We start from the raw sequence: 57,671 nt of genomic DNA on the forward strand, positions 1-57,671 counted from the left end.
CACCAGCACCACCCTGTGGGCTGCGAGATCGACTGACCGACAGCTAGAAGAAACTGGCTCTAGAACTGCCTGGACCGGCTATCGGGGACCTGCCACATAGGTCAGCAGCAGGCCGACGAAGCTCATCACGCCCAGCAGCAGGGTCGGACCGGCGAAGCGACGCGAGGCAAGGACCGCGAAATCGACCTTCTCGGCTGCGGCGGGTGCGGTGGTCGCGACCGGCCGAGCAGGGACGACGGGGATTCCGGTGCGCGCCGAGACCGCCTCCGTGTCGGCGAGACGACCGCGGGTGGCGAGCCATTGCGGCGACTCGGGCATCCGCAGCAGCGCGAGGGGCAGCAACGTGACGAGGGGCAGTGCGCCGACCCAGAACAGTCCGCGCCAGCCGACGTGGTCGGCGAGCACCATCGCCAGGATCGTGGCGAGCACGCCGCCGGCCGGAACACCGCTGTAGACGATGGCGTTGAACAGATTCTTCTTCGCGGGCGGCGCGAACTCGGCGACCATCGCGCCGGCGGTGGCGACCAGGCCGCCGATTCCGATGCCGGTCACGAACCGCAGGATGCCGAACGAGGTCAGATTGGTGGCGAGGGCTGTCGCACCCATGCCGACCGAGAACCAGATGATGTTGAACAGCATCATCCGTCGGCGACCGACCCGGTCACCGACCGCGCCGGCCAGCAGCGCGCCGATCATCACCCCGATGAGTGCGTACGAACCCAACGCCCCGGCGGTGGCGGGGGTGAGCTGACCGAGCTGGGTCGGGTCGTCGAGCAGGGTGGGTAGGACGGTGCCGTAGACGACGACGTCGTAGCCGTCGAACACGATGGCGATGGTCGCGAGTGCGACGACCCAGAGCACGCTCCTGCGATGCTCCGGTGATGTCCAGGTGGATGAGATCATGCGGGCCGTCCCTTCCGCGATGGTGTGCCGGGAGACATCCTGAGTGAGAAGTGGGGTCGGTCACATCGGAGATATGCCCAGAGCCGACCCATCCGGGATTGATCGTGACCGGTGATCAATCGAGCATGCGGAACGTACGGGTGGCTTCGACTCGGCTCGTCGCTGCGCTCCTCACCGGCTCAACCAGCGGAGGCGGCGGCTCGGGCGGTGGGGGGCTCAACCAGCGGAGGGGGGCTCGACCGGCGGAGGGTGTGGCCGCGAACGGGGGTCCGAGCGGTCAGTTCTGTGAGCGACTCCGCTTCAGCAGTTCCTGGACGCTGATCTGGCCGTCGTCACCGGTTTCGTCGGACCGGGCGTGCCGGTCGGTACGCGGACGACGGCGACGGCTCGACTCGTCGGCCGGGCGATCCTGCTCACCCGAGGCGGGACCGGCGTCGGGCCGCGCGGCGGCCGGGGTCGCATCGGCGCTGATTCCGCGCTCCATCGGCGACGGGCCGTTGCTGCGACGACTCCGAGACGACGGGGTCGAGGTCTCCGGGCTGACCGAGGCGGCCAGGGGGCGACGACCGGTCTCGTCGAGGGCGGGCCGGCGTCCGAGCGGTGAGCGCTGGCCGGTCGGCTCCGGCGTCGGCCGGGCGGTTCCGGGATTCGGACGCCCGCCGGTCTCCGGCACCCGTGGTGGGGCGGACGGGGGAGTGACCGTCGGACGGTCCCCGTTCCCCGGGTGAGGTGCGGCGTCGCCGAGTCGGATGCCACCCTCGCCGAGGCTCCAGCCGCCGGTGTCGGGACGATCACCCTTCGACACGGTGGAGCGGCGGTAGGGCGTCGCGGGACGGCGTCCGGCCGGTTCGGGGGCCCGGGCACCGGGCACGGGCGTCGGTCCGACGCGCGCCGGCGGAGTGCGCGGCGGGGTCGGCGCAGTACCCGGGCGGCCGGTGGTGGTCGGCGGCGGACCCGAGGGGGACGGCGGAGTCGGGGTGGGCCCGGAACCGGTGCGCTGGTCGGGGGCCTGACCCGCCGGGCGGCCGTTGGTGAGCGGTCGGTCCGGGGCGGGCCGCGCCGGTGCGGCGGGGCGGCCGACGGCGGCCGGGACACGACCCCGGGCGGGAACCGCTCCGGCGGCGACCGGTTGTCTGCGTGCCGCGGCCATCACCGAGGTCGGCGCCTCGGCCACCACGGTGCCCGCACTCATCGGACGGGCGCCGGCACCGGCGTCGCGCTGTTCGTCGGGTTCGTCGTCGAGGACGGTCTCGCCGAGGCCGATCTTGCGCTGGACCACGCGCATCCACCGCGGTGCCCACCAGCAGTCGTCCCCGAGCAGCTTCATCACCGACGGGACGAGCAACATGCGGATCACCGTGGCGTCCAGGATCAGCGCGGCGATCATGCCGAAGGCGATGTACTTCATCATCACGATCTCGGACAGGCTGAACGCGCCGGTGACCACGACCAGGATCGCGGCGGCCGCGGTGATGATGCCGCCGGTGTGCGCGGTGCCGCTGCGGATCGCCTCGGTGGTGCTCGCGCCCTTCTGTCTGGCCTCGACCATGCGGGAGAGCAGGAACACCTCGTAGTCGGTCGAGAGGCCGAACACGATGGCGATGATCAGCACGAGCACCGCTGCGAACAGCGGGCCGGGGGTGAAGTTGGCCAGTTCGGCGCCGTGACCGTCGACGAAGATCCACGTCAGGATGCCGAGCGTGGCACCGAGACCCAGGGCCGTCATGAGCGCGGCCTTGATCGGCAGGACGATCGAGCCGAACTGCAGGAACATCAGCAGGCCGGTGATGAGGACGAGCATGACCGCCATCAGCGGGAGCCGTTGCATCAGCGCGTCGATCGAGTCCTGGGTGAGGGCCGGGGTACCCGAGACGTACATCGTGAGGCCCTCGGTGTCGATCGCGCGCAACTGCTCGATCGCCTGGGCGGCGGTGTTCCGGTCCTGGAGACCGGCCGACACCTGGTAGACGCCCACGTTCGGATACCGCTCGGCGTCGAAGGACCCGAAGTCGGACTTGTCGGCGTCGCTGAACTTGTTGGTGAAGCCGGGGACCGCGTCGGCGCGTTGCGCGATGGCGTCGAGCTTGTTCTGGTCGGCCTGGCTCGACTCGTCGTAGATGATGACGAGTTTGATGGCCTCGGTTCGCTCGCTCGGGAAGTATTCGTCGAACTTCTCCTGCGCGACCCGGTTGGGGTTGTCCGGCGGCAGGAACTTCTCGCTGATCCCGCCGAACTGGATGCTGCCGAACGGGATGATCAGCGCGAGCAACAGGAGCACGGTGGGAACCGCGGTCTTGACCGGGTGCTTCATCACCCACGTCGCGAGTCGGCCCCAGAAGCCGTTCTCGACTTCCTGGCTGGTCTTCATGCGACCGCTGAATCGGTTCTGGATGGCTGCGGCGCGCTCCTCGCCGGAGAAGCGCCGGGCCAGCGGAACGGCGGTGTACTTCATGACCGTGCTGATCGACAGCATGTTCACGCGGGGTCCGAGGATGCCCAGGATCGCCGGGAGGACGGTGATCGACAGGATCGCGGCGAGGGACACCGATGCGATCGCGCCGTAGGCGACGGATTTGAGGAACCCCTGCGGCATGATCAGCAGACACGCCAGGGCGGCGACGATGATCGTCGCGGAGAAGACCACCGTCTGACCGGCGGTCATCACGGTTCTTCGGACCGCGGCCTTGGTCGAATAACCCTCACCGAGTTCCTCGCGGAAACGCGACACGATGAACAGGCCGTAGTCGATCGCGATGCCGAGACCGATCAGCGTGACCACCGACTGCGCGAAGATGTTGAGCTCGGTGGTGAGCGCGAGGATCTTCATGATGCCCAGCGATCCGGCGATGGTCAGGCCACCGATCAGGACGGGCAGGCAGGCGGCGACGACGCCGCCGAACACGAAGAACAGCATGATCGCCACCAGCGGCAGCGCGAGGACCTCGGCGCGGTGGATGTCCTTGTCCATGCCCTCGGCCATCGATCCGGCGACCGGTTGCAGGCCGGCGAGTTCGAAGGTCGTACCGGGTAGATCGAAGCGTTCGGGGATGTCCTCGAAGAACGGTTCGATGGTCTTGTAGTTGTTGAGGACCGTCGTGTCGTCGTTGCCGGCGACGCCGATGCTGATGAAGGCGTGTCTGCCGTCCTCGGTGAACAGCCGCTCCTGCAGCGTGCTCTGCGCGGGCTGGACGAGGAACGGGTCGTACAGACCGGGATCGGCGCGTCCGACGATGTCGGGGTGCGTCGCGATGAGGTCCTCGACGAACGTCTCGACCTTCGCGCCAAACGCCTTGTCGTCGACGCGGGTGCCCTCCGGTGGGGTGACCAGCAGGATGATGTCGGACGTGTGGTCGCGCCCCAGCGCCTGGTCGGCGTAGCGCGCACCGGTGTCGGACTCCGACGTCGGATCGAACCAGCCGCTCTGACTGAGGTGCTTGCCGAGATCGAGACCGTACAGCCCGAGTCCGGCCATCATCGCGATGAGCACCGCGATGACGAGGAAGCGCATTCGGTAGACGAATGTGCCGATGAACCGGAACACGCGATGTCCTTTCGTGTACGACTGGGCGGGCCTGTTCGGCGCCGTCGTCTCGGGGCGCCGGTGGCGATTCTGTCAGTTTCCGGAAAGATCCTGACAGTGTTGCCTGAGTGATCCCTGAGGCGTGGGCCTCGGGGTCACGCGCGGGCACACCCGCATCGGCGTCGGATGCCGGGTCGCGGACCGCCGCCCGACGACCCCGGCAGGGCCACGACGCCGCAGGTCAGCGCAACAGTGCGCTGAGCGGGCGGAAGGGTGTGAGCCAGGCGCCCTCGTCGGGCAGGGAGTCCAGGCCGATGCGTGGCAGCGGCTCGCGGAACACGCCGGGGATGTCCTCGAGATCGATGAACTCCAGTTCTTCTTCGGTGCTCAGTGCCCAGCTGGCGTGTTCGCGGAACCCGATGACGGTGACGGGTACCCCGTCGCCGACCACCTCGAGCAGCGGTTCGCGGAATGCCTGACCGTCGGCGGACGCCACGATCACGCCGGCTAGTCCAACAGTGTGCCTGCGAAGTTCGATGTGGTCGAGCATGTCGGAGTCGACGTCGCTGTCGTCGGACAGCTTCGGCTTGGCGAACACGGCGAAACCGACATTACGGAGAGCGTCCACCCACGGCCGGACGACGTCGGCGCTACCAGGGGCTATGTTGGTGAACACGGTGGCCTCGGGCTCGATCGCGCCGCCTCCGTCGGTGAGAGCGGACACATCTGCGGTCCGCTGCAGCAGCCACCGGCCCAGGGCGTCGAACCGGGGACGGTGCGCGGCGGTGGGGCGTCCGCCGAGCAGGGCGCCGAGGCCCATGTCCATGTTGGGTGCGTCCCACACCAGCAGCATGCGGCGCGTCCCCGTCTGGCCGGAGATGGTGTCGGCGAAGCCGGTCGGGCTGTGGTCACTCATGGCGGGCTCCCGTCGGGGTGTCGCCGGTCGAGGTGGCCGGCGGGATGGGCCGCGTGTAGACGAACTCGCTGACGTAGCGGCCCTCGCGCTCCGCGCGTCCCTCGAACTTCGTCGTCGGCCGCTGCAGCGAGATCGGCGACTCCCGCGTCAACTGCACGACGTGGGGGCGGTCGGCGTCCTGGGTGGCGAGCGCCTCCGCGATCCACTCCGCATAACCGGCGTGATCGGTCGCGATGTGCAGCACCCCGCCCGGGACGAGCCGGTCCGCGATCAGTTCCAGTGTGCCGGTCTGGACGAAGCGTCGCTTGTGGTGACGCGATTTGGGCCACGGGTCGGGGAAGAACAGCCGCACACCGGTGAGGCTCGACGACGGGATGAGCTCGGTGAGGACGATGGCCGCGTCGCCGCGGATCAGGCGGACGTTGGTCAGGCCGTTGCGGTCGACGAGGCCGAGGAGCTGGGCCAGGCCCGGCTTGTAGACCTCGACGGCCACGACGTCGACATCCGGTTCGGCCTCGGCCATCGCGGCGGTCGAGATGCCGGTACCGCTGCCGATCTCGAGGACCTTCGGGGCCTCGCGTCCGAACAGTTCGGTGAGGTCGAGTTGCGGCTCGGGGACCCGCTCAGGTCCGATCTCGAGGTCGCGGCCCAGCACCGGCCACAGGGTCTCCCAGTTGCGCTGCTGACCGGTCGTCAGCGTGCCGCGGCGGAAGCGGAAGCTCGTCACGCGGGGGTACAACCGGGACCTGTCGGGGCTGTTGTTCACGCGTCCATCGTTGCGCATCGTGTCGTCGCGGCGAAGTCGCGGGGGAATGGCGGCCCGGACGGCAGCGGTGCGGACGCGGACCCGTCCGGCCCCGCGAGGGGATGTGGAGCTGTCTCCGCCGTTCGCCCGGATCCCGATTATTCTCGGCCCTGTCGCGGTTCACGTGCGCCGATGCCCGGGGTGGCGGTGCGGTGGACGCGGGTCGTGGGAGGCGCAGGGGTCGGATGGCGAGGAGGCTGCGGTGGGGGCACCGGTGAACGGTGGTCGGCGTGGCGTGCCCGTCGGGAACGAGTTGTGGATGGCCGCCGAGCAGGGACGACTCGTCGACCTCGTCGACCCGGTGTCGCCGCTCGTGCCCGTCCTGGCCGGCGCGGGCCGGCGTTTCCTCCGTCCGTTGCACGTCCAGGTCGTCGGCCGGCCCGGGACCGGTCGGGACACGATGGCCCGTGCGCTGCGAGAACGACTGTCGCTCACCGTGATCGGGCCCGGTGAGGACGAGCAGGGGGCCGCCGACACCGATCTGTGGATTCTGGTCCTGGCGGGGCCGCCGCGGCGCGCCGACCGCGAACTCTTCGCGTCCCTCCCGGCCGACCGTCTGCTCGTGGTGCTGGGGAAGGCCGACACGCACGGCGACTGGGATGCGGCGGTCGGGGTCGCGGCGTCGTGTGCCGCGCGTCTGGACACGCCTGTGTACCCGGTCTCGCAGTTGCTGGCCTGCGCCGACCTCGACGACGCCGAGTTCGCCGCGCTGGCGACGATGGCGGCCGCGGGCGTCGGCATGCCGTCGATGGCCGGCCGGTTCCTCGTGGGACGTCCGGGTTCCGACGAACGGCTGATGCGGCAGGGGTTGCTGCGCCGGCTCGACGCCTTCGGCATCGACACCGCGCTCGCGCTCATCGAGTCCCGTTCCGCTGTGGCCGCGAACGCCGAGGCCCTGAGCCGGGCGCTCCGCGACGCCAGCGGCGTTCCTGATCTCGCGGGACCGATCGGGGAGCGGGTCGACCGGATTCGACAGTGGCGTGAGGTCGAGGTGCGTGCCCGGTTGGAGGAGGCGGCCGCGGCGGGCGTCGACCGCGCCGGTGCCGAGCGACTTCTGGCCGGGGCAGGAGCGGGCGCATGACCGACACGGCACTCGCCGCCGCGCGGGAGCTGACCGGCTTCGACGCCGTCGGGGTCGACGCGGGCACCGACGTGCTGGTCGTCGGGACCGACGGAGTGGGCGTCCGCACGCTGGTCGAGGCCTGCCGGGCGCTCGCCCCGGACCTCGACATCGTCGCCCGCGGCGGGCGCTCGGGTGCGCCGGCCGGTGCGGCGGTCGTGGTCGTCGACCCGTCGTCGTCGGTCGGTGAGGAGGAACGTCTCCTCGTCGAGCAGATGCGCGCGCAGGTCGGGACCGTGGCGATCGTGTGCACGAAGATCGACGCGTTCTGGGAGTGGCCGCGGACCGTGCGCGCCCACCGGGCCGTCCTCGACCCGTTCGCGACGCTGCCGCTGTTCGGGGTGTCGGCGGTCGCGGCCCTCGAGGGTGCGGTGGACGAGTCGGGGATCGACGCCCTCGTGGAGTGGCTGCGTGAGACGACTGACGCGCCGGGCGTACTCCGCGCCGAGCGGGCACGGCTGGCGGCGGGCCTCGGGGCGGTCGAACACCTCCTCGGCGCGCCGACGAGCGGCGCCGACGAGGCGGCGTCCGCACAGGTTGCCGTCGACGATCTCCTGGCCATGCGTCGCGAACTGGTCGCCGCACGTGACCGCGGACGCCCGGACCGGTTGGCGGCGGTACGCGCCGGACTCGCGCGCGTCCGATCGCAGACGTCGGCGGAACTGCACGCCGGAGTGCGCGATCTGGCGGCGTCCGCCGCCGGCCACGCTCCCGCCGCGAATTCCGCATACGGCGCCTGGGTCCGTACCGGCTGGGCCGCCCTCGCCGACGGCGTCCGTCGTCGCGCCGACGAGCGCGTCGACGCGGTCCGGTCGACCGCCCTGGTGGGCCTGGACGCGGAGCCGTCGGCCGACGAGAACTGGCCCGCGGTACCCCTCCACACCGAGCGGTCGAGCGGCCGGGCGCGGCGCGCAGGCGCCGAAGACGCGTTGGTGGTCGTCCTCGGGGCCTCGACCGGTCTGGGTGTGGGACGCCTCGTCGTCGCACCGATGGAGTCGGTCCAGACGTTGCAGTGGGTCAGCATGCCGCTCGCCCTGATCCTCGGAGTCGCGGTCGCGGCGTGGGTGATCCGTGTCCGGCGCAGTGCTGCGGAGCGTTCCGATCGCGAGGCACGCACCGCCGAGCTCCTCGCCGAGGCGCGGGCGACACTCGATCACCAGCTCGCCCTGCGCGTCACCGCGGCCGAGACCCGGATCGCCGGCCAGATCGCCCGGGCGCACGAACGCCGTAACCGAGAGGTGGCGGCCGACGTCGCGCGCCTCGACGAGCAGATCCGCCGACTGCGCAGCGGGGTCGGCGTCCGCGACGCTCGAACCCGTCGCGAGCGCGCGGCGGAGATCCGCCGTGAGTTGGTGGCGCGGTCGGAATCGCTCTGGGCGGTCGTCTCCCGCACCGACGACCCGGGTGAGGAATCCGACGATCCGGCGGGACGTCGGGACGACCGAGGGCATGACGACGGAACGGCCGGGGTCGCCCGGGCCGGCCACGACGACGGGAAGCAGTGATCTCGATGGACCCGATGTTCCCCGACGACCTTCCGGACCCGGCCCGCCCGGAGGAGGCCTCGCTGTTCGGCGCGGCCGAGGGCGCCGACCCGCACTCGGTCGACTCGGTGGCCGCACTGCACGAGACACCGGCGTCCGACGATCTCGACGATCACTTGTGGATGCACGACGACGGCCGGATCTGGGATCTCGGACCCGCCGAGGTGGACACCGACAACGACGGCATCAACGATTCGCTCACCCGCAACGGGCCCGACGGGTTTACGGTGTACACGGACAGCGATCGGGACGGGCAGGTCGACAAGATCACCGAGATCGGTGCGGACGGCGAGTTCCGTTCCGCGGTTCTCGACCCGGATACCGGCCAGTGGATCTCCGGCGGATCGGGACGAATCGGCTGACACGTGACCGGCGCCCGACCCGGCCCGTTCCGCGCCGAGACCGAGCGCGTGCGATCACCAGGGACTTTTGTCACCTGTCCGTCGGGCGTGGGATAGACCGCACCTGGCGAACCCCGTGACCTAGCGCCCGCTCGGTGGACGTATCCTTGACCGCGAGACGACCTGACAGGTGGCCATTCAAGCGGCCACCACCTCGGAGGAGGCCCCAACGATGACCGCAGCCACCATTCCCGGACTGGACCCGAGTAGCGCTCCGACGAAGCACGCGGGACTGCTGGCCTGGGTGGCCGAGGTCGCCGAGCTGACCCAGCCCGACCGGGTGGTGTGGTCCGACGGCAGTGACGAGGAGTGGGAGCGCCTGACCGCCGACCTCGTGCAGGCCGGCACCCTGGTGAAGCTGAACGAGGAGAAGAAGCCGAACTCCTTCCTCGCCAACTCCGACCCCGCCGACGTGGCCCGCGTGGAGTCGCGGACCTACATCTGCTCGGAGAAGGAAGAGGACGCCGGCCCGACCAACAACTGGGTCGATCCCGCCGAGATGCGTTCGACGATGACCGAGCTCTACCGCGGCAGCATGCGCGGCCGCACGATGTTCGTCATCCCGTTCTGCATGGGCCCGCTGGACTCCGACGATCCCAAGCTCGGTGTCGAGATCACCGACTCCGAGTACGTCGTGCTGTCGATGAAGATCATGACCCGCGTCGGCCCCCGCGTCCTGGAGATCCTGGGCGAGGACGGCTTCTTCGTTAAGGCGCTGCACTCCGTCGGTGCGCCCCTCGAGGACGGCCAGGCCGACGTGCCGTGGCCCTGCAACACCGAGAAGTACATCACCCACTTCCCCGAGACCCGCGAGATCTGGTCGTTCGGATCGGGTTACGGCGGCAACGCGCTGCTCGGAAAGAAGTGCTATGCCCTGCGCATCGCCTCGGTCATCGCCCGCGACGAGGGGTGGATGGCCGAGCACATGCTGATCCTCAAGCTGACCAGCCCGGCGAACAAGGTGTACTACATCGCCGCGGCGTTCCCGAGTGCCTGTGGCAAGACCAACCTTGCGATGCTCCAGCCGACGATCCCCGGCTGGAAGGCCGAGACCGTGGGCGACGACATCGCCTGGATGCGCTTCGGCGAGGACGGCCGGCTGTACGCGATCAATCCCGAATTCGGTTTCTTCGGTGTCGCTCCCGGTACCAGCTACGACTCGAACCCGAACGCGATGAAGACCATCGAGGCCGGAAACACCCTCTACACCAACGTCGCCCGCACCGACGACGGCGACATCTGGTGGGAGGACATCGACGGCCCGGCGCCCGCGCACCTCACCGATTGGCTCGGCAACGACTGGACGCCGGAGTCCGATCACAAGGCCGCGCACCCGAATTCGCGCTACTGCACCCCGATCTCGCAGTGCCCGTCGCTGGCCGACGAGTGGGATGACCCGAAGGGCGTGCCGATCTCGGCGATCCTGTTCGGCGGTCGCCGCAAGACCACGGTGCCGCTGGTGACCGAGGCCCGCGACTGGCAGACCGGTGTCTTCATGGGTGCCACCGTGGGCTCCGAGCAGACCGCCGCGGCCGAGGGCAAGGTCGGCACCGTGCGCCGCGACCCGATGGCGATGCTGCCGTTCATGGGCTACCACGTCGGCGACTACCTGCAGCACTGGGTGAACATCGGCAAGAACGCCGACGAGTCGAAGCTGCCGAAGGTGTTCTACGTCAACTGGTTCCGTCGGGGCGACGACAAGCGCTTCCTGTGGCCCGGATTCGGCGAGAACAGCCGCGTGCTGAAGTGGATCATCGAGCGCATCGAGGGTGAGGCCGAGGGTGTCGAGACCCCCATCGGCATCGTCGCGAAGCCGGAGTCGATCGACGTCAGCGGTCTGGACGTGCCTGCGGAGGACGTCGCGGAGGCGCTCGCCTTCAATCCCGACGAGTGGCGCGAGGAGATCCCGTCCATCGAGGAGCTGTTCGACTTCGTCGGCGAGAAGCTGCCGAGCTCGTTGCGCGACGAGCTCGACGGTCTGAAGCAGCGCCTGGCCTGACGCGGCCTTGCTGCGCGGTTCCGGGGCTGAACGTACGGATGGGTCTGAAGTGACGGTTGAGGTATCGTGCCCCTCATGAAACTACGTCTGTGGGGCGCCTCGGTCGCCGCTGCCTGCGCGCTGGGACTGGCGTCGTCGGTCGCGGTCCAACCGGCTTCGGCGACACCGTCTTCCGGGGCCGGGGTCACGGCGTTCTTCACGGATTCGACGACGATCGGGAACGGGCTTCCCACCGTCAACCGGATCTCCGGCATCGATCGGACCGGTAACGGCAACTACGTGATGATCGCCGAGGACGTGCTCCCGGCTCGCTTCTTCACGGCGTCGATCGGGTACACCTCCGTCACCGCGTCCTTCACCGGGCAGCCGCGGATCAACGGCGGCGGCACGGTCCTCGGCCCGTGGTTCCTCCCGTTGCTGCCCGGACAGGCCCAGTTCGAGGGCATCCGTCAGTCCGCGGGCGGTTACACCGTCGTCAGCGGCGGCAACAACCAGTTCGTCCGGCAGATCGGGCCCATCGGACAGGTCCTCCGCGACCTGCCGCTCCCGTCGGTGTGGCGCCCGTCGTCGAAGTCGGGTCTGGCAGGTCAGCGCGGACTCACCGGCGTGGCTGTCGGACCCCAGGGTCAGGTCAGCGTCCTGACCGCCGGCGGACTCCGGCAGGACGCCGCACGATCGGCCCGTCTGCTGACCTTCGGCAAGACCAATCGCGAGTTCGTCTATCGCACCGACGCCAACAAGGTGGCCGCCGATGTGCTGGCCATCAATTCGACGGACTTTCTCGTGCTCGAACGTGGCCCGGGCAAGCTGTCGAACATCTTCTGGACGACGACCCGGGGCGCCACCTCGGTGACGAACAAGAAGAAGCTGAGCGGACGCGAGAAGGCGATGACCAAGCGTCGGATCTTCTCGACCACCGCGACGCCGCACCTGCTCACCGGCAACATGTCGGGACTCGCCTGGGGTAACTGGCATCCCGACAACCCGTTCGCGAAGACCCGTACCCGCACCCTTCTCGTGGTGTCGGACAACGTCGGATCGCCCAACCGCCTCCACTCGTTCGAGGTCCAGATCCCGAAGTAGAGGCCGCAGCAGTGCCCAACGTCACTGCCGTCAGGGTGGGGTCAGGGTGTTACCTGATGGCCAACCGACGCAGGATTTGGCACCGTTGAGGGCATGACGACGACTGATGTGGCCGCTCGAGACGACGGTGGCGATGATTTTGGGACGCCGAAGCACGCGGTTGCTGCCGGGGCAGACAACCTTTCCAAGCGGTACGGCGTCGGCGACACCGCCGTCGAGGCCCTGAAGAACGTCTCCATCTCGTTCCGGGAGGGCGAGTTCACCGCCATCATGGGGCCATCGGGGTCGGGCAAATCCACCCTGATGCACTGCCTCGCCGGTCTCGACGTCGCGAGCGACGGCAAGGTGTTCATCGGCGACACCGATCTCACCGCGTTGTCGGACAAGGCGATGACGATGCTGCGTCGCGACCGCATCGGCTTCGTGTTCCAGGCGTTCAACCTCGTGCCGACGCTGACGGCCAAGGAGAACATCACACTGCCGGTCGACATCGCCGGCCGCACCGTCGACACCGAGTGGTTCGACGCCGTGGTGGCCCGGCTCGGGATCACCGACCGGCTCGGACATCTGCCGAGTGAACTGTCCGGTGGTCAGCAGCAGCGCGTGGCCTGTGCCCGTGCGCTGATCGGCAAGCCGTCGATCATCTTCGGCGACGAGCCGACGGGCAACCTGGACTCCCGCTCCTCGGGCGAGGTTCTCTCGATCCTGCGGGCGGCGACCGACGAGTTCAAGCAGACCGTCGTCATCGTGACCCACGATCCGCGCGCGGCGTCGTACGCCGATCGAGTGGTGTTCCTGGCCGACGGCCAGATCGTGCAGGAGCTGTCCCGGCCGTCGGCCGACGATGTCTTCGAGGTCATGAAGAACCTCGACAACGTTCCTGCGCCCGACACCGCCGAAGCGCTCTGAGCCGTGGCGTCCTCCACGGTGATGCGCCGGGTCTCGCTACGGAACCTGCGCGCCCACAAGCTCCGGCTGTTCCTCACCCTCTTCTCGATCGTCCTCGGCACCTCGTTCGTGGCCGGGTCCATCGTGTTCACCGGGTCCATCTCGAAGGCCTTCAACGACATCTTCGACAGTGCGGCGCAGGGTGTCGCGGTCGAGGTGACCCCGGCCGACCGGCAGTCGCCGGGTGTGCCGAACACGATCGTGGACCAGCTCCGCGACCAGCGTGCCCAGTTCGGCATCGACAAACTCGTCGTCAACAACAACGGCCTGGTCACGGTCGCCGACTCCGACGGCAAGGCCATCCAGACCGGTGGCGCTCCGAGCGTGGGCAGCACTTACATCCCGCCGGCGGAGGCGCTGGACCCGGACGAGTCGCGGATTCTGCCGGGTGGACGCGGCCCCGAGAACGCCGGCGAGATCGTCTTGAACACCTCGGCGGCCGAGGCCGCGGGGCTGAAGGTCGGGTCGAAGACGAAGATCGTCGTCGGGCAGGGCAACTCGGAGCCGCTCGAGGTCACCGTCGTCGGCCTCGTCGACGCGCCCAGCTCGACGGGTGGTTACGTGAACGCCCAGTTCGACGCCGCGACGTCGGCCCGCCTGTTCACCGACGGTGAGCACGTCGGCGTCGTCGACATGTCGGCCGTCGCCGGGGTCACCCCGGAACAGTTGCAGGAACGGATCATCTCCGCGCTCGGCGCCGACGCCGATCTCTACGACGTCCGCACCGGCGACCAGGTCCGCGAGGACCAGAAGGCGCAGGTCAACGAGTTCCTGCAGATCTTCCAGTACATTCTGCTGGCGTTCGCCGCGATCGGTCTGGTCGTCGGCACGTTCATCATCTACAACACCTTCTCGATGATCGTCGCGCAGCGGAACCGTGAGTTCGCGCTTCTCCGGGCGGTCGGCGCGAGCCAGCGCCAGGTGTCGCGGTCGGTGCTGTTCGAGGCCTTCGTCGTGGGCGTCCTCGGCGGTGCGCTCGGCCTCGCCATCGGCATCGGGCTGGCCGCCGCGCTGAAGGCGATCACGAGCGCCACGTCGGGCCTGCCCGACGGTGAGCTGGCCGTGGGTCCGGACGCGATCCTCGCCGGCATCCTGGTCGGCGTCGTGGTGACGATGATCAGCGCGTGGGTGCCGGCGGCTCGAGCCGCACGGGTGCCGCCGGTCGAGGCGATGCGTGCGTCGGCCGCCGAGGGGTCGGCCTCGTTGCGCAATCGCACGATCCTCGGCGCGGTCATCGGCGTCGCGTCGATCGCCGCGATCGTCATCGGCGCGATGGGCGAGGGGACCGGCCCGGCGGTCACGGTCGGTGCCGGCGCCGCGGGTGCCGTCCTGTCGGCCGTCCTCATCGGCCCGGCGATCGCCCGCCCGTTCGTCGGCGCGCTCGGCCGGGTCATCGGCGCGCCCTTCGGCATGATCGGGCGTCTGGCGCGGACCAACGCCGTCCGCAACCCGCGGCGTTCTGCCGCAACGGCCTTCGCACTCACCCTCGGACTGATGCTGGTCGCGATCATCGGCACCCTGGGTCAGTCGTTCAAGGGCACCGTCGACGATGCCGTGGACACCGGTATCACCGCCGACTACATCGTGGCGGGCACCAACCAGTCGTCGCTGCCACCCGCGGTGACCGAGGCGATCGACGGTGTGCCCGGCGTCGCCGACGTGGTGTCGTTCGGCATCGTCCAGGCCAAGGTCGACGGCAGATCGGAGACCGGGTTCTCCGCCCTGGGCGGACCGCTGAACAGCGTGACCGTGATGGACATGCAGGACGGCGCGTCGTCGGATCTGCCCGCCGACGGGATGCTCATCAGCGAGCGGACCGGTAAGTCCAACGGCTGGAAGCGCGGCGACGTGGTCACGTTCACCTCCGCGACCGGGGAGCAGGTCCAGGTCCCGATCGCCGGCGTCTACGCGGACAACGAAGCGCTGCAACCGTGGGTCGTGGGTCCGGACGTCTACGAGAAACTGGTCCCGCCTTTCGCGCGGGTCAATGTCACGCTCTTCGTGAACGCCGCGCCGGGCACCGACCTCGAGACCCTGCGTACCGATCTGGAGAATGCGACGTCGGACTACCTGACGGTGCAGATCCAGGACCGGGATCAGTTCAAGGGCCAGATCTCGTCGCAGATCGATCAGATGCTCGGCACGCTGTACGCGATGCTCGGGCTGGCACTGCTGATCGCGGTGCTCGGCATCATCAACACGCTTGCGCTGTCGGTGGTCGAACGCAAACGCGAGATCGGGATGTTGCGCGCGATCGGCATGATCCGAGCCCAGGTGCGACGCTCGATCTACCTCGAGTCGGTGCTGATCTCGATCTTCGGCGCAGTGCTGGGTGTGCTCCTCGGGACCGTCATCGGCGTCGCGTTGGTACGCACGCTCGCCGAGTGGGGCCTGGGCGCGCCGGTGATCCCGTGGTCGCTCATCGCGATCACGCTGATCGCGTCAGCGGTGGTCGGGGTGCTGGCCGCGTTGTGGCCGGCCGTCCGCGCGGCGCGCACCGGACCGCTCGAGGCGATCGCCGACATCTGACGCAGGTTCGTGGTGGTCGGGTCCGGGATCGGTCCGGGATGACAGAATCGTCCGCATGACCCGACCACCAGAGGGTGATCCCAACGATCCGCGGAACGATCCGCCGGAGACCCGTCAGTTCGATCCGGACTTCGACCCGTCGGCACCGCCGTCGCAGGCCTACACCGAGCAGCCGTATCCGGGTCCCTACACGGAACCGCACCAGGCCGGTCAGCCCTATCCGGGTCCGTACACCGAACCGCATCAGCCGGGACAGCCGTATCCGGGTCCCTACACCGAACCCCAGTATGGCGACCCCCAGTACACCGGCGGGTCGCCTTACGGTGCCTCGCCCTACGACGCGCCGGCCGGTGGTGAACCGCCCCGCGGTTCCGGGTCGAAGGGCCGGACCATCGGGCTGGCGCTGGTCGCCCTGATCGCGCTCGTGGTCCTGGGTCTCGTCGTCGTGCTGGTCACCCGCTCTGGCAACGGCGACTCCACCAGCGCGGCGTCATCGTCGACCACCGAATCGAGTGATCCGGCGACGACGAGCGAGACGACGTCGTCGAGCACCCCGACCACCGAGGAGACGACGTCGACCACGACGACGACTCAGCGCTCCGGGACCATCACCTACCAGCTGACCGGCAACGGGGACGTCGTCGCGCTGACGTTCACCCGCGGCCAGGGATCGCCGACGGTGATCCCGGCGATCGGCTCGCCGTGGTCCCAGCGGGTGCAGCTCGAGGGAACCCGCGCGAGCATGTCGGCCATCGTGATCCGCGGACCGGTGTCGTGCGCCATCCTCGCCGACGGTGAACAGCTGGCCGCCGCCACCAGTCAGGGCGGCACCCTCAACTGCACCGCGGACCTCGCCGCCGAGTAGTTCAGGCCGCTGGGTGCGGAGGTGGCTTCGACTCGGGGCTTCGCTTCGCTCAGTCCCGGCTCAACCAGCAGTGGGCTCAGCCAGACGCAACCGGACTCCGAGCACGTCAGCGTCGACGCAGGACGAGCACGAGGTTGGTGCCGAGGACGTCCCTGAGCACCGGCACGCGCATGACCCACCACATCCAGCGCGGGATGTAGCGGGGGAATGCCGCGACGAGGTCGGCGCGCCCGGCACCGGTCGCCGATCCGGCCCAGCGCAGCCCGTCGGCGGCGGAGACCGCGAACAGCGATGTGCCGTACAGGTTCTTGGGCGGGTGACCGTGGCGTCGGGTGTACAGCCGGGCCGCCCGATGGCCGCCGAGATAGTGCGTCAGGCCCATCTCGTGACCGCCGAACGGTCCCCACCAGAGTGTGTAGCTGATGATGACGATGCCGCCGGGACGCGTCACCCGCAGCATCTCGTCGGCCATCTCCCACGGCGTCGGGGTGTGCTCGACGACGTTCGACGACAGGCAGACGTCGACGCATCCGTCGGCGAAGGGCAGGGCCTGGCCGGAGCCGCGGACCGATCCGCGATGCTCGAGCCCACCGGCATGCATCTCGGCGGGATCGGGTTCGACGGAGACGTAGTGCGCGCCGCGGGCCCGGAAGGCGTCGGCGAAGTATCCGGGACCGCCGCCCACGTCGAGGACCACCGATCCGCCCATGTCGGGGACGAACGCCTCGACCATGTCCGCGGTGTCGCCGGCGAGCGCGCCGTAGAAGCGCGCGGGAACGGATTGTTCGTAGCGGAAGTCGTTCAGCAGTCCCGCGGCGCGTCGCAGGGTGGCGAGCCGGGCCATCCGTGCGCCGCCGGGAAGTGAAGTCGTCATCGTCGGGTCACTCTAGTGGGGTGTCTCGGCGACAGGTTCCTCGCCGGGCGGTCGCGCGGCGGATTCCGGTGCTCACGGCCTGATCGGTAGGCTGACGGACAACATGCGCACACCGTCGAACATCCTGCTCCTGTGCTGGCGGGACACCCGCCACCCTCAGGGCGGCGGCAGCGAGACCTACCTGGAACGGGTGGGCGCCGAACTGGCTCGACGCGGCGCGAACGTCACCTTCCTCACGTCCGCGTACCCGGGGTCGCTGCGCCACGAGCACCGGGACGGCATGCGGTTCTTCCGGGCCGGCGGTCGGATCAGCGTGTATCCGCTCATGCTCGCGACCATTGTCGCGGGCCGGCTCGGGCTCGGCCCGCTGTCGGGGTGCCGCCCCGACGTCGTCGTGGACACCCAGAACGGTGTCCCGTTCTTCTCGTCGCTCGTCTCACCGGCTCCGACGGTCGTCCTCGTCCATCACTGTCATCGCGAGCAGTGGCCGGTCGCCGGCCGTCTGCTCGGCCACATCGGGTGGTTCCTCGAGTCGCGGGTCTCGCCGCGCGTCCATCGGCGCAACCGATACGTCACGGTCTCGACGCCGTCGAAGTCCGAACTCGTCGCGCTGGGGGTCGATGCCGGGCGGATCGCGGTCGTGCGCAACGGGATCGATCCGGTACCTCACGGTATCGAGGCGCCCGCGCGCACCGGGGCGTCGACTCCCGGTGTGCCGGTACGACTCTGCGTACTGTCGCGGCTGGTGCCCCACAAGCAGGTCGAGGACGCGTTGACCGTACTCGCCCGGCTGCGTCGCGACGGTGTCGACGCCCGTCTCGATGTCATCGGCGGTGGCTGGTGGTCGGACGAATTGCACCGTGCGGCAGCCGACCTCGCGGTGACCGACGCGGTCACCTTCCACGGCCACGTCGACGAGCGCCGCAAGCACGAACTGCTCGCCCGGGCCCGGGTCCACCTCATGCCGTCGCGTAAGGAGGGATGGGGCCTCGCGGTCGTCGAAGCCGCCCAGCACGGTGTCCCGACGATCGGTTACCGCAGAGCCGCCGGACTCGCCGACTCCATCGACGACGGGCGCACCGGGCTCCTCGTCGACGGTGTCGACGAACTGGCCAGCGCAACGAGGAAACTCATCGACAATCCGGACGAGGCGCATCGACTCGGCCGGAACGCGCAGACCACGGCCAGCCGCTACTCGTGGTCGGCGACCTGCGACGGGTTCATGGCGACGTTCGACGCCGTGCTGTCCGACTCGCGCCGCTGATCGCACGGACGCCGAGACCGACGAGTCCGGTGATGAGCAGCGCGGCCCATACGAGGTGCGCGCCGAGGGCGATCGCACGGTCGGTGGCGTCGGCGGACCGATCCACGACGTCGCCCACCTGATACAGCCTCAGATCCGGCCCGTCGAAGACGAGGCGTCCGGCGTCCGCGAGTTGGATAGGCGGAGAACCGTTCTCGACCAGCACCCACCCGACGCCGAGCTCGGCGAGCGCTACCGGTGACCCGCCGGACTCCAGCACCCGCGTCACCGCTGTGGCATGCTTCCCGGCCGGGTCGATCACCTCGCCGTCCACCCGGAGTTCACCGGATTCGACGACCGGCGCCCGCAGCATCCGCGCCGCTGGATCGAGCGATGGATCGCGTGCGAACGGATACTCGCGCACCGTGCCGGGAGGCCACAGGGCGACCGAACCCCGGTCCGGCGGCACGATCTCGGCGACCTGCCGCCACTCGTCGGGATAGTCGATCGCGCGCACCGCACCGCCGACCCCCCACGCCAGGTCGGGTAGCGGCGCGACCGCGAGCAGTGCGACCGCGGCGAACGCGAAACCCGACGGGACCCGACGCCTCGCCGCTGCAACGGCCGCGGCCACACACACCGCGACCGCCGGGACGAGAAGTGCGGCGAACTTCTGGGTGTCGCGGAGGAGCCCGCCGCCACCGACGTGCTCGACGACGAACCCCAGGCCGGTGCGGACCGGTCCGAAAGTGCTCAGCACCAACAAGAACGCGGTCACCGCCGCGAGGATGGCGATGGCGCGCACCAGCGGGTCCGACTCCGCGCGACGCCGCCACAGGTGACCGGCGCCGACCGCGACGACGAGGAGCAGGCCGAGGGTGGCCACCGCGGCCCACCCGATGGTCCGGCTCGCCGGCACCGCATCGGCGTTCCAGATCCCGCCCAGTGACAGAGCCGTACCCACGGGTCCGAGCCACGGCTCGGACCGCAGACCGAATGCCTCCACCCCGGCGGCCGCCGATGTGGTCGGGGCGTCGGAGATGGAAGCCGTCAGCAACCACGGCAGTGTGCTGAGGAGCCAGAGCGCGAGGACGGCCACCGTGGGTCGCAGACCGATCGGACGGGCCACGAGCGCCGTCGCCAGAGTGATGACGGCGAGGACAGAACCAGTGGGGGTCAAGCCTGCGACCGCGAACAGTCCGCCCAGTTGAAGAAGTTGGACGGTGCTTGCTCGGGGGTCCGGTCGCCGGGTGGCTTCGACTCGGCTCCTCGCTTCGCTCGGTGCCGGCTCAACCAGCGGAGTGACTCGGCTCCTCGCTTCGCTCGGTGCCGGCTCAACCAGCGGAGTGACTCGGCTTCTCGCTTCGCTCGGTGCCGGCTCAATCAGCCGGGCGTGCTCCCGCAGATCCAGAACCGCGACGAGAATCCACCCCAGTGCCGCATAACCCGCCAGCAGGCTCCAGTGGCCCTGGAGAAGACGTTCGGCGACAAACGGATTCCACACCCCGACGAGCGTGGCCGCCGCGGCACCGGTGCGCCCGGCGCCCGGGACCAGGCGAGCTGCCAGACGTCCGTACCCGACGCCCGCGCAGACCAGGGAGGCGGCGAGGGCCGCCAGCACGACGATCCCGCCGTCGACGACGGTGCTCACCATCGCGAGGAACCAGTCCTGCGGCACGGCGCGGGGCGGCAGGTCACCGATCCCGAGCGTGGTGTCCGTGACATGGGTGCGCGGCGTGGACACCGCATCGCGGTACAGCAGGTACCGGTCGCCGGCCCCGATCAGGCCGGGCAGCAGCGGTCCCAGGATCGCCGCGGCCGCAGCGACACCGGTGCCGTACAGAACCGGCAGCAGTCGTCGGGGAGTCACCGCGGCGAGCCGATCAGAAGTGGTGGGTGTCCGAGGGTGCGGGGGCGTGCACCGGGTCGTCGTCGTAGTCGGACTCGGTGATGCCGTACGACCGGGCCAGATCGAGAATTTTGGTCGCCCGCGCGATCCGCGGCAGGTCGGAGCCGTTGCGGATCTCGCCGCCGTCGCGCTCGAACTCGGCGAAGAACTCGCGCGCCCAGGTGATCTCGTCCTGAGAGGGGGACAGTCCCTCGTTGACCTGCGCGCACTGGCCCGGGGTGAGGCAGATCTTGCCGGTCATGCCGAACTCGGCGCTGACCGCGGTCGCCTCGCTGAGCTTGAGCGCGCTGGAACCGACCGTCGGGCCGTCGATGGCGCTGGGAAGGTGGGCGGCCTTCGCGGCGATCGTGAAACGCGAACGGGCATAGGCCAGTGTCTGCGGGTTCTCGCCGAAGCCGGTGTCGCGGCGGAAATCCCCGATACCGAATGCGAGACGGAACGTGCCCTTGGTGGCCGCGATCTCACTGATGCGTTCCAGTCCGCGTGCCGTCTCCACGAGCGCGACGATCGGCAGGCCGGGCAGTCGCTTGGCGGTCTCGGTGACGTGGTCGACGGACTCGACCATCGCCAGCATCACCCCGCCGACGGCGGTCTGCGACAGCGCCTCGAGATCATCGACCCACCACGGTGTGCCGAATCCGTTCACGCGAACCCAGTCTCCGGCGCCGGGGCCGGCCGTACCCTCCTTCGGCCCGAGCCAACGGACCACGTTGTCGCGCGCGGAGACCTTGTCCTTGGGAGCCACCGCGTCCTCGATGTCCAACACGACGATGTCGGCGCGCGAACGCGAGGCCGGCTCGAACTTGGCGTAGTGGGAGCCGTTGACCAGCAGCCAGCTCCGGGCCAGCACCGGGTCGATGCGCGAACCGATGTCGGTCGACTCGGCGTCGTAGGTGGGGTTGTCGTCGTACATCACGGTCTCTCGGTCCGGTGGACACGCGCGATCGGGGGGACCCGCGCTCGGCAACAGCCTTCCCATCGTTGCCTATGCCCGACTGCCCGTGCAAAACCCGGCTCGCTTACCTCGTGCCCGCCCCGCGCGAGACCGCCGCGGTGCGATCGGCACACTTGGTCCATGCAGCAGACGCGTCGGACGACGGGCACGGTCGGCGCCGTCGGGTCGGTGGCGATCGGGTCGATGGTGGCCAACGTCTGCATGTACGTGGTGCACCTCGTCGCGAGTGCGCACTTCCTCGACGTCAGCGAATACGGCGAGTTCGCGGTGCTGCTGTCGGCGATGCTCGTGCTGGGCGTGCCGGCGATGGCGCTGCAGAACGTCATCGCCCGGGAGGTCGTGCTCGGCGGTGACGAGGGACGGCTCCGCGCGCTGGGTGTGGTGACGACGTGCTGGGTCGTCGTCCTCACCGCCGTCGCCACCCCGCTGGTCGGGCTGCTGTTGCGCACCGACGTCGCGACGACGGCCGCAGCACTCGCCTCGGCGCCGCTGCTGGCGCTCATCGCCGCAGGTCAGGGCATTCTGCAGGGGCGCGGCGAGTTCCGAGCGCTGTCCTGGGTGCTGGCCGTCGTCGGAGTCGCACGATCGATGCCTACGATCGGGGCATTCGCCGCCGGCGCCGGGCCGGCCGGTGGGCTGCTGGCCGGGACGCTGGGTGCCGCCGCGTCGGCGGCCGTCGTCTGGCTCGTGGTCTGGTCGATGTCACGGTCCGGACGGCCGGGGCGGACGCCGTCGGGAGCCGCCGGGGTGCTCAGCGTGGTCCGCGCGTCGCAGGTCCAGTTGGTGTTGATCGTCGCGTCGTCGATCGACCTGCTGCTCTCGCCCCGGGTCCTCGACGCCGAGGAGGTCGGGGTGTACGCCCTCGGCGCGATCGCGACGAAGGTGGCCTTCTGGCTCCCGCAGGCGATCGGCGTCGTCTTCTATCCGCGTCTCGCCGACCCAGCACGGTCGTCGGCCTCGTTGCGTCAGGCGGTGACGGTGGTCGCCGGGATCGGGGTCGTCCTGACCGTGCTGGCGGGCGCGGCGGGCCCGGTCGTCCCGTTCGTCTTCGGGGACGGCTACGACGCCTTGGTGCCGATCCTGTGGCTCTTCGCCTACATCGGCGCCGCGCTCGCAGTCCTGCAGGTCGTTTTACTGTCGGCGATCGCGCGCGACCGGACGCGCGTGGCGCTCGGGACCTGGCTGGTCGTGGGCGCCGAGGTGCTGGTCATCGTCACCCTCACCGGCTCGGTGGTCGGGGTCGCGGGCACTGCGGCCGTGGCCGCCACGATCGCGGCGCTGGGGACGTGGGCGGTCGCGCGCTGAGTTGAGGTCGGACGTTGCCGAGTGCCCGAAGTTTCGGCAGTGTTGTGTCATGAGCGACAACGAGAGCACACAGGTCACTGTCCAACGCACGATCGAGGCGCCCGTCGACGCGGTGTTCGACGTCCTCTCCAATCCCGAACGGCATCAGGCGCTCGACGGTTCGGGTTTCATCCGCGGCGTGGACCACGCCGATCGCATCCAGCAGGTCGGTGACGTGTTCACGATGAACATGTCGGGCGACCACATGGGCGGCGGCTACAAGACCGACAACCATGTCACCGGTTACGCCAAGGACAAGCTGCTGGCATGGCAGACCGCCCCCGCCGGCACCGAGCCGCCCGGGTGGGAATGGCTGTGGGAGCTGGAGTCCCAGGGTCCGAACGAAACGCTGGTGCGCCACACCTACGACTGGTCGAAGGTCACCGACAAGAACCTGCTCGAGAAGGTCAAGTTCCCGCTCGTCACCGAGCACCAGCTGAACGACACCCTCGGCAGGCTCGCCGCCGAGTCGACGTCCTGACGGCGGTCCCCGTCACCCCGGTTGCTCGCCAACGGTTTCCGCGCCGCTTCGGCGCCGGAACCGGGCGGGCAGCCAGGCCGGATTGGTGAGTATCAACCCGGCCAGCAGAGCCACGACCCCGAGGACCCCGGTGCCGATGGGTACGAGCCGGCCCCAGATCAGGATCGGGGACGCGAGATCGTCGGACAGGTCCGTCATCCGGGCCTGCGTGTCGTCGTCGTAGCCGAAAGTCGCGCGCAGATGCGGCAATTCGAAGTCGGCCGGGACGCCGGGGATGCCGTCGGGGAAGCGGTACGCCTCGTCGACGGTGATCGTGGCGTCGACAATGGTGCCGGTCCGGGTGTCGACGGCGAGATCCCACGAACTCCGGTGATGGAGGCTCGCGGTCAACGGCCGGCTCGAGCCGCCGAACCCGAACCACGACGCCGGACGCGTGATCGAGACATTCGTGCCGACCGGTCGACCCAGCGCTTCGCGGGCGAGGTCGGTGTCGGGGACCTCGGCGCGGAACCGTGCGACGTCGCGACCCTGCACCTCGGTGTCACCGTCGTGGACCAACGGCACGGTGGTGCGGGTGATCGGGTCGAAGAACTCGCGGTCGGCGATCGCCGTGTCGAAGGGCAGCAGATAGGTGACGCCGCGACGGTCCGGGACGAGCACCGCGGCCTGACCGCTGTCGTACTGGATCTCCGACGCCCCGCGGGCGGCGAGTCGGGGCAGCGCGTTCTTCCGGTCCAGCGTGACCCGATCCTTGATGGCATTCACGGTCGCCTCGTTGCACGGTTGTGACGGGTCATCGGCATCGACACCGGGGCGCGGATCACCGGGGTCGACCTCGCGATCGTCGATGCGCAGCTTCTCGGCCTGGATCGACGTACCGGCCTGCAGCGTCACCCGGTGTTCGTCGGACGGCTGCACCGCCACGACGCGCTGCTGCCGGACGAGGTCGGCGCCGACGGTACGGGCGCTCCGGGTCTCCAGCGAGCACCGGTCGAAGATCGTCGCGTCGTCGGCCGTGGCGACGGTGGTGAAGTCGGTGCTCAGCGGGATCGTGCGGAACCCGCCGACGAGCAGGGTGGGCAGCGCGATCGTCACCGCGAGCAGGAACGCGCCGACAAAGATCAGCGTCGGTCCCGCGAGGTCCGCCGTCGACCAGCGATGGGGCTCCGGGTGCGACGAGGAGGACGGCGAGGACATGGTGGCGAGGGTACGCAACGCCTCCCGGCTACCCTGTCAGCAGCATGACCAGCACCGACCCCGGCCCCACCAGCCCCGCCACCGCCGAACCCGCAACGGGTTCCGCCCGGCGGTTCTATCCGCAGCTCGAGGGCATGCGGGCCATCGCCGCGATCGGGGTCCTGGTCACGCACGTGGCCTTCCAGACCCGCGCGGTCGAGATCCCCGTGCTGGGACCGGTCCTCGGTCGTCTCGACCTCGCGGTCGCCTTGTTCTTCGCGCTCTCCGGCTTTCTGCTCTGGCGACCGTGGGTCGACGCCGCGCATCGCGGGACCGGTCATCCGTCGGTGCCGCGGTACTTCCGCCATCGCGTCGTCCGGATCTGGCCTGCCTATGTGGTCGTGGTGACGCTGGTGATCCTGCTGCTCCCCGAGGCGCAGGGAGCGGATGCGCAGGTCTGGCTGGCGAACCTCACGCTCACGCAGGTCTTCGTGCCGCTGACACTGACCGCCGGTCTGACCCAGATGTGGAGCCTCTCGGTCGAGATCGCCTTCTACGCACTGCTGCCGCTCATCGGCTTCGCTCTCCTGCGGCTGCGCGGGAGCCGTCTGCGGGCGCGGGTGCCGGCGATCGTCCTCCTCGGTGCGCTGAGCCTCGGCTGGGCCTGGGTCGGCACCTCGCTGCCCGTGGCCGACGGCGTGGAGACCAAGAACTGGGTGTTCGGCCACCTCCCGTGGTTCGTCGCGGGTCTGGTCCTGGCCGAGATCGCCGGAGTCCTCGAACGTGAACCGGAATCGGGTTCTGCATCCGGGACGTCGGGGACGGGCCGCTGGATGGCGGGAACGATCCGCCTCAGCGCGAACCGCCCGCTCATGCTGGGCGTCCTCGTCGTCGCCTACGCGCTGGCATGCACCAGGATCGCCGGCCCGACCGGTCTCGGCGCGGTCACCGAGATCGAGTTCGCCACCAAGATGGTTCTCGGCGCGCTCTGCGGATATGCGCTGCTCGCCCCGCTCGTCTGCAACGACGGGCCGTTCCGCATCCTCACCTCACGCGTGATGCTCGCGCTCGGGAGGTGGTCGTACGGGATCTTCATCTGGCACGTCGCGATACTGGCAGTGGTCTTCCCGCTGTTCGGCATCGTGCCGTTCAGCGGCGACACCCTCCTGGTGCTCGTGATCACCCTCGGGCTGTCGATCGGCGTCGCTGCGGCGAGCTATGCCTTCATCGAAGAGCCGGCCCGGAACTGGTTGCGCAACCGCGAGAATCGTCGTCGCCACCGTTCGCGCCACGACGCGGCCGACGCCTTGTCGTCGTCAGGCCCGTCGTCGTCAGGCCCGTCGTCGTCAGGCCCGTCGTCGTCAGGCCCGTCGTCGACGGCCGACCAGAACACCAGCCACGCCGTCATCGACACCGCCACCAGCGCCGGTAGCTGAACCCGCCATTGCGACCCGTGGTACCCGCCCGAGGCATGCCAGGGGCCGGCCGCCAGCCCGATGGTCGCGGTCATCATCGCCACGAATGTGATTGTGACGCCGGCTTTCTGCGGTATCGCCACGGCGAGGGTGCCGACCACGACGGCGGCCATGAGTCCCCACCAGCCGGACACCAGCCACGCCGCGGCGAACACCGCACCCCCCGCGGCGAGCACGCTGCCGCGCCCGGACGGAACCACGACGGGTTCACCGGCCCGGGTGCGACGCGCCGACGGCCACCACGCGGCGACGAGCAGCAGCGCCATCAGCGCGAGCCCGATCACCAGCGCCCACCGGTACAGCGAGTCGAATCGGAAGGTTAATTCGATGGTTCCGCCTGCACCGGCGGGGACGACCCACCCCTGTTGCCACCCGTCGACGACGACCGGCCGTAGCTGCGCGCCGTCGAGGTGCGCCTGCCACCCCGGGTTGGTGCTCTCGGGCACGACGAGCAGTCGTTGCGCACCGGCGTCGACCGTCACCGCTCGCCGCGCCGGCGACCACTCGGTCACCTCGGGGGACGTCGACGCGGGCGCCGAGACCGGATCACCGTCCACCAGCGACAGGGCGTCGACGGTGAAGGCGTCGCCGGGATTGACCGACACCTCCTGCTGGCCGGCGGGCAGCACGAGCCGGCCGCCGCCGCACGGGCGCCCGGCCACCGGCTGTCCGCTGCGCAGCTCGGACGCGGTGGCGCGCACGGACATCCGGACGACCTGACCCGCGACGGTCAGGCCGATCCCGGCGTCGCAACCGATCTCGACGATCCGCTCGGCGTCCGTACCGGTCGCCTGCGACGGGAACACCTGCACCTCGGCGATCCCCGGTGGTGCGGGACTGGCGAATCCGAGGCTGTTGACGTCGATCAGGTCGGACTGGGCGCGGATGGTGATCTCGACGCGGTCGGTGACCGCGGGATCGAGTCGTACGACGCCGTTCTCGTCGACCTCGCGAATCTGTTCGCCGGTCCCGAGGTCGACCGCGACCTCGGTGGGCGCGGCGGGATACCCCCGCGGGGCGGCGATCGTCAGCGACTCGACCCGCTGTTCGCGCGGGAGGTCCAGGACCAGGGTGGGAGTGTTCTCGTCGGTTGCTGCGTCGTCATCTGTTCGACCGTCGCGCGCCGGGGATGACCGTTCGTCCGGGATCTCCGGTGCGGTCCACGACGTTCCGGGGTCGCCGTCGACGGCCGCCGCGGGCCCGCCGCGAGGATCGGTCACCGGGCGGGGCCCGCGCGCCGTGACCCGGTCGTCCTCGGCGAGAAGCCGATCCAGAGCATCGCCGGGTCGGGGTCGCAGGATCGCGGTGGGGGAGACGGTGACATCCGACGGCACCGAGAGTGCGCGCCCGAACACCGCCGACGTCTCCGGCGAGAGTGCGAGACCCGGTGCGCACCTGGTCATCTGCCGCTCGGGGTCGGAGACGCACGACGCGCGCCCGGACAGCTCCTGGTACAGCAGCCACTGGGCCACGTCGGTGCCGGCCTCGAGTTCGGGCAGGACCACGCGGTGGCGGATCCGCAACGGCGTCGCGGTCCGCAGATCGGAGACCGTCACCTCGCCGAGCGCGAATTGGTTTCCCGCCGTGCCGTCGTCGGTGCGGAGCGCGCGGATCTGGAGCCAACCGGTGGGGCCGCTGGGGGCGGTCACGGTGACCGGTTCGCCGGGAGCGAGACCGGAGACCACCGTGCTGCCCGCCTCGGTGGTGATCAGCGCACTCGTGACGTCAGGTCCGAGCGCCTTCGCGGTCGTCAGGGTCACCGCGAGATCGGTGCGCGGCGTCGTGAAACCGATGCGCATCCATCGTCCGACCGCGGTCTCCAATCCGCCGCTCACCCAGGCGCTCTGCGGGTTGCCGTCGAAGGCCGCGGCCGCCGAGTTGGCCGGCGAGGTCTGCCCGGGCTGGACCGCGTCCGCCGCCGATCCCGACGTCGACACCTCGACTTCGCCGCTCTCGTTGTCCAACAACCATTCCCCGTGGACCAGTGGTTGGCCGTCGACGGGGTAGTCGGCGACGGCGTTCTGTGTCCGACGCGGGTCCGACGGCGACCTGATCGCCGAACTGTGGTCGTCGACGCGGCCGAAGTCGGTCTCCCGGTCAGCGGGTGTGTCGGTCACGATCAACGGGCCGTCGACGATCCCGGCGCGGCGGGCGTCGGCGTCGAGCACGACGGGTCCGAGCGGGGGAAGTCCCTGGCGTGCGCGGACGTCGGCCAGTTCGGCGATCGCCTCGGGCCCGCCGGCAATGCGGGGGAGCCCGGTGGTGTCGACGAGTCGCGGACCGGTGCCGGTCGTCGGCGCGCCCGGTTCGCCGACGGCGTAGATCTGCACCGCGGGCATCGGCGGCCGTAGACCGTTGTCGCGCACCACTCCTCGGACGCTGGGTGGCCCGATCGGCGGACCGAACCCGGCGACGCGACGGAGCCCGGGCGACTCGTCGAGTGCCTGTTGCGCGAGCAGCGGGCGGGCCGACCGCGAGGTGTCGGGGTCGAGATCGGCCCGGAGGACGACGAATCCGATGCCCTGCCCGGCGAGGGTGGTGGCGAGACCGGGCGATCCACGGCCCGCGGCGATCTCCCGTTGTACGGAGTCGAGGGCGCGGATCGCGCCGGGCGGGGTGAGCGGGATCGCGTCGCGGACCGCCCACGGGGTGTCGGACAGGGGTTGCAGCGGTTCGTCGCGGGTGAGCCCCCAGAGCTGGTCGGCGAACGGGGCGCCGGGGACGACCAGCGCGCGGGCGGGCGGGGCGCCGTCGTCGCGTTCGCTGTGCTCGGCCAGCCAGTCGGCGGTCTGCTGCCAGTGGCGTGGAATCGCCTGGTACGTACCGTCCGGCGCGAGCTGACCGGTCCACATCAACGACCCGGCGCCGATCACGGCGACGAGCAGGACGATTGTCGCGGCGACCGGTCGCGACCGCTGGGGCTGGGCGAAGGCGGAGAGCGTCTCCCGGCGACTCGCACTCCCCGGCAGCGGAACCCGCGCCAGGAGATGTGCGACACCGAGGACCAGCGGGATGCGGAGCAGCGGCTCGAACTTGTGGATGTTGCGCAGCGGGGCGCCGGAGCCGTCGAGGAAGACGCGTACCTGCTCGGCGACCGGCGACCCGAGTTCACCCGCGTAGCCGACGCACATCAGGACGAGGCCCACGCCCAGGATCGCGACGAGACGGCCGCGGAACGGCATGTGCCGCATGCACAATCCGGCGAGCCCCGCGGCCGCGATGGTGCCGGTCGCCAGCACCGCGGCGGGCTGGGTGACGAGCACCGCCCCGGCGACGCGCTCCGGCGACACGAACGGCGTCCACGAACTCGCCCCGCGCAGCACCTCGGTGAGCGAGGTCCACTGCGTGGTGACCCGGGACGACTCGATGTAGTCCAGGAACGGCGGACTCACGCGCGACAGGATCAGCAGCGGGACGAGCCACCACGCGCACGCCAGGGTCAGGCCGGCGGCGGTCGAGGCGCCGAACCGCCACCAGCGTCGGTCGCGCGGACTGTGCAGCAGCCACCACAGGGCGGCGACGCCGAGCGCTGCCAGTGTGGCGACGGCGTTGACCGCGCCCATCAGCGCGACCGCCGCCGACGCACGCGCGGCCTCCCGCCACAGCGGGGCAGCGTTCTCCGCCCGGGTGTCGAGCGCCCGCACCACCGGGATCAGCACCCACGGGGCGAGCATCATCGGCAGGGTCTCCGACGAGATCGAGCCGAGGGTGGTCAGGACCCGCGGGCTGAGCACGAAGACGGTGGCGGCGATGATCCGCGATGCGGGCGAGCCCAGCCGCAGCATCTCGGCGAGGCGGACGATGCCGACGAAGCCGACGGTGAGCAGCACCGCCCACCAGAGGCGTTGCACGATCCACGGCGGAACGGCGAGAAGGTCACCCAGGGCGAAGAACGCCCCGTGGGGGAAGAAGTACCCGTAGGCCTGGTTCTGCACCTGCCCCATCGGTGCGTTCGGCGTCCACAGATGTGCGGCGCGCGCGAGGAACCCGAGCGGATTCGCGGTGAGGTCGAGTTTGGTGTCGGCGGCGATGCGGCCCGGTGACTGCAGCAGGCAGATCAGCAGCGAGATCGCGCCGACGACGGCGATACCGCGTCGGCTGAGTACGGACTGATCCGGTGGCGGAGGCGGGGTACTCAGTTGCGGCTGCTGTCGATCAGGAGACGCCGAGACCGGCGGCGTCGTGGACGGGTCAGTTGGTCTCGCCGGCTCCGCCGCGCGAACCGTAGTCCACCGAACCCTGGACGAATCCGTTGTTCGGGCTGATGTTGTTCAGATCGGTGGACGGGCTGTTCTCGGAGGCCAGGAACCCGCCGAGGAACACCGCGCCGAGTCCCACCAGGATGCCGGCGACCCCGGCGACGGCTCCGGCGACAAGGCGGTTGTTGGTCATGGCGATGAAACTACCATCGTCCGAGTCCGTTTCCGGGTGACACCCGCTGACACCTGCGGGTGCACCGTGTCGAGCTCAACGTCCGGAACGCACTTTCGTGAGGGCGCGATCCCACAACAGACGCACGCTCGACTTCACCATCTCGGGTTTGTCGACGTCGCGGCTGAGCAGCATCGTCGACGTCGCGATCGTCTTGGCAGACGCCTTGGAACGATGTCCGGAGTCCAGGTGGGGTTGCGGGTCGTACTCGATGATCAGCTGGATCGCCTCCGCGCGCGCACGCCCGGCGATCTGCTCGGCCAGCCACAGCGCGAGGTCGATGCCCGCGGACACACCGGCCGCGGTGACCAGGTCGTCGTCGGGCGCGGCGCGCACGATCCGCTGGTCCGACACCGGCTTCGCGCCGTGCAGCGACAGCCCGGCCATCGACGACCAGTGCGTCGTGGCCGGCTTCCCGTCGAGCAGACCGGCTGCGGCCAGGATGATCGAACCGGTGCAGACCGACGTCGTCCACTGGGCGCCCGGCCGTACGGCACGCAGCCAGTCGAGGACCTTCTCGTCCTGCGAGGCGGCCAGGAAACCGGGACCGCCCGGCACCAGGACGACGTCCGGCGACGGTGTCTCGTCGAACGAATGCGTGGCTCCGACGACGAGCACGCCCGAGTCGGCGACGACCGGCCCGGGTTCGTGCCAGACGAACCTCACCTCGGTGTCGGGCAGGGCTCGCAGCACCTCGTAGGGGCCGATGAAGTCCAGCGCGGTGAACTGCGGGTAGAGCACGATCGCTATCTGGGTCATGGATGCCTTTCGGGTCGTGGGTTCTCGGGTGTGCGTCTAGCGGAAGGTGCGGCGGTACTGATCGGGCGGCACGCCGAGCCGGCGGACGAAGGTGCGCCGCATCGTCTCGGCCGACCCGAACCCGCACCGGGTGGCGATCACCGGCATCGTGTCGTCGCCCTGGGTGAGTGCCCGGCGGGCGGCGTCGGTCCGGACCCGTTCGACATAGGCGCCCGGCGCCTCACCGGTCTCGTCGGTGAAGATGCGGGAGAAATGACGCGGGCTCATCGACGCGTCGCGGGCGAGATCGTCGACGCGGTGCACCCGGCCCGGCTCGGCCTCGATGCGTTCCTGGATCTCGCGGATCGCCGTGCGCCGGGCCCGAGGCATCCACACCGGCGGGGCGAACTGGCTCTGACCACCTGGGCGCCGCATGTAGAGGACGAGCCACCGCGCGACGAGCTGTGCGAGCTCGGTGCCGTGGTCCTCCTCGATGAGGGCCAGCGAGAGGTCGATACCGGCGGTGACGCCCGCGGAACTCCACACCCGGTCGCTGCCGCGCACGAACAGGGCCTCGGCGTCGACCTGGATCGACGGGTATCGCTCGGCGAGCAACCCGGTCACGGCCCAGTGCGTCGTCGCGCGTTTGCCGTCGAGGAGGCCGGCCTCGGCGGCGAGGAACGCGCCGTTGCACACGCTGACGACGCGTCGTGCCCGTTGCGCCGCCCGTCGGATCCAGTCGACGAGGTCGGGGTCGCGGGAGGCGTCGTGGACGCCGGTGCCGCCGGGCAGGATCAGGATGTCGAGCGGCTCGGCCGGGTCGGGCAGCGGCTGCGCGACGAACTCCAGCCCGACGCCGGTGCCCACCGGCAGACCGGACTTCGACACCAGCCGCAGGTCATAGCGGACCTGCGCGCCCTGGTCGGCAAGGGCATACGACGCGGTGGAGAACACGTCGGCCGGACCGGTCACGTCCAGGGCCTGCACCCCGGGGTATCCGAGGATCAGCACCGATCGAGTCATGAGGACATCGTTTCCGACCCGCACCGTGGCGTCCAGGCCATGCATCCCACAGATCAGGACACAGCTTTGCTGGTTGACCCGGACCGACCCACTGCTGGTTGAGCCGGGCCGACCCACTGCTGGTTGAGCCGGGCCGACCCACTGCTGGTTGAGCCGGCTCCGAGCGCAGCGAGGCGCCGTGTCGAAGCCACTTGGTGACCTCGACTAGCTCGGCCGTCAGGTGGGGACGCTCGGCCCGGCGGGTGTGCCGCCCCCGAGCGGAGCGAGGCGCCGTGTCGAAGCCACTTGGTGACCTCGACAAGCTCGGCCGTCAGGTGGGGACGCTCGGCCCGGCGGGCGCCCCGCCCCCGCTGGTTGAGCCGGCTCCGAGCGCAGCGAGGCGCCGTGTCGAAGCCACCCCCCGCTGGTTGAGCCGGCCCCGAGCGAAGCGAGGCGCCGTGTCGAAGCCACTTGGTGACCTCGGCAGAGATCCCTGCCCGGCAGAGATCCCCTACAACGTGACCTGCGGTTCCTTCTCGCACTTCGCGGGCACGATGAACACCGGCCGATGGCAATGTTTGAGGACCCGCTCGGCGACGCTGGACCGCAGCAGTGCCTTCAGTCCCGACGCCCCGCGGGTTCCGGTGACCAGGAGATCGACGTCGAGCGCTTCGGCGGCGGCGACGAGCGCACCCCACACCGTCGACTCCACCTCCACGAGCGATCCGCGCGCGGCCAGTCCGCACTCGGCGGCGAGTGTCACGCCGCGCTCGTTGATCGAGGCGGCCTCGTCTTCGAGCGCCTGGTCGACGCCGGCGTCGAGTTGGGTGTCGATGAACGGCTGCATCCCGCCGGCGAGGGTGGACATACGTGCCGGCGTCATGCCGCCGGGCTGCCAGGCGGTGACGACCACTGCGGATTGCGCGCGGAGAAATTGTCCGGCGTAGCGAATGGCGCGGTCGGCGTTCGGGGACCCGTCATAGGCGATCATCAGTGTTTGTGCGGCACTGTTGCCGCCGCTACCGCGCCCGGCGGTGGCGGACCCGGACGAATCGGACCCCACGTCCATTGGCTCAGACTACATGCCAGACTCGTGCCATGGGCCCAACTCGCAGACCCCGACGGATTCGTCGCGAAGGGATCCGTGACAACTGGATCCGGAATGCGATGACGACAGGGACGGTCGCCGTACTGTGCGCGGCGCTGGCGGCGTGCGCGTCGTGGACGCCGGACTCACCGCCACCGACTCCCTCGTACTCGGCGTCGTCGCTCGCTTCGACGTCTTCGTCGGCGTCGCCGACGACCGTTCCGGTTGCAAACAGTTGTGGCGCAAGCGAACTCGCGAAGCTCTCCGTACGCCAGAAGCTGGCGCAGCTGATCGTCGTCGGTGTCACCGGGGCGGCCGACGCGCAGCAGATCGTCGAGAACGAGGAGATCGGCGGGATCTTCGTCGGGAGCTGGACCGACAAGGCGATACTGACAAGCGGTGCGGCAGCACGTATTTCGCAGAACTCGCCGATCCCGCTGATGGTCACCGTCGATCAGGAGGGTGGTCGGGTGTCGCGCCTGTCCGCGCTCGGTATCGACCACGCGTCGCCGCGCGAACTGGCACAGACCAGGACGCCCGAGCAGGTGCGGGCGATCGCGGCCGATGTGGGCCGCAAGCTCAAGCGGCTCGGGGTCACCGTCGACTTCGCTCCCGTCGCCGACGTCAGCGACGAATCGGACAACGAGGTGATCGGCGACCGGTCCTTCAGCAACGACCCGGCCGTCGTCACCGAGTACGCGGGCGCGTACGCCGCGGGATTGGCCGACGCGGGAATCACGCCTGTGTACAAGCACTTTCCGGGTCACGGACACGGGTCGGGCGACTCGCATCTCGGCGTTGTGACGGTTCCGTCGCTCGCGGAGCTGCAGGACAGCGACCTCGTGCCGTTCCGGACGCTGTTGCGCGACCCGGGGACCGCGGGCGCCATGGTCGGGCACCTGATCGTGCCCGGTCTGACGAAGGGACTGCCCGCCAGCATCAGCCGGCCCGCCATCCGAATGCTGCGCACCGGCGTCGGCTACGACGGTCCGCGGTTCAACGGCGTCATCTACTCCGACGACCTGTCGGGCATGGCGGCGATCAGCGCCCAGTACCCGATCGAGCAGGCGGTGGAGAAGTTCATCCTCGCCGGCGGCGACATCGCGCTGTGGCTGTCGACCGACCGTGTCTCGTCGGTGCTCGACAATCTCGAACGCGCGGTGTCAGCGGGTCGCCTGGCGCCGGCACGACTCGACGACAAGGTCGTGCGAATCCTTCGATCCAAGGGTGTGGTGAACTGTTGACCTGCTGAGTCCCCCGGCGCCGACGGTCTGAATGGGGTTTCACCTTACCGATTGGTAAGTTGTTGATATCGTCGGACGGAACAGAAGTCGTGAACGGAGGTGGCGGTCATGTCGGGCGGAACCAAGCGCCTGCCCCGCGCGGTGCGCGAGCAGCAGATGCTCGATGCGGCCGTCAAGGTGTTCGCGCAGAACGGTTTTCGCGAGACCTCGATGGACGCCATCGCATCCGAGGCGCAGATCTCCAAGCCGATGCTGTACCTGTACTACGGCTCGAAGGACGAACTGTTCAGTGCGTGCATCGCCCGTGAGTCCGGTCTGTTCATCGACGCGATGAGCGTCGGTTTCGACCCGTCGCTGTCGCAACGTGAGCAGGCCGTCACGGTGATCCGTGAGTTCCTCCGCTTCGTGCACGAGCACCGGCAGTCCTGGCGGGTGCTGTACCGCGTCGCCATCGGCACCGCCGGTTTCGCCGGCATCGTCTCCGAGAGCCGCCAGCGGGTCACCGAGATGGTCGCCCAGCTGATCAAGGCGGGCACGACCGTCGAGGTCGACAGCGACATCGACTTCGAACTCACCGCCGTCGCGATCGTCGGCGCCGCCGAGGCCGTCGCCGACCGCATCACGGAGGGTGACGTCGACCTCGAGCGGGCCACCAGCCTCCTCGTCGGCATCACCTGGCGCGGCCTGAAGGGCGTCGGTACCGACGCCTGAAGTGTCGACACCTGAGGTGCAACGCAAACGCTCCCGCGGCCCCGCTTCCTATCCGCTGATTGGATCCAATAAGCGGGACGGAAACGAGACCGCGGGAGCGAAAGGCGAGAGCCCTCAGCCCTCCCGCGTCGTCGCGGTGAGGTGCGGGAATCCCTTGCGGCGGTCGCGGATCGCGATGTCGAAGTTGCCCTTGCCGTCGATGCGACGGGTGTAGAGGTTCACCTTGGCCGGCAACAGGATCGGCTTGCCGAACCTGACGTCGTAGGTCACGGCGTCGGGCAGTTGCGCCTCCACGTTCGCGACAGCTGCTGCGGCACTCCACATCCCGTGGGCGATGGCCTTGGGGAAGCCGAAGGCCTTCGCCGGCAGGTTGCCCATGTGGATCGGGTTGCGGTCGCCCGAGGCGGCGGCGTACTCGCGGATCCGCTTGAGGTCGACGGCCAGGATGGCGTCCGGCGGCGGCGGGGTCTTCGACTTCGGTTCAGGACCCCGCGGCTCGTCGGACAGGCTGGTGCGCTGCTGGTTCAGGAACGTCGCCGTCTGGGTGGTGACGAGTTCCGATCCGACGCGGATCTCGCTGACGACGTCGATCAGGATGCCCTTGCGGTGCTCGCGCAGGTTCTGTGCATGCGTGACGATGTCGAGCGGCTCACCGACCTCGATGGGCCGCGAACGTTCGATGGTGTTCGTCATGTGTACCGAACCGACGGCGCCGAACGGGAACTCGTCGGACGTCATGAGCTTCATGACGACCGGGAACTGCAGCACGAACGGGTACGTCAGCGGCAGGGTGCCGCCGAACCGCTGCCCGGTCGCGTGGCAGTACGCCTGCAGCGCAGTCGAATCCACCCGCACGCCGTCGAGTCGGTAACGCGTCTCGGGTGCGGTCGCGTCGGCCGGCACCCGTGGCGGCTTGCCGATGCCGGGCAGCAGCGCGGTGACCGCCTTGCCGTACAGCTCGGCGGTGCCGGGTGCGGACGGGAGGGTGATCGTCTTGCCCATCAGGCCCCCAGGAATCCCTGGCCGCAGACGCGGACCACATTGCCGGTGATGGCATTGCTCGCCGGGTTGGCGAAGTAGGCCACGGTCTCGGCGACGTCGACGGTCTGGCCGCCCTGCTGCAGCGAGCTCATCAGGCGGCCGGCCTCGCGGGTCGCGAGCGGGATGGCCGCGGTCATCTTGGTCTCGATGAAGCCGGGTGCCACCGCGTTGATGGTGATGCCCTTCTCGGCGAGGATCGGCGCGTAGGCGTCGACGAGGCCGATGACGCCGGCCTTCGAGGCGCCGTAGTTGGTCTGGCCGCGGTTGCCCGCGATGCCGGCGATCGACGAGACGTCGACGACGGCGCCGCCCTCGCGCAGCGCACCCTTCTCGAGCAGCGTCTCGACGAGGGTCTGCGGTGCGATGAGGTTGACCGCGATGACCGCGTCCCAGCGGGAGTCGTCCATGTTGGCGAGCAGCTTGTCGCGGGTGATGCCGGCGTTGTTGACGATGATGTCGATTCCGCCGTGCCGCTCGAGGGCGTGCTCGGCGAGCTTCGCGCCGGCGTCGGCCGCGGTGACATCGAGCGGGAAGGCGGTGCCGCCGACCTTGTTCGCCGTCTCCGACAGCGCGTCCCCGGCCTGCGGGACATCGGCGGCGATCACGTGCGCGCCGTCGCGGGCAAGGACCTCGGCGATCGTCGCGCCGATGCCGCGGGCGGCACCGGTGACGACGGCGACCTTGCCCTCGAGGGGCTTGTCCCAGTTCTTCGGCGCGGTGGCGTCGGCGCCGCCGACCCGGATGACCTGGGCGTCGACGAAGGCCGACTTCGCCGACAGCACGAAGCGCACGGTCGACTCGAGGCCGGTCAGCCCGGTCTTGGCGTCGGGGGAGACGTAGACGAGCTGGACGGTGGACCCCTTCAGGAGTTCCTTGCCCAGCGAGCGGGTGAAGCCCTCGAGTGCTCGCTGCGCGACGCGCTCGGAGGGGTCGGTGACCAGCTCCGGCGTGGTGCCGATGACCAGGAACCGCGCGCAGGCCGCGGTCGAGCGCATCGCGGGCTGGAAGAACTCGAAGAGCTGACGCAGCTCGGCGGGAGTGGTGATGCCGGTCGCGTCGAAGACCAGGCCGCCGTACTTGTCGGCGCTGCGCCCGGTCGTGGCGTTCTGGATGAGGTCGTAGTCCTCGGTCGAGAGCATCTCGCGAAGCGGTTCGACGAGCCGGCCGGACCCGCCGAGCAGCACGGGGCCGGGCAGCGGCGGCTCGGAGGCCTTGTAGCGCCGTAGCGGCGGCGGGACGGGCAATCCGGCCTGCTTGGCGATGAATGCGCCGGGCGCGGAATGGACGAAGCTCGAGTACAGGCCAGTGTTTCCGTTGGCGGCCACGTTGATCTCCTCTGACTGTCGTTCGACAACGAACTTACTAATGAGTAAGAATACGCTATAGATACCGCACCCGACCCTTGGGAGATCGACGTGGCCGAACAGTCCAACCCCACCAGCAAGCCGAAGACCCGCAGCGATCGTCCCGTCGCGATCCTCGGCGGCAACCGCATCCCGTTCGCACGCCAGGACAAGGCGTACGCGAAGGTCGGGAACCAGGAGATGTTCACTGCCGCGCTCGACGGCCTGGTGAGCCGCTTCAACCTGCAGGGCGAGCAGCTCGGCATGGTCGCCGGCGGCGCCGTGCTCAAGCACGCCCGTGATTTCAATCTCATCCGCGAGTCGGTGCTGGGCTCGGCGCTGTCGCCGTACACCCCCGCGTTCGACATCCAGCAGGCCTGCGGCACCGGACTGCAGGCCATCACGACGGTCGCCGACGGCATCGCCCGCGGCCGCTACGACGCCGCGATCGGCGGTGGCGTCGACACGACGTCCGACGCACCGATCGCCGTGGGCGAGGGCCTGCGTCGTCAGCTGCTCGAGGTCAACCGGGCGCGTAGCACCAAGGACCAGATCCTCGGCGCCGCGAAGCTGCTGACGAAGCTCGGCATCGAGATCCCGCGCAACGGCGAGCCCCGCACGGGCATGTCGATGGGCGAGCACGCCGCCGTCACGGCCAAGGAATTCGGCATCAAGCGGGCCGACCAGGACGAGTTGGCCGCCCGCAGCCACCAGAACATGGCGGCCGCCTACGACGCCGGCTTCTTCGACGACCTGATCACCCCGTTCTTGGGCCTGACCCGCGACCAGAACCTGCGCGGCGACTCCACCGCGGAGAAGCTCGCCAAGCTCAAGCCGGTCTTCGGCGTCTCCCTCGGCGACGCGACGATGACCGCGGGCAACTCGACGCCGCTCACCGACGGTGCGTCGACCGTACTGCTCGCCAGCGACGAGTGGGCCGCCGACCGCGGACTGCCGGTGCTCGCCTACTTCGTGGACAGCGAGACCGCCGCGGTCGACTACGTCAACGGTCCCGACGGGCTGCTCATGGCCCCCACCTACGCGGTGCCGCGCCTGCTCGCCCGCAACGGGCTCACGCTGCAGGACTTCGACTTCTACGAGATCCACGAGGCCTTCGCGTCGGTGGTCCTCGCGACCCTGCAGGCGTGGGAGTCCGAGGAGTACTGCAAGGAGCGCCTCGGCCTCGACTCGGCACTGGGTTCGATCGACCGCAGCAAGCTCAACGTCCACGGTTCGTCGCTCGCGGCGGGTCACCCCTTCGCGGCGACCGGCGGCCGGATCGTCGCGCAGGCGGCCAAGCAGATCAAGGAGAACGGCGGCGGTCGCGCCCTGGTTTCGATCTGTGCCGCGGGCGGCCAGGGCGTCACCGCGATCATCGAGGGCTGACGACCCGAAGCGGACATCATCGAGAGCTGGAATCCCGATAAGTGAGACGGATCGGCGACTGATCGGCCGATCCGTCTCACTTTCGTGGGACGAATCGGGGTACTTCGTCACATATTCGACAGAATCGGCCGTCCGGGGATGCCTCCGGCCGAAAAGTAGCGTAATTATGTCTATAGCTCCGGCTGCGCTGTCAGACCCCCGACCCGACAGCTCGGCCGGAGCGCCTACTTTCCCGACCGTAGTTCTGCGGCCACCCCCTGATCGGTAAGTCGTCAGCCCGGCCGAGCTGCCAGCCCCGATGGATGGAGTTGTGACCCCAGGCTCTCGCCGAGCACGATCCGCGCTACGCGCCATGCTCGCCGTCGTCGCCGTGATCACGCTCGTCCTCGCCGCGGAGTTCGTGGCCACCCGCTCCGATTCCCCACGCAACGCCGTCGTCGGCGGTATCGATGCGGGCGGTCGGAACTCCGCCGAACTCACCTCCGTACTCGACGAGCTGACGGCGCGTTCGCGACAACCGGTTGTCTTGCGGACGCCGGAGGGCTCGGCCGAGGTCTCGCCCGCCGAGCTGGGACTCACATACGACGCCGATGCGACGCGGGCTCGTCTCCTCGAGCAACCGCGCAATCCGCTCGTCCGTCTGGCCGCGCTGTTCGGCCGCGACTTCGACGTCGAGCCGGTCGTCACGCTGGATCGGACGGCGATGAACGCGGCGCTCGACGCCCAGCGCGCGTCACTCGAGAAGGCGGCGGTCGAGGGTGGTGTGCACTACGACGGCACCGAGCCCGTCGGGGATCAGCCCGCCAAGGGTGAACGCATCGCGCGAGACGCGGCCGCCGCGACCCTCGTCGACCGTTGGCTGGACGGTGCCCCCGTCGACCTGCCCATGGAACCCTTCTCGCCGACGGTGAGCGCCGAGGTCGTGGCCGTGACCGTCGCCGGACCGGCCGAACGGGTGGTCGCGGCTCCCGTGAGTCTCGTGGACCGCCGCAAACGGACGGTCGAGGTGCCCGCGAGAGACCTGGCGTCGATGGTGACCTTCGGGCCCGACGGCCGCGGCGGGCTCACTCCCCGAGCCGACGAGAAGGTGGGGCGCGAGATCCTCGCCCCCGACCTCGACGCCTCGCAACGGGCCCCCGTCAGCGCGAGGTTCAGTCTGGCGTCCGGCCGTCCGCAGGTGGTGCCGGGCGTCGACGGCGCCGCGATCAACTGGCCGAAGACCCTCGCCGCCGTCGCCACGAGTGCGGCGGCCGACGGCGGCGATCGCAGGGTCGAGGTCGTCTACGACGACGTCGAGCCGAAGCTCACGACCGATGCCGCGCGCAAGCTCGGGGTCACCGAACTGATCAGCGAGTACACCACAGGTGGCTTCTCGAGCGCTTCCGGGGAGAACATCCGGCTCGTAGCCGCCGAGGTCGACGGGGCCCTCGTCCTGCCCGGAAAGGTGTTCTCGCTCAACGGGCACACCGGGCCGCGCGGAGCGGAGCAGGGGTACGTCGAGTCGACGATCATCGACCACGGTCGGGCGTCGAACGCGGTCGGCGGCGGGATCTCCCAGTTCGCGACGACCCTGTACAACGCGACGTATTTCGCCGGGCTCGAGGACGTCGATCACACCGAACACGCGTATTACATCTCGCGGTACCCGGAGGCGCGGGAGGCGACCGTGTTCGAAGGCGCCATCGACCTGAAGTTCCGCAACAACACGCGGCATGGCGTGCTGATCGAGACCGCCTGGTCGCCGTCGTCGGTGACGGTGCGGCTCTGGGGCACGAAGGCGTTCGAGGTCGAGTCGGTCACGGGTGAGCGGGTTGCCCCCACCGATCCGCCGCGAGTCCGCGTTCCGCGCGGGGACGACTGCATCCCGAGCAGCGGGAGCAAGGGTTTCACGGCATCGGACACCCGGATCATCAAGGACGCGCGTACCGGACGGGAGATCGATCGGTCCACCCGCACCGTCCGCTACGCGCCCGAACCCATCGTGAAGTGCGTCTGACCCCGGGGTGATTCGGCGCGGGGTGATCTGATGTGGAGGATTTCGATGCGGGGTGTTTCCCCGAAGGGCTTTACCGAGCGATAGAACGCTCGATAGGCTCCGGGGCGTGGATATCAATGGAGCTAGTGCAATCGTCACGGGTGGCGCGTCCGGCATCGGCGCGGCTGCGGCTCGCCAGCTGGCGGCCAAGGGTGCAAAGGTCATCGTCGCCGACCTGAACGCGGACAAGGGCGAAGAACTCGCCAAGGAGATCGGCGGACAGTTCGTCGCCGTCGACGTGACCTCGACCGAACAGATCGAAGCCGCCGTCAACGCGGCCACCGAACTGGGCCCGCTGCGTGCCCTGGTCAACTCGGCCGGCATCGGCTGGGCGCAGCGCACCATCGGTCGCGACGGTGAGTTCGGGTCGGCCCACAACCTCGACGCCTACAAGAAGGTCATCGCGATCAACCTGATCGGCACCTTCGACTGCATCCGTCTTGCGGCCACCGCCATGAGCCGCAACGAGCCGCTCGACGGCCACGGCGAGCGCGGCGCGATCGTCAACATGGCCAGCGTCGCAGCGTTCGACGGCCAGATCGGCCAGGCGTCGTACTCGTCGTCCAAGGGCGGCGTCGTCGGCATGACCCTCCCGGTCGCGCGCGACCTGGCTGCGGTCGGCATCCGCGTCAACACCATCGCCCCCGGTCTGATCGACACCCCGATCTACGGTGAGGGCGAAGCGGCCGAGGCGTTCAAGGCCAAGCTCGGCGAGTCGGTCCTGTTCCCGCACCGCCTGGGTGCGCCCGACGAGCTCGCTTCGATGGTCGTCGAGCTGGTCACCAACAGCTACATGAACGCGGAGGTCATCCGCGTCGACGGTGGCATCCGGATGCCACCGAAGTAGATCCGGCACCCCACCGGGGTAACCGCGCAGACCCACCACCGGCCCGAGCCGGTGGTGGGTTTGCCGTCTGTTCACCGGTTCTTTCCGTGAAAGAACTTTCATTCGCGCCTCATGAAGGTGTCACGCCGGCACCGCAGAGTGGTCGCCATGAACCTTCCGCACGCGATCGACCGACCTCCGGATCACCCGGGCTCGGTGACGATGTACGCGACGCGCCCACCCGTGCGCACGGTGACGCCGCCACCGCCGCCACGACGCACCCTCCTCGACGCCGTCGGCAGCGCGCTGTCCCCCTGGGCGGCAGCCGGTCTCGTCGTCGTTCTCGGCGCCGGGGCGTTCGTCGGACATGCCGGGTGGACCGGGAAGTTGCCGTTCGACGCCGTCGTCACCCTCCTCGTCTTCCTCGTCGCGGTGTGGGCGTGGATCTTCTCGCCGCTGGATGACACCTATGTCGCGCTGGGTGGCGGTATCGCTCTGGTGGTCTTCGGGATCATCGACGCCAACACCTTCGCGGGCACCCTCGGCTCCGGCGTGATCTGGTTGCTGATCGGTGCTTTCGTGATCGCGGCCGCGGTCACGGCGTCAGGTCTGTCGGCTCGTGTGTCGGCGCGTGTCGTCCGCCGGGCCCGGACGCCTCGTCAGCTGGTCCATCTGATCACCGCGGCCCTGTTGCTGACCACGTTCGCGATCCCGGCGACCTCCGGCCGTGCGGCCCTTGCCCTTCCGATCTTTCTCGCGCTCGCTGCGGTCCTGCGTGACCGACCTCGTCTGGTGCTGTGCCTCGCGCTGGTCTTCCCGATCGTGATCCTCTTCTCGGCGGTGGGATCGCTTCTGGGTGCCGGCGCGCACCTCATCACCGTCGAGATCGTCTCGGCCGCAACCGGTGGCGGCATCGGATTCCTGCACTGGGCGGTCCTCGGCATCCCCCTGGCCCTCGTGTGGTCGCACCTCGCGGCCGAGGCGGCGCTGTGGTTGATGACCGATCACGCCGAACGGGCACGTCCGCTGTGCGTGCCGCCGACCGCTCTCGCGGCGACCGGGACGGCGACCTCCGGACCGCTCACGTCTGCTCAACGACGGGTGTCCGTCGTTCTCGGACTCGTTGTGGTGCTGTGGTGTTCAGAACCCCTGCACGGCGTCGACCCGGCCATCGTCGCGGTGCTCGGCGCGCTGGCCGCGTCGGCGCCGGCGGTCGGCGCGACGACGCTGGGCGCGGCGCTGAAGACCATCCCGTGGACGCTCCTGCTGTTCATGGCCGCCACCCTCGCGCTGGGGATGGCGCTCAACTCCAGCGGTGCCGCGGAGTGGCTGGCGGATCAGGCTTTCGGGTCCATCGCCGAGACCGGGCCGGCGGCGGCGATGGTGTTCGTCGTCGTCGCGGCGATCGTCTCGCTGCTCGCGCATCTGGTGATCCAATCCCGTTCGGCCCGTTCGGCGGTACTGATCCCGATCATCGTGGTGACCGCCCCGGCCGTCGGGGTCGACCCCGTCGCCGCGGCCTTCCTGTCCACCGCGGCCGCCGGGTTCTGCATCACCCTCACCAGCTCGGCCAAACCGGTCGCCATGTTCGCGGCGAGTGACGACGTCCCCGGTTACGAACCCCGGCATCTGCTCACGATGTCGGCGCTGCTCGCGCCGGTGTCGCTGGTGCTGCTCATCATCTTCGCGTTCTGGGTCTGGCCCTACCTGGGTCTGCCCCTGCTCTCGTCCTGACCGTCGCATCGCCGCGACCGTCCCGAATGTGCCTCCGGGTGCGAGTTCCCGTCTCCTCATCAAGACCTTGTCCGATCGATCAACAGGAGTGCCGATGTCCGTCCGAGTTCCGCAACGAATCCTGGTCGCCCCGAGTGGTTTCAAGGAGAGCCTCGACGCCGTGTCCGTGGCGACCGCCATCGCCGCGGGGGTGCGGCGCACGCTCCCCGGGGTGCGCGTCGACATCGCACCGATCGCGGACGGCGGGGAGGGAACGGCGCGCATCCTGGCGGCCGCGGGCAACGGGCGCCTCCACGAGCTGACCGTCTGCGGCCCCACCGGTGAGCCGGTGCAGTCGCACTGGGCCGAGGTCGGCGTCGGTCGGAACCGCATCGGCGTCGTCGAGATGGCTGCCGCCGCTGGATTGGCGCTCGTTCCGGCGGGGCAGCGCGATCCCGGCGCCACGACCACTTACGGAGTGGGACAATTGATTGCCGCGGCACTCGACGCGGGGGTGTCGGCGATTCTCGTCGGATGCGGCGACTCGGGGACATGTGACGGCGGGGCCGGGGCGCTCCAGGCGCTCGGTGCGCGCGTCCTGGACCAGGACGGTCACGAGATCGGGCGTGGCGGAAACGAACTGGCGCGCGCGGCGTCGCTGGACCTCACCGGCCTGCATCCGCGGTTGCGTGAGACCGAAGTGGTGGTCGCGGGCAACCCGCACAACGTCCTCTGCGGACCGAGCGGCGTCGCCCGCGTCTTCGGGCCGCAGAAGGGGGCGACGCCCGCACAGGTCGACTCGCTGTCGGCGGCGCTCGACGTCTGGGCGGACATACTGCAGCGGGATGGGCTGGCCGACATCGACTATCGGCAGGGGGCCGGGTCCGGCGCGTCGGGTGGACTAGGTGCGGGCCTGGCGGCAGCCGGCGGGAAACTGCGCTCGCGGTTCGACGCACTACTCGATTCCGGGCTGTCCGGCATCGACCTCGATCATCGGATCGGCAAGGCGGATCTGGTGATCACCGCAGAGGGTTCGATCGACTTCCAGACCCCTCGCGGCAAGGTGCCCGCGGAGGTGGCCCGCCGCGCCCAGTTGCGGGGTGTGCCCGTTGTCGCGCTGGCGGGTTCGCTCGGGCACGGTGCGCCCGCCGTCCACGACGTGGGGATCGGGGCGATCGCGTCGATCATCACGGTACCGATGCCCTTGTCGGAGGCAGTCGCCAATGGCGAGCAACTCCTCGCCGACGCCGCCGAGCGCACCATGCGGATGATCCTCCTCGGCGCCGCGGTCTCCGCCCGGGCCGGGCAGCGGAAGCGGAAGAAGGCGGTCTGATCTCCTCGCCCGCGGATGTGCGGGGACCGATCCTCCAATCAATCGAATGGGCCTCGAATTCGACCCACTTGTCCGATTTGCCACACGCCGACCAGGGTGTTGCCAATAGGTTGGCGAGGTGGAGCTTCGTGAGCTGTCCAAGGGTGGAAACGTCTCTGTCGACGAAGTCGCCGGCGAAAACTCACCGCGGCTGGTGGTCGTCATCCAGACCGAAGCGGCTGCGGGCAAGGAGATCGGGCTCGACGCCGGCATCCTCATCCTCGGTGACGACGGTCAAGTGCGGTCCAATGACGACCTGATCTTCTACAACCAGCCCACGGGGGTGGGAGGCGCTGTACGGCTGGTCTCGCACGAGGTGCATCAGCAGGACCCGGACGGCAGTTCGTTCAGTCAGAAAGATGCCGTGGAGGTCGATCTCGCGCGCATACCCGATTCGGTCGCGCGAATAATGGTCACGGCCAGCACAGACCCTCGGACAGATGCGAGCTTCGGAGACGCCGAGCTCGTCAACATGTACGTCGCCCATGCAGACGAGCCAGATGCTCCGTTCGTCGTGCACGCAATGGAAGGTCTGTCGTCGGAACGCGCGCTGATCTTCGGCGAGATATACCGACGCAACGATGCCTGGAAGATCCGAGCCGTCGGTCAGGGTTACGACGGAGGGCTCGAGGCCCTGGTTTCCGACCATGGGATCGAAGTCGACGACACAGAGTCTGTCGACGGCAGCCTGGATTCGACTGGTGAGGACGAGGAACCGGACACGGAACAGAACGTTGCCGGGTCGGTCCCTGACGCAAGTTCGGCCGAGGCGGCTCTTGCCGCCGACACCGGAATGCCGGGTGCCGATGACGCCGTGCAAGAAACCGCACCTTCACTGAGTGAGCCCGGTACGAAGGTCTCGATCGGCCGAAAACGACGCCCGGCGCCGTTGCCGAAAGACTGGGCGTCGAGAACTCTGGCATATCTACCTCGACAGGTTGAGTCGGAGTGGAAGCGGGCGCGCCTCTTTCCATCTGCAGGCATCAAGTCGGCCGCCGAACAAGAGATGCGCACGACGTCCATTCTGTTGGCCACGATGGAAACGGTCCCCGAGTTCGGCCGCGCGGTCCTCAGCCAGACCGGAGCGCCGCGAGGACGTATCGAAGCATTCACCGAAGTTCGATTCTCGATGTCGGGTGAGGATGTGCGCCCCGATGGACTGATCAAGGTGAGTCGCGGTAGCAAGGTGTGGCGAGCACTTGTCGAAGTGAAAACCGGCCGGGCGGAGCTGACCGGGGATCAGGTCGGAACCTACCTCAAACTGGCCAAGGCGAAGTCGTTCGACGCAGTGATCACGATCAGCGGCGACCTGATGGCCTCCCCGGATCTCCACCCTTTCGCCGTCGAGAGTCGACCTTCGAAGAACATTGTCCTGAAACATCTTTCGTGGGAGGAGATCCTCGCCGAGGCAATGATCGTGCACGAGCATGTCGGCGTCGGCGACAGGGTGCGAGCTCGCCTGCTCGAGGAACTCCTCTGGTACGCTGCCGACAGCCAGTCCGGTATGCGGACCTTCGACGACATGGGTAAGCAGTGGGTCAAGATCCGGGAAGCGGTCAAGAACAAGACGGTCGGCGCGTCGGACGACTCGACGTCGGACGTGTGCGACAGATTCGATCGTCTGGCCCGCCACGTCGCGCTCCGGCTCAGCGCACTGACCGGGCAGCGCGTGACTGCACAAGCCCCGGCGAGTCGAGTCGATTCGGTCAGCCGCGCTCGGCAACTGGCCGATTCAGGGGAGCTCTTCGCGTTGTTGCGAGTATCCGGAGCGGCTGGACCGGTGGCAATGCACGCAGACCTTGGCCGCGGGCGTATCGGTTGCTCGTTGAAAACCGCAGCCCCGCGGGCAGGGCGACCGCAGACCAAGATCAACTGGCTGGTCCGTCAACTCTCGGGCGCACCCGAGGACCTACGGATCACGGCGCATCACGCGGGAAGTCGGGTCGAGTCGACCGCGGCGTTGCTGAAGGACATTCGCGTAGACGCGACCTCTGTCATGCCCACCGACGGCCGCGACATCCGCGAGTTCACGGTGACCATAGAGTCGTCCATGGGGTCGAAACGGTCTGGCAGCGAGGGTGGATTCGTGACGGCCATGGTTCTCCTGACCACCACCTTCTATGCGGAAGTGGTCGAGCGGGTGCGGTCGGGAAGGGATGCCTGAGCCGCAGACGAATTCACGACGCCTGGGCTGCCATCCGGTCACCGCGCCCCACTGACGAACCTCAGCTCGACTGATGGACCTCGATCGAAGTCCATCAGTCGAGCTGAGGTTCGTCGGTGACTCGATACGCCGATGCCCCATCGGTCACGGATCGACAGGTGGATACGAAAGTCCGTGATCGGGGGGTTCGGGATAGTGTTCGCGCGTGACCAATTCGCCATATCAGTCGGGGGACCCGCGAGTCGGACCACAACCCCCACCCGGGCACTATCCTCCGCACCCGGGCTTCTATCCGTCGAACCGGCCGTACGCGGCGCCGCGTCCCTACGGCAGTCCGATGAGGCATGTACCCACCAGGCCCGCCGTTCCCGCCGCCGCAGCGGAAGAAGAAGCGCACCTGGTTGTGGGTTTCGCTCGGTGTTGTCGGTCTTGTGGTTTTCGCGGTGGCGGGCCTTGGCGTCCATCGACTGGGAGAATCGATCCCGCCCAGCAGAGTGCTGACCAGTAGTAGCCACATCTCCATAGGTGAATGCGTCCAGATGGAGGTCAGGCAGGGCTCGCTCATCCCGAAGCGGGCCTCGTGCTCAGGTTCTGAATTCCGCTACGTCGTGGTCTCGATGTCGACCGGCAGGGAGAGCTGTGGTCCGGAGTATGCGAAGTTCTGGTTCTCGACCAAGTATCCGTCTGCGGCCGGCGGGTTGTGTCTCGCGGAGGTTCTGAACCTCGGCAGCTGCTACTTCCTCTCCGCTGCCACCGAAGGCGTCGCGATCGCCGAGACTCGCGAGATCGATTGCGCCGAGCCGATTGTGGTTCCCGGCGCAACCAACATTCGTGTCGATTCGAAAGCCGAGGGCAAGCCGACGTGCCCCGAAGGCCAGTCGAAGTACTTCATCCCGAAGCCGACCCCCACTGGTTACTGCCTCACCTTCCTGGAGTGACCAGCCTGCGTCCATGAGTTCCGAGGGGTGACAAAGGTACGGTTCCCGCCGCCGGACCGGCGAACCTCACCTCGACTGATGGACTTCAATCGAAGTCCATCAGTCGAGTCGAGGTTCATCGGTGCCCTGGACGAGGCGGCAGGTGGCGGTAGTCTTCGCGGCGTGACCAACTCGCCATACCAGCCGGGGGACCCGCGATTCGGGCCACAACCGCAACCCGGGCAGTACCCGCCGAACGGCGGGTATCCGCCACCGAATCAGCCCTACGGTGCTCCGCCACCAAATCAGGGGCCTTACGGCGCGCCGCAGCCGTACCCGGGGCCGATGCCGGGCGGGATGTACCCGCCCGGGCCGCCGTTCCCGCCGCCACCGAAGAAGAAGCGCACCGGTCTGTGGGTCGCGCTGGGAATCGTCGGGGTGCTGCTCTTGATCGTGATCGCCGGTGGCGTGGCGCGGGTGCTGGTGTCGTCGGCGCAGGGAGGTGGGGTCACCGACACCAGTGACGTCGACGCCGGCGAGTGCATCGTCGTGACGGCGGAGCCGGAGACCCTCAAGGCCGACGAGGTGTCCTGCGGCGACACCGACTTCCACTACGTCGTCGCGGAGAAGTCCATCACGCAAGGGCTCTGCGGTCCCAACTACTCGCGCTACTGGGTCGCGGGCGAGGAGGGCGCGCTCTGTCTGGCGCCGGTGTACCAGGAGGGTCGTTGTTACTACATCCCGTCCGCGACCGGTGGTACCGCGCTCGCCGACATTCGTGAGATCGACTGTGGGTCGCCGGTTTCCGGCGGAACGAACATCCGCGTGGACACCAAGGCCGCGGGGGAGCCCGAATGTCCCGACTCGGACGGGACCTACTTCGCGGAGAAACCGCGCCCGGTCGGTTACTGCTTCAGCGTGATCGAGTGACGATGCCGCACCGCGGGGTCTGAGCCGCGATGTGCGCCGACTCGACGCAAAGAAGAACTCCCACCGGCGGATTCGCCGGTGGGAGTTCTCGGTTTGGTCGGGCTCAGAAGGCCGCTTCGTCGAGTTCCATGATGTCCCTCGGCGGGCGGCCTTCCGTCTGACTCTGATTTGTCTCAGAAGGCCGCTTCGTCGAGCTCCATAATGTCATTGTCGATGTTCTCGACGGTGACGCGGACCGAGGTGAGCAGCGGGAGCATGTTCTTCGCGAAGAAGCTCGCCACGGCGACCTTGCCTTCGTAGAAGGACTTGTCGGCGTCGGAGGCCCCGTTGTCGAGAGCTGCGAGGGCGACCTCGGCCTGGCGGAGGAGCAGCCAGCCGATGAGCAGGTCGCCGACGGCCATCAGGAAGCGGACCGAACCGAGTCCGACCTTGTACAGCTCGGTCGAGTTCTCCTGTGCCGCCATCAGATCGTTGGTCAGCGAGGCAGCCATCGCCTGCACGTCGTCGAGCGCCGTCTTCAGCAGTGCCCGCTCGGTCTTCAGCCGGCCGTTGCCCGCCTCGGAGTCGATGAAGCTCTGGATCTGCCCGGCGACGTGCGCGAGCGCCTGGCCCTTGTCGCGGATGATCTTGCGGAAGAAGAAATCCTGGGCCTGGATGGCGGTGGTGCCCTCGTACAGCGAGTCGATCTTCGAGTCACGGATGTACTGCTCGATCGGGTAGTCCTGGAGGAATCCCGACCCGCCGAGCGTCTGCAGCGACTCGTGACCGAGGGTGCCGTAGGCGCGCTCGGAGCCGACGCCCTTGACGATCGGGAGCAGCAGATCGTTGACGCGGTGGGCCATCTCGGCATCGGCGCCGGACACGATCTTCGCGGCGGCGGTGTCCTGGTGCGACGCGGTGTAGAGGTAGATCGCGCGCAGACCTTCGGCGTAGGCCTTCTGTGTCATCAGCGAACGACGCACATCGGGGTGGTGGGTGATCGACACGCGCGGTGCGGACTTGTCGGTCATCTGGGTCATGTCCGCACCCTGGATACGCTCCTTGGCGTACTCGAGCGCGTTCAGGTAACCGGTCGACAGGGTCGAGATGGCCTTGGTGCCCACCATCATTCGCGCGTGCTCGATGACCTCGAACATCTGCGCGATGCCCTTGTGGACGTCGCCGACGAGCCAGCCCTTGGCGGGGGTGCCGTGCTGTCCGAAGGTGACCTCACAGGTGGCGGACGCCTTGATGCCCATCTTGTGCTCGACGTTGGTGACGAAGACGCCGTTGCGCTCGCCGAGTTCGCCGGTCTCGAAGTCGAAGTGGTACTTGGGTACGAAGAACAGCGACAGACCCTTGGTGCCCGGGCCGGCGCCTTCGGGGCGGGCGAGCACCAGGTGGAAGATGTTCTCGGTCATGTCCTGATCGGCCGAGGTGATGAATCGCTTCACACCGTCGATGTGCCAGGAACCGTCTTCCTGCTGCACGGCCTTGGTGCGTCCGGCGCCCACGTCGGAACCGGCGTCGGGCTCGGTCAGCACCATGGTGGCGCCCCAGCCGCGCTCGGAGCAGATGGCGGCCCACTTCTTCTGCTCGTCGGTGCCGTTGTTGTAGAAGATGTTCGCGAAGCCTGCGCCGGCGGCGTACATGAACACGGGCGGGTTGGCGCCGAGGATCATCTCGCCGATGGCCCAGTACAGCGAGCGCGGGGCCGGCAGGCCGCCGAGCTCCTCGGCGATGCCGATCTTGTCCCAGCCGCCCTCGACCAGGGCGTTGTACGACTTCTTGAACGACTCGGGGATCGTGACGGTGTGCTCGTCGGGGTCGAAGACCGGGGGATTGCGGTCGGCGTCGACGAAGGACTCGGCGATCGGGCCCTCGGCCAGCGCACGGACCTCGCGCAGCATGTCGACGGCTGTCTCGTGGTCGAGGTCCCCGAAGTCGCCGGACTCCAGTACCTTGTCGAGCTCGAACAGTTCGAAGAGATTGAACTGCAGGTCGCGCATGTTGCTCTTGTAATGGCCCATGGTTGTTCCTTGTCTGGTGTGGCCGTCTGCGATGGCGTCCTCGACCCGGTCCGATCGCTCGCGGTTGTGCGCGTACCGGCCGGATGAGGGGGCTGTTCGGTCCGAGCTATGTTACTCGCCGGTAACCCTAGAGTAGCCGCATATCCCCGCCGGATCAATCAGAAGATGTGTGATCTGCGCCGGTTGGCGCACCCGGAGCGCCGAGAAATCCGCAACGCCGGCGCAGGAACCGCGAGTACGTTCCAATGAAAGGATGCGCAGACTGGTGATCGGACCCGCACGTGTCAGTGCGACAGGTTTCGTGAGCGTCGTGATCTCGATCGTCGCCCTGGCCGCCGGACTTCTGGTGGCTGTCGCCCCGGCAGACGCCGCGGCGACGCCCTCGTGGGACGGCGTGTATTCGTTGAAGCGGTTCGCCGCCTCGAAGACCGGAACGAGCCTGGCGGCCCGGCAGGCGGAGCCGGACTTCTCCGACGACTACACCTTCAGGACATCGTGCGACGGCGGTACGTGCGTGGCGACGGTGATCGACGGGCCGAAACCCGCGAATTCGACGCTGCCGCAGCCGCCGCGCTACACCTGGGAGGCAGGATCCTGGGTGCATCGCTATGACTGGGAATGGGACTGCTGGCAGGGCGCGGGTGTGCCGAAGGTGTGGCGCCCGGCGACGTCGATCGCGACCTACACCCCGCAGGGCGACGGCACGCTGAAGGGCGTGTGGCGGACCACGATCGACGGCGGGCCCTGCGACGGGACGGTCGTCATGAACGTCGCCGCATACCCGGTGACTCCGCCGGCGCCCGCCTGGAATCTGTCGTGATCGACGTCTTATAGCGCCGAGCGCAGGTACTCGAGATCATCGGGGATGCCGTCGCCGGGCGTCTCCAGGATGACCGGTGCGCCCGCCGCCTCGGCGACGGCGACGAGCACCTCGGGGTCGATGTGGCCCGACGCGAGGTTGGCGTGACGGTCGCGGCCCGAGTCGAACTCGTCGCGAGAGTTGTTGAGGTGCACGAGATCGATCCGGCCGGTGATCTGACGGACGCGCTCGACGAGTCCGACGAGATCCTCGCCGCCGGCCCAGGCGTGGCACGTGTCGAGGCAGAAGCCGGCCTGGTCGAAGTCGCCGACCGCCTCCCACAGACGGTCGATGGACTCGAGCGTGCGTGCCATCGCGTGGTCGCCGCCCGCGGTGTTCTCGATGAGGATCGGGACGCCGAAACCGCCCTTGTCGGCCTGGCGGTCGAACAGCTTGCGCCAGTTCGCGAATCCCTCGGCGCTGTCCTCCCCGTCGCGCAAATGTCCGCCGTGCACGACGAGACCGAAGGCGCCGAGTTCGGCGGCGGCCGCGGCCTGCTGCTCGACGGCCTTGCGCGACGGCATCCGCAGCCGGTTGTTCAGACTGGCGACGTTGATCTGGTAGCTCGAGTGCACGACGACGTCGATGTCGGACTCACGGAACTCCGCCGCGCGCGGGTTCGGCTGCGGCTTCTTCCAGCTCTGAGGATCCGTGACGAACATCTGGAAGACATCGATCCCGAGCTCGGCCGCAGTGGCCAAGGGGTCGGCGTCCTCGCGAAGATGGGCTCCGATGCGCATGCGACAACGATAGTGGCCCGCCCTGACACGCGGACGCGCCCGTCGTCATGGATCACGGGGACACGCCGGGGCGGTCACCTGCTTCGTCCAACCGGCTCTCCGCGGCGACGGGAGATCAGTCGCCCAGACAGGGCTCGGTCTCGATGGTGATCGGGACCCCGGGTGCGATGAGGAGTCGACACGGTGCCGCGCTGTCGTGATAGAGGTTCAGCCACTCGTGACCGCGGGTTCCGTCGGCGTACACCGCGTCGAGGGTGCGGTTGAGACGGGCCTCCGCCTCCTTGTTGATGATGTAGCGCTGGTCGCCGTAGCGCAGGTAGCGATTGGGCACCGAGACCTCCTTCAAGGGATCGACGCCCTCCAGTGTGATCCACAACACCCTGATCGGCGAGGTGTCCGGCGAAAACCGCTGGCGGAGACCGTTCGCCCTGGGTCGCGGCGCCGGAAATGCTCAAATCCGACATGCCTGGCCGTCGGCTTGGCTCGCGAACAACAGATGGCCATTACACTGACGGCAGTTTAAGTGGGTGGTTGCCCTGCGGGGTGTGACGGGCGGGGTTGTGTCGGGTGAGTGTCGACGAGACGGTGGGCGTCCCGCAGCCGGGCAGACCCTCCAAGCGCGACGAGCGCGAGAGCGCCGAGGCGACCACCTCCGACACCAAGGACTCCGTGGTGGTCACCGGTCGTGAGGACACCGACCGCGACGACACCGGGCGCGCGGGTGTGGAACCGATCCTCGACGACCTGGCCGCCGCCGCCGAGATGGAAGCCGATCCCGAGAGCCGTCGCGATCTGACGATGGTCCGGCGCATCGCGATCGGCGCCTGGATCGTGCTGATGGCGGTGCACGTCGCCCTCTACGGTCTGGCCTTCGACCGCACGCGCCTGATCATCCTGATGTGTCTGGGACTCGCGGCTGCCTGTATCGGCCGGCGCAAGTTCATCACGATCCTCATCGACTGGGCGCCGTTCGCGCTGATCCTGATCCTCTACGACTGGACCCGGGACGTCGCGCGCATCGTCGACATGCCCACCCACTGGCATCTGGCGATCGATTTCGATGCTTGGCTGACCGGCGGGGTCAATCCCACGGCATGGCTGCAGGAGCACCTCAAGCAGGCGAGTCCGCCCTGGTGGGAGGTCATCGTCAGCATCGTCTACATGTCGTACTTCATCATCCCGTACGCGGTCGCGGCCGTGTTGTGGCTGAAGGACCGCGCCGCCTGGCGACGCTACGCGGCGTGTTTCGTGGCGACGACCTTCCTCGCCCTGGTCGGTTACACCCTCGTCCCGGGCGCCCCGCCGTGGGCCGCCGCGCGATGCACCGCGGCCGAGGTCCAGGACTTCCCGCGTGACCCGATCTGCATGTACTCGCCCGAGGCCGAGGAGCCCGGCGGTCTGCTCGGGACGCTGGACAACGAGTATCCGGACGCCAACCCCTACGTCGAACGGATCTCGGCTCGCGGCTGGGGGTACCTCAACATCCATGCGGCGTCGAACCTCGTCGAGGTCGGGCAGGGCAAGTCCAACCTGGTGGCCGCGATCCCGTCGCTGCACGCGGGTCTGACGATGCTCCTCGCGCTCTTCATGTGGCCGCGGGTGAAGGCGCTCGGCAAGACACTGTTCATGGGCTACGCCCTCGCGATGGCGTTCGCCCTGGTGTACACCGCCGAGCACTACATCTTCGACATCGTGCTCGGGTGGCTGCTGGCCGCCGCGGTGGTCGCGACCTACCAGATCATCGATCGCAAGATCTTGATCCCACGACAACGACGCCGAGCCGCCGAGGATGCAGCGTCGGAGTCGGGAGACGATCGGCGTCCCGATGACGCCAGGGCGTCGACGACGGCATCCTGACCTCGTAACCTGGCACCGTGAGCCGCCGCCGCAGAACCGGTCGTGGCGCCGTCGTACGGCGCCGCGCACTCGTTCTCGTGCTCGCTCTCGCCGTGATGCTGATGCACACGGTGGTGTCGGGTCATGGCGGGCCTTCCGGTGGCGGCGCCGGGAGCGGAGCGAGCGGGCCGGAATTACACGGCGAGAGCGGGATGTCCCACCATGCGGAGCATTCGGCGCTCACGGCATCGTCGACGATGACGTCAGCCCCGAAGATGACCGGAACCGACGACTGCGGTGAGCACTCGCACGACTGCGTGTTCATCCGTGCGGCGGGCGTCGATCTTCCGGCCGTGGTTCTCGTTCTCCTGCTCTGGTCGCTTGCGGCGTTTCCGCGGATCGTCGACACCGCTCGCCGTCGGACGACGATCCTGGGTCGTCCGCCGCCGTGGGCCATGTACTCCCATCTGCAACTACAGGTGATCCGCTGCTGAGCTGACCTCCGCGGACCGCTCGGTCCGTCGTGTCGTCATCTCTCCTCCCTCTCGGCCGGCGTCGCGCCCGCCGGGAACTCCGACAGCAGCAAGGAATGCACTCATGTACGTACACAACACATCTCGGCGCCGTATCCGGACGGCGGCAGGGATCGGCCTGGCCGCGGCGGCACTCATCGCAGTCGCCGGTTGCTCGCCCGACGAAACAGCGAGCGACGCCACCTCCGCCAACACCTCGGCATCGGTGGCGACGCAAGCTCCGGCGTCGGCCACTCACAACGAGGCCGACGTCGAGTTCACCTCGACGATGATCGGACACCATGACCAGGCCGTGGAGATGGCCGAACTCGTCGAGGGCCGGACGGACAATGCGGAACTGATCGCCCTCGCGTCGACGATCGAGAAGGCCCAGGACGCCGAGATCGAGCAGATGGAGAACCGTCTGCAGAGCTGGGGCGTCAGTACCGACGGCCTCGACGACGGCCACGAGAACATGGGCCACGGTGGTCACTCCGCGATGCCGGGCATGCTCAGCCCGGACCAGATGGCCGCCTTGCGGGACGCACGCGGTCCCGAGTTCGACCGGCTCTGGCTCGAGGGCATGATCCGGCACCACGAGGGCGCCATCGCGATGGCCGATGCTGTACTCGCCGACGGCGTCGACTCCGCGACGAAAACCCTTGCCCTAGAGGTCAAGCGGACCCAGCAGGCCGAGATCGACCAGATGAAGGGCATGCTCGGCCAGAGCTGAGCACCAACAGACGCGCCGGGGCGGTTGGGTCCGGAAACGGACGTCAACCGCCCCGACGTGTCGGCGGGTCACCTACCGACAGGCGCAGGACGAGTTTCGTAGCGATTTTGAGTTAGGACCGTAACTGTCCTAACTCGACGACACACTCGGATCATGAGTGAAACCGAATCGACAGCAGGACAGCCCGATCAGACCAATATCACCGACTACGACGATCCGAACGCGCCGTGGAACCAGGCGTGGGATCAAGAGGGTGGCATCGCCAACTGGAACGATGATGTGATCAAGGAGTTTCGGGAGAACGCGGGCAAGGTGGGCGGCGCTTACGGTGGCGCGGACCTCATCCTGCTCACCACCACCGGGGCCAAGAGCGGGAAGCCGCACACGGTTCCACTGGGGCCCTGTTACCGCGACGACATCATGTACGTGAGCTCGTTCATCGACGACAAGTACCCGGCATGGTGGTACAACATCAAGGCGAATCCACAGGTCAGGATCGAGTTCCGAAACAAGACGCACGAGGGGACCGGCAAGGTGCTCGAAGGCGAGGACTACGACGAGTTCGCAGCCTGGGTGCTGGCCAACAACCCACTGCTGGCGGACTTCCAGTCCAAGGTCGATCGCCCCATCCCGCTGGTCGTGCTCACCATCGCCGCCAGTTGATCATCGGCAGCCTCGGGGCAACCGCCCCGATGGCAGTGGTCGAGATCAGCCGCGCCGCAGCGGCAGACGCATGAGGTACACCTGATAGCCGATGGAGACCGAGTAGGTGAAGTAGAGGGTGCTGCCCTTCGACCACGGGTGGATGTACGGCGCGTAACCCGTGTACGGGTCCACCGAGGGTGCGACGATCTCACCGGAAGTCCATGGGCCCCAAGGGTTGTCGGCGGTGCGCAGCGTCACGCCGACGTCCTGGCTCGCCAGCGAGATGTACTTGCCCAGATAGTCGTTCCACTGGACCGACATCTCGCCCGTCGGGGCGCCCATCACCGGGGTGGCTGCGTCGGGGTTGTTCGGAACCCAACGGCCGTACGAGAAGTACTGCCACTTGCCGAGATTCTCGATGTCCTTCTCGTCGACGCGCGCGAGGTAGACACCGCCCCAGCGGCCGTCGGGTGTGCCGTAGTAGTAGACGGTCTTGCCGACCTTCAGGAAGGCGCCCATCTGGAACTTCTTGTTGCCGCCGCCATTGGGGCGGAACGCACCGACCGAGCGCCAGTTCTCGCCGTTGTCGGTGGAGGAGACGAGGCCCGCCCAGTTGGTGGTCCAGATGCCGGGCGAATCCCACCGTTTGACCGACATCACGGTCATGTACTGCTTGCCGTTGGCAGCCACGCCGGCGGTCGGGATGATCGTGATCTCGCGGCGGACGTTCGGCTTGAGCAGGCGCTTGGCATGACCCGGCCTGCCGGCGTGCGAGGTGAACGTCATGCCGTCGGCCAGGTGGCGGTCCGTGCTGCGCAGCAGGACGTTGGACCGCCAGTAGTAGAGCTCGCCGTACAGGAGGGACCACCCGTTGAACGACTGGGTGTCACCGAACGCCGTGAGGATCTCACCTCGGCCGTTGTCCCACATGACACCGAGATCGGTACCGACGATGTTGAACCGTCCGATGGTGTCGTTCATCGCGAACGGCCCCGTCAACCGGTTGACGATGGTCGCCGGACCGTTGGCGTAGCGGGCGGCGTGGGCGGGGGAGGCGGCCAGGGTCGTCGTCAGGGCCAGGGCGAGCAAGGTGACGACAAGACCCAGGAAAAGCCGTGCGAGGCGCCGTGTCATGGCCGTGACCTTATCAAGACCTGAGAGATATGTGTGAGGTCTGCTACGGTGCCCGACCACCGCGAACAGTTGTGTCGAACTCAGGCTTCGCGATAGCGCTCCGAGGGGTCCACGGTGGTGAAGTCGATCTGCGCGGCGGCATTGTTCACCGCGGTCACGAGTGCGGTCCCGAA

Annotated in this window: 45 protein-coding genes and 2 pseudogenes (1 of these 47 running past the window's edge); 27 read left to right on the forward strand and 20 right to left on the reverse strand. The window is 68.9% G+C overall.

Annotated elements, in window-relative coordinates:
* Window positions 1–96: 96 nt before the first annotated feature.
* From ACFUEJ_RS18360 to trmB, 4 genes and pseudogenes are all read right to left on the reverse strand, one after another.
* Window positions 97–903, reverse strand: a pseudogene (locus ACFUEJ_RS18360) (MFS transporter); the annotation flags it as partial.
* Between the two features lie 277 nt (window positions 904–1,180).
* On the reverse strand, window positions 1,181–4,444 hold the full coding sequence (locus tag ACFUEJ_RS18365; RefSeq protein WP_388031012.1) for an MMPL family transporter: 3,264 nt from the start codon (window positions 4,442–4,444) through the stop codon (window positions 1,181–1,183).
* Window positions 4,445–4,664: 220 nt separating this feature from the next.
* On the reverse strand, window positions 4,665–5,339 hold the full coding sequence (locus ACFUEJ_RS18370; RefSeq protein WP_388031014.1) for an NYN domain-containing protein: 675 nt from the start codon (window positions 5,337–5,339) through the stop codon (window positions 4,665–4,667).
* A complete protein-coding gene (gene trmB, locus ACFUEJ_RS18375) occupies window positions 5,332–6,123 on the reverse strand; it encodes a tRNA (guanosine(46)-N7)-methyltransferase TrmB (protein WP_058252240.1) in 792 nt (263 codons plus the stop codon). The genes ACFUEJ_RS18370 and trmB overlap by 8 nt, the downstream gene beginning before the upstream one ends.
* Window positions 6,124–6,346: 223 nt before the next feature.
* Between trmB and ACFUEJ_RS18380 the strand changes: the two genes are divergently transcribed.
* The 8 genes from ACFUEJ_RS18380 to ACFUEJ_RS18415 all read left to right on the forward strand — a co-directional run bounded on the left by ACFUEJ_RS18380 (window position 6,347) and on the right by ACFUEJ_RS18415 (window position 16,633).
* The gene (locus ACFUEJ_RS18380; protein ID WP_280360256.1) at window positions 6,347–7,225 is read left to right on the forward strand and encodes a hypothetical protein; all 879 of its coding nucleotides are present in this window, start codon (window positions 6,347–6,349) and stop codon (window positions 7,223–7,225) included.
* Window positions 7,222–8,769, forward strand: a complete 1,548-nt coding sequence (locus ACFUEJ_RS18385) for a hypothetical protein (protein ID WP_280360255.1) — start codon at window positions 7,222–7,224, stop codon at window positions 8,767–8,769. Before ACFUEJ_RS18380 ends, ACFUEJ_RS18385 begins: the two co-directional genes overlap by 4 nt.
* 5 nt (window positions 8,770–8,774) lie before the next feature.
* Complete coding sequence (locus ACFUEJ_RS18390; RefSeq protein WP_065630444.1) at window positions 8,775–9,170, forward strand: DUF6802 family protein; 396 nt, start codon at window positions 8,775–8,777, stop codon at window positions 9,168–9,170.
* Between the two features lie 211 nt (window positions 9,171–9,381).
* Window positions 9,382–11,208, forward strand: coding sequence for a phosphoenolpyruvate carboxykinase (GTP) (locus ACFUEJ_RS18395; RefSeq protein WP_137809622.1), 1,827 nt, complete (start codon window positions 9,382–9,384; stop codon window positions 11,206–11,208).
* A gap of 75 nt (window positions 11,209–11,283) precedes the next feature.
* Window positions 11,284–12,291: an esterase-like activity of phytase family protein gene (locus tag ACFUEJ_RS18400; protein WP_226511772.1), complete on the forward strand. Its 1,008-nt coding sequence runs from the start codon at window positions 11,284–11,286 to the stop codon at window positions 12,289–12,291.
* Between the two features lie 93 nt (window positions 12,292–12,384).
* Window positions 12,385–13,200, forward strand: coding sequence for an ABC transporter ATP-binding protein (locus tag ACFUEJ_RS18405; protein ID WP_065630339.1), 816 nt, complete (start codon window positions 12,385–12,387; stop codon window positions 13,198–13,200).
* Window positions 13,201–13,221: 21 nt separating this feature from the next.
* Window positions 13,222–15,768: an ABC transporter permease gene (locus tag ACFUEJ_RS18410; protein ID WP_280361834.1), complete on the forward strand. Its 2,547-nt coding sequence runs from the start codon at window positions 13,222–13,224 to the stop codon at window positions 15,766–15,768.
* Between the two features lie 55 nt (window positions 15,769–15,823).
* Complete coding sequence (locus ACFUEJ_RS18415; RefSeq protein WP_280360254.1) at window positions 15,824–16,633, forward strand: hypothetical protein; 810 nt, start codon at window positions 15,824–15,826, stop codon at window positions 16,631–16,633.
* 106 nt (window positions 16,634–16,739) lie between these two features.
* On the opposite strand, the gene ACFUEJ_RS18420 is transcribed toward ACFUEJ_RS18415, so the two are convergent.
* The gene (locus ACFUEJ_RS18420) at window positions 16,740–17,507 is read right to left on the reverse strand and encodes a class I SAM-dependent methyltransferase (RefSeq protein ID WP_280360253.1); all 768 of its coding nucleotides are present in this window, start codon (window positions 17,505–17,507) and stop codon (window positions 16,740–16,742) included.
* Window positions 17,508–17,610: 103 nt separating this feature from the next.
* Here ACFUEJ_RS18420 and ACFUEJ_RS18425 point away from each other — a divergent pair, with 103 nt between their 5' ends.
* On the forward strand, window positions 17,611–18,771 hold the full coding sequence (locus ACFUEJ_RS18425; RefSeq protein ID WP_388031021.1) for a glycosyltransferase family 4 protein: 1,161 nt from the start codon (window positions 17,611–17,613) through the stop codon (window positions 18,769–18,771).
* Here the strand turns inward: ACFUEJ_RS18425 and ACFUEJ_RS18430 are convergent.
* Both ACFUEJ_RS18430 and ACFUEJ_RS18435 read right to left on the reverse strand, forming a co-directional pair.
* Complete coding sequence (locus ACFUEJ_RS18430; RefSeq protein ID WP_388031024.1) at window positions 18,728–20,620, reverse strand: hypothetical protein; 1,893 nt, start codon at window positions 20,618–20,620, stop codon at window positions 18,728–18,730. The genes ACFUEJ_RS18425 and ACFUEJ_RS18430 overlap by 44 nt on opposite strands.
* 13 nt (window positions 20,621–20,633) lie before the next feature.
* Entirely contained in the window at window positions 20,634–21,572 is a 939-nt protein-coding gene (locus ACFUEJ_RS18435) for a CoA ester lyase (RefSeq protein ID WP_165630773.1), read from the reverse strand.
* 162 nt (window positions 21,573–21,734) lie between these two features.
* Here ACFUEJ_RS18435 and ACFUEJ_RS18440 point away from each other — a divergent pair, with 162 nt between their 5' ends.
* Both ACFUEJ_RS18440 and ACFUEJ_RS18445 read left to right on the forward strand, forming a co-directional pair.
* The gene (locus ACFUEJ_RS18440; protein WP_280360250.1) at window positions 21,735–22,919 is read left to right on the forward strand and encodes a polysaccharide biosynthesis protein; all 1,185 of its coding nucleotides are present in this window, start codon (window positions 21,735–21,737) and stop codon (window positions 22,917–22,919) included.
* A 49-nt stretch (window positions 22,920–22,968) separates the two neighbouring features.
* Window positions 22,969–23,439, forward strand: a complete 471-nt coding sequence (locus ACFUEJ_RS18445; RefSeq protein WP_280360249.1) for an SRPBCC family protein — start codon at window positions 22,969–22,971, stop codon at window positions 23,437–23,439.
* Window positions 23,440–23,451: 12 nt separating this feature from the next.
* On the opposite strand, the gene ACFUEJ_RS18450 is transcribed toward ACFUEJ_RS18445, so the two are convergent.
* On the reverse strand, window positions 23,452–24,636 hold the full coding sequence (locus tag ACFUEJ_RS18450) for a DUF3068 domain-containing protein (protein WP_280360248.1): 1,185 nt from the start codon (window positions 24,634–24,636) through the stop codon (window positions 23,452–23,454).
* Window positions 24,637–24,680: 44 nt separating this feature from the next.
* Here ACFUEJ_RS18450 and ACFUEJ_RS18455 point away from each other — a divergent pair, with 44 nt between their 5' ends.
* Entirely contained in the window at window positions 24,681–26,051 is a 1,371-nt protein-coding gene (locus ACFUEJ_RS18455) for an acyltransferase family protein (protein ID WP_388031029.1), read from the forward strand.
* Between the two features lie 2,111 nt (window positions 26,052–28,162).
* Here ACFUEJ_RS18455 and ACFUEJ_RS18460 read toward each other — a convergent pair.
* The 5 genes and pseudogenes from ACFUEJ_RS18460 to ACFUEJ_RS18480 form a co-directional block, all read right to left on the reverse strand.
* Window positions 28,163–30,229: pseudogene (locus ACFUEJ_RS18460) on the reverse strand (DUF3367 domain-containing protein); the annotation flags it as partial.
* A 52-nt stretch (window positions 30,230–30,281) separates the two neighbouring features.
* Window positions 30,282–30,482, reverse strand: coding sequence for a DUF2613 domain-containing protein (locus ACFUEJ_RS18465; RefSeq protein WP_004023745.1), 201 nt, complete (start codon window positions 30,480–30,482; stop codon window positions 30,282–30,284).
* Between the two features lie 75 nt (window positions 30,483–30,557).
* Window positions 30,558–31,280: a DJ-1/PfpI family protein gene (locus ACFUEJ_RS18470; RefSeq protein WP_211539478.1), complete on the reverse strand. Its 723-nt coding sequence runs from the start codon at window positions 31,278–31,280 to the stop codon at window positions 30,558–30,560.
* Window positions 31,281–31,316: 36 nt separating this feature from the next.
* Window positions 31,317–32,282, reverse strand: coding sequence for a GlxA family transcriptional regulator (locus ACFUEJ_RS18475; protein ID WP_211539479.1), 966 nt, complete (start codon window positions 32,280–32,282; stop codon window positions 31,317–31,319).
* A 490-nt stretch (window positions 32,283–32,772) separates the two neighbouring features.
* Window positions 32,773–33,330, reverse strand: coding sequence for a universal stress protein (locus ACFUEJ_RS18480; RefSeq protein WP_065630349.1), 558 nt, complete (start codon window positions 33,328–33,330; stop codon window positions 32,773–32,775).
* 98 nt (window positions 33,331–33,428) lie between these two features.
* Between ACFUEJ_RS18480 and ACFUEJ_RS18485 the strand changes: the two genes are divergently transcribed.
* On the forward strand, window positions 33,429–34,592 hold the full coding sequence (locus tag ACFUEJ_RS18485) for a glycoside hydrolase family 3 N-terminal domain-containing protein (RefSeq protein WP_065630350.1): 1,164 nt from the start codon (window positions 33,429–33,431) through the stop codon (window positions 34,590–34,592).
* A 108-nt stretch (window positions 34,593–34,700) separates the two neighbouring features.
* The gene (locus ACFUEJ_RS18490) at window positions 34,701–35,303 is read left to right on the forward strand and encodes a TetR/AcrR family transcriptional regulator (RefSeq protein ID WP_058252311.1); all 603 of its coding nucleotides are present in this window, start codon (window positions 34,701–34,703) and stop codon (window positions 35,301–35,303) included.
* Window positions 35,304–35,417: 114 nt separating this feature from the next.
* On the opposite strand, the gene ACFUEJ_RS18495 is transcribed toward ACFUEJ_RS18490, so the two are convergent.
* Window positions 35,418–36,305 (reverse strand): MaoC/PaaZ C-terminal domain-containing protein, encoded by an 888-nt coding sequence (locus ACFUEJ_RS18495; RefSeq protein WP_137809637.1) that lies wholly within the window; start codon window positions 36,303–36,305, stop codon window positions 35,418–35,420.
* Complete coding sequence (locus tag ACFUEJ_RS18500) at window positions 36,305–37,669, reverse strand: 3-oxoacyl-ACP reductase (RefSeq protein ID WP_058252221.1); 1,365 nt, start codon at window positions 37,667–37,669, stop codon at window positions 36,305–36,307. The genes ACFUEJ_RS18495 and ACFUEJ_RS18500 overlap by 1 nt, the downstream gene beginning before the upstream one ends.
* Window positions 37,670–37,759: 90 nt before the next feature.
* Here ACFUEJ_RS18500 and ACFUEJ_RS18505 point away from each other — a divergent pair, with 90 nt between their 5' ends.
* The 8 genes from ACFUEJ_RS18505 (at window position 37,760) to ACFUEJ_RS18540 (ending at window position 49,030) form a co-directional block, all read left to right on the forward strand.
* Window positions 37,760–39,073, forward strand: a complete 1,314-nt coding sequence (locus tag ACFUEJ_RS18505) for an acetyl-CoA C-acetyltransferase (protein ID WP_065630353.1) — start codon at window positions 37,760–37,762, stop codon at window positions 39,071–39,073.
* A gap of 352 nt (window positions 39,074–39,425) precedes the next feature.
* The gene (locus ACFUEJ_RS18510; protein WP_388031063.1) at window positions 39,426–41,069 is read left to right on the forward strand and encodes a VanW family protein; all 1,644 of its coding nucleotides are present in this window, start codon (window positions 39,426–39,428) and stop codon (window positions 41,067–41,069) included.
* Window positions 41,070–41,175: 106 nt separating this feature from the next.
* Window positions 41,176–41,955, forward strand: a complete 780-nt coding sequence (locus ACFUEJ_RS18515; protein ID WP_058252218.1) for an SDR family NAD(P)-dependent oxidoreductase — start codon at window positions 41,176–41,178, stop codon at window positions 41,953–41,955.
* A 147-nt stretch (window positions 41,956–42,102) separates the two neighbouring features.
* A complete protein-coding gene (locus ACFUEJ_RS18520) occupies window positions 42,103–43,668 on the forward strand; it encodes an SLC13 family permease (protein ID WP_388031037.1) in 1,566 nt (521 codons plus the stop codon).
* 94 nt (window positions 43,669–43,762) lie between these two features.
* Window positions 43,763–44,980: a glycerate kinase gene (locus tag ACFUEJ_RS18525; protein WP_388031040.1), complete on the forward strand. Its 1,218-nt coding sequence runs from the start codon at window positions 43,763–43,765 to the stop codon at window positions 44,978–44,980.
* Between the two features lie 118 nt (window positions 44,981–45,098).
* Entirely contained in the window at window positions 45,099–47,183 is a 2,085-nt protein-coding gene (locus ACFUEJ_RS18530; protein ID WP_388031043.1) for a TerD family protein, read from the forward strand.
* 344 nt (window positions 47,184–47,527) lie between these two features.
* Window positions 47,528–48,121 (forward strand): hypothetical protein, encoded by a 594-nt coding sequence (locus ACFUEJ_RS18535; RefSeq protein ID WP_388031046.1) that lies wholly within the window; start codon window positions 47,528–47,530, stop codon window positions 48,119–48,121.
* A 162-nt stretch (window positions 48,122–48,283) separates the two neighbouring features.
* Complete coding sequence (locus ACFUEJ_RS18540) at window positions 48,284–49,030, forward strand: hypothetical protein (RefSeq protein WP_254859716.1); 747 nt, start codon at window positions 48,284–48,286, stop codon at window positions 49,028–49,030.
* Between the two features lie 173 nt (window positions 49,031–49,203).
* Here ACFUEJ_RS18540 and ACFUEJ_RS18545 read toward each other — a convergent pair whose 3' ends face one another.
* Complete coding sequence (locus ACFUEJ_RS18545; RefSeq protein WP_058252213.1) at window positions 49,204–51,039, reverse strand: acyl-CoA dehydrogenase; 1,836 nt, start codon at window positions 51,037–51,039, stop codon at window positions 49,204–49,206.
* Between the two features lie 253 nt (window positions 51,040–51,292).
* On the opposite strand from ACFUEJ_RS18545, the gene ACFUEJ_RS18550 reads away from it, so the two are divergent.
* Complete coding sequence (locus ACFUEJ_RS18550) at window positions 51,293–51,859, forward strand: hypothetical protein (RefSeq protein ID WP_078113239.1); 567 nt, start codon at window positions 51,293–51,295, stop codon at window positions 51,857–51,859.
* A gap of 8 nt (window positions 51,860–51,867) precedes the next feature.
* Here the strand turns inward: ACFUEJ_RS18550 and ACFUEJ_RS18555 are convergent, their stop codons facing one another.
* Complete coding sequence (locus ACFUEJ_RS18555) at window positions 51,868–52,638, reverse strand: deoxyribonuclease IV (RefSeq protein WP_068971224.1); 771 nt, start codon at window positions 52,636–52,638, stop codon at window positions 51,868–51,870.
* Between the two features lie 115 nt (window positions 52,639–52,753).
* Window positions 52,754–52,969, reverse strand: coding sequence for a hypothetical protein (locus ACFUEJ_RS18560; protein ID WP_058252309.1), 216 nt, complete (start codon window positions 52,967–52,969; stop codon window positions 52,754–52,756).
* 236 nt (window positions 52,970–53,205) lie between these two features.
* Between ACFUEJ_RS18560 and ACFUEJ_RS18565 the strand changes: the two genes are divergently transcribed.
* From ACFUEJ_RS18565 to ACFUEJ_RS18580, 4 genes are all read left to right on the forward strand, one after another.
* Window positions 53,206–54,495 carry a phosphatase PAP2 family protein gene (locus tag ACFUEJ_RS18565; RefSeq protein ID WP_388031050.1) on the forward strand — a complete coding sequence of 430 codons (1,290 nt, stop codon included), beginning with the start codon at window positions 53,206–53,208 and terminating at the stop codon, window positions 54,493–54,495.
* A 17-nt stretch (window positions 54,496–54,512) separates the two neighbouring features.
* On the forward strand, window positions 54,513–54,968 hold the full coding sequence (locus tag ACFUEJ_RS18570; protein ID WP_058252209.1) for a hypothetical protein: 456 nt from the start codon (window positions 54,513–54,515) through the stop codon (window positions 54,966–54,968).
* 103 nt (window positions 54,969–55,071) lie between these two features.
* Window positions 55,072–55,719 carry a DUF305 domain-containing protein gene (locus tag ACFUEJ_RS18575; RefSeq protein WP_078113237.1) on the forward strand — a complete coding sequence of 216 codons (648 nt, stop codon included), beginning with the start codon at window positions 55,072–55,074 and terminating at the stop codon, window positions 55,717–55,719.
* Between the two features lie 153 nt (window positions 55,720–55,872).
* Window positions 55,873–56,382 (forward strand): nitroreductase family deazaflavin-dependent oxidoreductase, encoded by a 510-nt coding sequence (locus ACFUEJ_RS18580; RefSeq protein WP_078113236.1) that lies wholly within the window; start codon window positions 55,873–55,875, stop codon window positions 56,380–56,382.
* A 45-nt stretch (window positions 56,383–56,427) separates the two neighbouring features.
* Here ACFUEJ_RS18580 and ACFUEJ_RS18585 read toward each other — a convergent pair whose 3' ends face one another.
* Both ACFUEJ_RS18585 and ACFUEJ_RS18590 read right to left on the reverse strand, forming a co-directional pair.
* A complete protein-coding gene (locus ACFUEJ_RS18585) occupies window positions 56,428–57,498 on the reverse strand; it encodes a DUF4185 domain-containing protein (RefSeq protein ID WP_058252206.1) in 1,071 nt (356 codons plus the stop codon).
* An 80-nt stretch (window positions 57,499–57,578) separates the two neighbouring features.
* Window positions 57,579–57,671 carry the final stretch of an acyl-CoA thioesterase domain-containing protein gene (locus ACFUEJ_RS18590; RefSeq protein ID WP_388031054.1) on the reverse strand. The gene runs 786 nt beyond the window's last position, so the window shows 93 of its 879 coding nt (coding positions 787–879); the start codon falls outside the window, past its right edge — the gene reads right to left on this strand; the stop codon is at window positions 57,579–57,581.

Origin of the sequence: Gordonia sp. NPDC057258 (assembly GCF_042668985.1) — a bacterium.
GTDB lineage: Bacteria > Actinomycetota > Actinomycetes > Mycobacteriales > Mycobacteriaceae > Gordonia > Gordonia hongkongensis.

Excerpts from the sequence above, each read along its gene's own strand:
- ACFUEJ_RS18450 (WP_280360248.1), bottom strand. The coding sequence starts at position 24,636 with ATGTCCTCGCCGTCCTCCTCGTCGCACCCGGAGCCCCATCGCTGGTCG.
- ACFUEJ_RS18395 (WP_137809622.1), top strand. The coding sequence starts at position 9,382 with ATGACCGCAGCCACCATTCCCGGACTGGACCCGAGTAGCGCTCCGACG.
- ACFUEJ_RS18445 (WP_280360249.1), top strand. The coding sequence starts at position 22,969 with ATGAGCGACAACGAGAGCACACAGGTCACTGTCCAACGCACGATCGAG.
- ACFUEJ_RS18440 (WP_280360250.1), top strand. The coding sequence starts at position 21,735 with ATGCAGCAGACGCGTCGGACGACGGGCACGGTCGGCGCCGTCGGGTCG.
- ACFUEJ_RS18400 (WP_226511772.1), top strand. The coding sequence starts at position 11,284 with ATGAAACTACGTCTGTGGGGCGCCTCGGTCGCCGCTGCCTGCGCGCTG.
- ACFUEJ_RS18370 (WP_388031014.1), bottom strand. The coding sequence starts at position 5,339 with ATGAGTGACCACAGCCCGACCGGCTTCGCCGACACCATCTCCGGCCAG.
- ACFUEJ_RS18490 (WP_058252311.1), top strand. The coding sequence starts at position 34,701 with ATGTCGGGCGGAACCAAGCGCCTGCCCCGCGCGGTGCGCGAGCAGCAG.
- ACFUEJ_RS18575 (WP_078113237.1), top strand. The coding sequence starts at position 55,072 with ATGTACGTACACAACACATCTCGGCGCCGTATCCGGACGGCGGCAGGG.
- ACFUEJ_RS18465 (WP_004023745.1), bottom strand. The coding sequence starts at position 30,482 with ATGACCAACAACCGCCTTGTCGCCGGAGCCGTCGCCGGGGTCGCCGGC.
- ACFUEJ_RS18415 (WP_280360254.1), top strand. The coding sequence starts at position 15,824 with ATGACCCGACCACCAGAGGGTGATCCCAACGATCCGCGGAACGATCCG.
- ACFUEJ_RS18580 (WP_078113236.1), top strand. The coding sequence starts at position 55,873 with ATGAGTGAAACCGAATCGACAGCAGGACAGCCCGATCAGACCAATATC.
- ACFUEJ_RS18405 (WP_065630339.1), top strand. The coding sequence starts at position 12,385 with ATGACGACGACTGATGTGGCCGCTCGAGACGACGGTGGCGATGATTTT.
- ACFUEJ_RS18545 (WP_058252213.1), bottom strand. The coding sequence starts at position 51,039 with ATGGGCCATTACAAGAGCAACATGCGCGACCTGCAGTTCAATCTCTTC.
- ACFUEJ_RS18520 (WP_388031037.1), top strand. The coding sequence starts at position 42,103 with ATGAACCTTCCGCACGCGATCGACCGACCTCCGGATCACCCGGGCTCG.
- ACFUEJ_RS18455 (WP_388031029.1), top strand. The coding sequence starts at position 24,681 with ATGACCAGCACCGACCCCGGCCCCACCAGCCCCGCCACCGCCGAACCC.
- ACFUEJ_RS18390 (WP_065630444.1), top strand. The coding sequence starts at position 8,775 with ATGGACCCGATGTTCCCCGACGACCTTCCGGACCCGGCCCGCCCGGAG.
- ACFUEJ_RS18525 (WP_388031040.1), top strand. The coding sequence starts at position 43,763 with ATGTCCGTCCGAGTTCCGCAACGAATCCTGGTCGCCCCGAGTGGTTTC.
- ACFUEJ_RS18425 (WP_388031021.1), top strand. The coding sequence starts at position 17,611 with ATGCGCACACCGTCGAACATCCTGCTCCTGTGCTGGCGGGACACCCGC.
- ACFUEJ_RS18470 (WP_211539478.1), bottom strand. The coding sequence starts at position 31,280 with ATGACCCAGATAGCGATCGTGCTCTACCCGCAGTTCACCGCGCTGGAC.
- ACFUEJ_RS18555 (WP_068971224.1), bottom strand. The coding sequence starts at position 52,638 with ATGCGCATCGGAGCCCATCTTCGCGAGGACGCCGACCCCTTGGCCACT.
- ACFUEJ_RS18510 (WP_388031063.1), top strand. The coding sequence starts at position 39,426 with ATGCTCGCCGTCGTCGCCGTGATCACGCTCGTCCTCGCCGCGGAGTTC.
- ACFUEJ_RS18410 (WP_280361834.1), top strand. The coding sequence starts at position 13,222 with ATGCGCCGGGTCTCGCTACGGAACCTGCGCGCCCACAAGCTCCGGCTG.
- ACFUEJ_RS18485 (WP_065630350.1), top strand. The coding sequence starts at position 33,429 with ATGACGACAGGGACGGTCGCCGTACTGTGCGCGGCGCTGGCGGCGTGC.
- ACFUEJ_RS18585 (WP_058252206.1), bottom strand. The coding sequence starts at position 57,498 with ATGACACGGCGCCTCGCACGGCTTTTCCTGGGTCTTGTCGTCACCTTG.
- ACFUEJ_RS18435 (WP_165630773.1), bottom strand. The coding sequence starts at position 21,572 with ATGTACGACGACAACCCCACCTACGACGCCGAGTCGACCGACATCGGT.
- ACFUEJ_RS18535 (WP_388031046.1), top strand. The coding sequence starts at position 47,528 with ATGTACCCACCAGGCCCGCCGTTCCCGCCGCCGCAGCGGAAGAAGAAG.
- trmB (WP_058252240.1), bottom strand. The coding sequence starts at position 6,123 with ATGCGCAACGATGGACGCGTGAACAACAGCCCCGACAGGTCCCGGTTG.
- ACFUEJ_RS18495 (WP_137809637.1), bottom strand. The coding sequence starts at position 36,305 with ATGGGCAAGACGATCACCCTCCCGTCCGCACCCGGCACCGCCGAGCTG.
- ACFUEJ_RS18420 (WP_280360253.1), bottom strand. The coding sequence starts at position 17,507 with ATGACGACTTCACTTCCCGGCGGCGCACGGATGGCCCGGCTCGCCACC.
- ACFUEJ_RS18475 (WP_211539479.1), bottom strand. The coding sequence starts at position 32,282 with ATGACTCGATCGGTGCTGATCCTCGGATACCCCGGGGTGCAGGCCCTG.
- ACFUEJ_RS18385 (WP_280360255.1), top strand. The coding sequence starts at position 7,222 with ATGACCGACACGGCACTCGCCGCCGCGCGGGAGCTGACCGGCTTCGAC.
- ACFUEJ_RS18550 (WP_078113239.1), top strand. The coding sequence starts at position 51,293 with ATGCGCAGACTGGTGATCGGACCCGCACGTGTCAGTGCGACAGGTTTC.
- ACFUEJ_RS18480 (WP_065630349.1), bottom strand. The coding sequence starts at position 33,330 with ATGGACGTGGGGTCCGATTCGTCCGGGTCCGCCACCGCCGGGCGCGGT.